Consider the following 56,977-nt stretch of genomic DNA (forward strand, 5'->3'; position numbering starts at 1 on the left):
TATTAGAGTAGATGATTAAAATCATTGGAATGATATAAATGCGATCTCGCTTTATCAAGATCGCAAAAATACCAACAAAAACAATCAGAACTAGATACTTAAGCATTACATGCATTCACTCTGACATTAATTTGAATTGATTCGATATCAAATATCGTTATTAGTGTTTTTCTTGAAAATTTTTGAAACAACAACTTTTCCCATTGAATTAAATTGCAATGCAAATAGAGTGATTGCCAAAAAAATGGTAGGCACAATCAGTGCCGCCACCATATCCATAGAAGCATATCGATTAAAAAACTCGCCGCCGGATATTGAAATGACAGCACCAAGTACAACCAATAACAAATAAACACGCTGACCACACGGAACAATATCCATCATCCCAAAACCCAATCGCCGATTTACAATTTGTATCAGCATTATATTGGGAATTATTAATGCACAAGAGGCAGCCAATACCACACCAACCCCAGAAAAGTGATAACCAAGAATAGACCCTAAGGCAAGATTAATAAACCCGTTAAAAACATGGTTTATCGTATTCCAAGTTAACGAACCCGTCCCAATATTAAAAAAATATGGTACAGCACTTAAATTCGTTGCCAGCCAACCAAAGGAGACAATCGCACCATAAACAACAAAATATGATTCATAGTGACCAATCCACAAAAAAGAAATTAGTGGCAGCGATAATATAATACCAATGTAATATGGAAGCACCAATAAAAAGGAGAATCCATACGCCTTCTTGTAGAGTGCAAGCAGATCAGCTTTATCAGCAAAGTTTCCACCAGCTATTTCTGGAACAAGTGCTTGTTGTGCAGAAACAATGACCGATCGTGCCTTTTGGAGCAACTGATTTGCCATTTCGTAAAAAGCTGTTTGTGACAAACCACCATACTTAGCAAGCAAAAACTTGGTAACTGGGTCAAAAAACATACCTGCCAGCATACCAATCTGAAAGTTTGTGGCGTACCCAAGCATTTCCCTAAAGTCAGTTTTGTACCAACGGCATGGAATGAGTGGCAGTGTTGGTATAAATCTTCGCAAGATTATCCAAGTACTGCAAACCAAAGTCAGGCTTTGTATTGTTTGTGCAATAGCTATACCTAAAAGTCCAAATTTAGGAACCAGAATAACAGTGATAACAATATAAAGAATATTACAACTAACCAGAACAATGTTTTTCACATCCATCCGGTGGCAGGCATCTATTCCCGATTGAAAAATACCTGAAATCATCGCAAATAATAACGATGCAACAGCATAAGGGAGTATTTCGAGCGCTGGTGAAATCGCAGTCGGTGGCAAGACCCATTGCAGCAATAAGTGCAATACAGGCAATGCCAGCAATGCCAGCGTTAAAAGTGCGGCACTGATGGTTAATGCAGCGGTTTGAACCAGTCGCGCAGATTTCTCCAGTTGACCTTCTGCATTGCTATTAGCCACGAACTTGACAATAGCACCCGCAAGTCCCATGTCGGTTAGCCGTCCCACGGATGTACTAGCCAGAACGATGGCCCAAATACCTAGTTGTTCCGCTCCTAACTGTTTCAGCAGAAAACGATATAAAAAGAATAGTAAAGCTGCTGAAAGCACGGTTTGAAGAGCCGAGAAAGCCGCATTGTTCAGGAGCCGCTTCTTGATCAGCATTTCTGGAGTACCAAAGGTTCCAACAAAGACTCCAACGAAGCTACTGCAACGCGCCAGTTAAGTCGTTCTTCATAGAACTTCCTTGCTCGCAACGCAGTTTTTATATAGGTCTCGTTGCTTTCCAACTGGCCTGCAATCAGTTCTGCATAGGCTTGTGCCGACTCGTCCACACCCAAAGCCCAACCGTTGAGACCATTCTGCACTACAGTTGGAATGCCCCCCGTTGCTCGGGCAATGGAAGGAACACCAAAGGCAGATGCCTCGGCAAAAACCAGGCCATAGCACTCCGCAATACTCGGTACAAAGAGATAGTGGGAGTTGAGTAAAAGCGAGCGCAGTTTTTCACGTCCTTCTGCTGTTGACTTTGATACAAACCCGTGGGGCCGAACGCAGTCAGGCATGTCGCCAACAGGTTGGCAGCCCACCACATCTACAGTTGCGTTGAAGCCTTTTTCGCGCAAAGCCAGGGCAGTTTGCACGACCAAGTCGCCCCCTTTTCTGTGCCATTCCACACCAATGAACAAAAGGCGACATTCCCCCACTTGGGTGCGTGCATGGATGGCTGCTCTCACCTCTTCTTCGCTAGGTACTTCGGTCAGATTGGCACCCAGCGGCACAACCACAACGTTCTTTGCTTCAACTTTGTAGTTGCTCAGTGCACTTTGCGCCGCCCAATCGGATGAAAAGACTGACAGAGCTGCCTTGCTGAGTGACGCCTGTTGGATCTGGTTGCCATGCCGGATGGTTGCATTAGCGAAGTTTTGCCATTTGCCTGGGTAGTAACCCACCATGCCTGCAAAGGTGGCATCTTCCCAGGTCACTATAGGCACAGCGGTATCTAGGCCCGCGCTCACCAGACTGGAGGGGCACAAAACGGCGTCAAAGTCCTCAGCCGCCATTTGCGCAGCAGCTTGTTTGGACAAGGTTTTTGCGAGCAAAGGGTGACGACTGAAGTCGTAGCATTTTCCCGTCAGGACTTGGTAAGCCTTTTGAAGCAGCTTGAAAAATCGAGGAAATGGCGGATGCAAGGGGCCAATTTCCTTGACGCTGTGGCCTGCCTGCCGAAGCCCTTGCACCATGAAAAAGGGCGTGCCAGACCATGATTGGACATTTTTTGAATCCAATTGCGAGACAAAGGCAATTTTCATTGGCTGGTTCTAACTTTCTTGATCATCGAAAGCTGGGCGATGTATCAGGATTCAACTTGAGCTGCAAATTCGATGTATGCAGAGGTCAGTCCTGCTTCAAAAGCAGTCTGCGCTCTCCAGCCAATACCGTTCAGCCGTGACACATCCATGAGCTTGCGCGGCGTCCCATCCGGCTTGCTGGCATCAAACACGATGTCACCCGTGTAACCCACCACACGCTGAATGGTTTCGGCCAGCTCTTTGATCGTCACGTCATGACCCACACCGATGTTGATCAGCGGTGGCTCAAATTTGCCAGTTTTTGACTCATCGCTGCCCAGCAGGCGGGTGTATGGCTCATCTGGCAGGTTCATCAGGTACACACATGCATCTGCCATGTCTTCGTTGTACAAAAATTCGCGCCGTGGCGTGCCACTGCCCCACACCGTCACCGTGGGGGCGTTGGTCACCTTGGCCTCATGAAACTTGCGGATCAGCGCGGGGATCACGTGGCTGTTGTCGGGGTGGTAGTTGTCACCGGGGCCATACAGGTTGGTGGGCATGGCAGCCAGGTATTGGGTGCCGTACTGGCGGTTGTAGCTCCAGCACATTTCCACACCCGCAATCTTGGCCAGGGCATAGGGCCGGTTGGTCGGCTCCAGCGGGCCGGTCAACAAGTGTTCTTCTTTCATGGGCTGAGGTGCCAGCTTGGGGTAGATGCAGCTGGAGCCCAAAAACAGCAGGCGTTTGACCTGGTTCACATACGCGGCGTGGATGATGTTGCTTTGTATCGCTAGGTTGTCGCGGATGAATTCGGCCGGGTAGATGTTGTTGGCCAGAATGCCGCCCACTTTGGCAGCGGCCAAAAACACGTAGTCTGGCTTCTCGGCTTCAAAAAAGGCCGCGGTGGCGGCCTGGTTGGTCAGGTCCAGCTCGGCATGGGTGCGTAGCAGCAAGTTGGTGTAGCCAGCGGCTTGCAGGTTGCGCACAATGGCGCCACCCACTAGGCCGCGGTGGCCTGCGATGTAAATCTTGGCGTTTTTATCCATGGTGCTGGGGTTTATTCGTGGTGGTCGTAGGTTTGGAATCCGGCCAGTTTGACCAGCGCATCACGCTTGGCACTGGTGAAGTCGGCCTGCACCATCTCGGCCACCAGTTCTTTCAAGCTGGTTTTGGGCACCCATCCCAGTTTTTCTTTGGCCTTGGTGGGGTCGCCCAGCAGGGTTTCCACCTCGGTGGGGCGGTAGTAGCGCGGGTCTACCTTGACGATCACGTCGCCCACCTTGCATTTGGCGTCTTTGCCCGTGACTTCGCTCACGGTGCCAATCTCGTCGGCGCCCTCGCCGCTCCAAGCCAGGCTGATGCCCAGCTCTTGTGCGGCAAATTCCACAAACTGGCGCACGCTGTATTGCACGCCGGTGGCAATGACAAAGTCCTCCGGTTTGTCTTGCTGCAGCATCAGCCACTGCATCTCGACATAGTCGCGGGCGTGGCCCCAGTCGCGCAGCGCGCTCATGTTGCCCAGGTACAGGCAGTCTTGCAGGCCCAGCGCAATGCGGCTGATGGCGCGGGTGATTTTGCGGGTCACAAAGGTCTCACCACGCAGCGGGCTTTCGTGGTTGAACAAGATGCCGTTGCAGGCATAAATGCCATAGGCCTCGCGGTAGTTCACCGTGATCCAGTAGGCATACATTTTGGCCACGGCATAGGGGCTGCGCGGGTAAAACGGGGTAGTTTCCTTTTGCGGAATTTCCTGCACCAGGCCATACAGTTCACTGGTACTGGCTTGGTAAAAGCGGGTTTTTTTCTCCAACCCCAGGATGCGGATGGCCTCCAAAATGCGCAGTGCACCCATGCCATCTGCATCGGCGGTGTACTCGGGGCTCTCAAAGCTCACAGCCACGTGGCTCATGGCACCCAGGTTGTAGATTTCATCTGGCTGCACCTGTTGGATGATGCGCGTCAGGTTGCTGGTGTCTGTCAAGTCGCCGTAGTGCAGCGTAAAGCTGTGGTTGGACTCATGCGGGTCCAGGTACAGGTGGTCAATGCGGTCGGTGTTGAAGCTGGAGGCACGGCGTTTGATGCCGTGAACTTCATAACCTTTTTGCAGCAACAGCTCAGCCAAATAAGAGCCATCTTGCCCGGTTACGCCTGTGATCAGTGCTACTTTTTTCATATTTTTTCGGTTTAGTTCAAGGGTTGGAATGTGTTGAGCTTGCCTGCAAACCGGGTGCGGTTGGCAGGGCTGATGGCCTCAACCATGGCGTTGGCAAACTGGTTTTGCACGGCGTAGGCACGTGCATTGTCTGGGTCGATGGACGACACCCGCACCAACATGCCGTCTGGAATACGTTTGTCCAGGGCGTAGCGCATTTCGGTCAGTTTTTTGTCGATACCGCTGGTCACGTTGTGGTCACCCACCACCGTCCAGTAGGTGATGGGTTCAAGCCGCTGGCCCAGGCTGGTGGCCAGGCGGGTGGCGGCAATGGGTTTGCCCAACAGGTCCAGCGCCCCGGCTTGTTTACTCAGCAACATGAAGCCCTGCGCCGGGTAACAAATTTCGGGCCGATGAAGTTGCAACGCATCGCTCTGGTTTTTGCCATACGCAATTGACAGCATGATGCGGTAACCCTCTGTGTTGATGTAGCTGCGGGTCAGCGTCTGGCTGTAGAGCTGGTCAATCACACTTTTTTGCTGGGGGTTGACCACCTGGGCCATCCGGTTGACGTCTTCGCGCCAGGCGCCAAAACTGGTGGGCACCATGGCGTCAAGGTCCATGGGCGCGCGTTCGTCAGCCAGGCTGATGGTGGGCCGCAGCGCGGCACCCAAGGCCGCAGACAGCAGCATCAACACCAGCAGAAGGATGGATTTGCTTGAAAGTTTCATCACAAGTGCTATGAATTGTTTAGCTACAAGCGCTTGTAACATAAGGGCCATAGGCACATTTGCTCATGCATTGACCCCCTTGTCACGGCGGCGGTAAGACTCAAAACCTTGCAGCACGGTGTCAAACCCGATGATCAGCAGCAGCGCACTGATAAACAGCACCATGCCCGCAAACCCATGCAAAAAGCCCTGCCCCGCCGCGTCGCCCCAGTGGTAGGTGATGAGTGTGAGGCTCATCACCCGGATGACGTTGGCGGTGAACGAGATCGGCACAATCAAGATGGCCAGACCAATGTTGCGCACGGCCGAGTCGCGCCGCACCAGGTTCAGGTACAGCAGGCCCAGGGCCTCCAGCGTCAATAGCGTGTGCAAGCCAGCGCAGGCATCTGCCACCAGCAGCATGTATTGGCCGATTTGCAGCGTGACCCCGGTGCGAGATATGGGGTAACCCACCCAGTACAGGATGTTTTCAGCCACAAAAGACACGGCCATTTTCATGGGCATGGTCACCGCGTCGACCACGTTGCCGGGCAGTGGCACCATGAACAGCATGAAAAACAGCGCAAACCATTGCGCCTTGAGCGCTTTGCTGCCCAGGTTCAGCAGAGCAATACCCACCAGCAGCCAGATCACCGAGCCGATCTCGAACAACAAGATGTCTTGTGAACGGCCCAGCGCATACAACAGCAGCCCAAAAACGAAGATGGGCCAACCCCAGGGGCTTGTCTTTTGACCCTGCGCAGCGGCTTGCATGGCCCCCCAGTTGCGATACAGCAGCCAAACACTGATGCCCAGCACAATGGGGCCGTGCATTTGCTCGTCACTGGCCCATATGCCGGTCAACAGGTCGTACAGGCTGGGCACATACAGCACCGCCAGACCGATCATCACCGGCAGCCAGGCCAGCAGCGCGGCCAGCTGCCCGGGCCGACTGGTGGAGGTGGTGGGCATCAGGGCGCGCATCAAGCGTGGCTCAGGCGTCGTTCAAAACCGAGCCCACCAGCGCCACACCACCGTCTTGCAGGCGTTTTGCCAGCTGGGTGGTGGCGGGCAGCAGCGTGGCGTTTTTGCGCGCCACGATCAGGGCCGCACCGGCGCGGGCGGCCACCAGCTCGGCGTCGGCAAAGCTGGCACCTGCGGGCGTGTCGATCAGGATCACGTCAAACTGCTGGGCGGCGCTGTTAAGTAGCTGTCCAAAGCTGGCCTGGCCCAGCAGTTCTTGCGGGTTGGGTGGCACCGCGCCTGCGGGCAGCACCATCAGGCTGTCAAGACCGGGCACCGTGTGCGCGGCCTCGCCCAGGCTGGCGCGCCCGGCCAGCACGGCCGACAGACCGTGGCCACGCTCCAACTTGAACAGGCTGTGCTGGCCACGCTCTGGTTTGGCGCGCAGGTCGGCATCAATCAGCAGGGTGCGCTGGCCTTGCTGGGCAAACACGATGGCCAGGTTGGCGCTGACAAAACTGCGCCCCTCGCCCACCCCGGCGCTGACCACGGCCAGCACCTTGCGCGCCGGGTCGCCGTTGAACCAGCGCAGCACCAACTGGCTGCGCACAGCGCGCAGGTTTTCGCTGGCCACACTAAAGGGTTGGTAGGCGGCCACCAGCTCAGGGCTCAGCCGGGTGTCGCTGGGGTTGAGGTAGGCGTAGTTGAACTGCTGGCTCAGGACCTGGTCGATGTCCTCTTTGGTGAGCAGCTGCAGGCTGATGGCGGTTTCGCCAAACGGCGTGTTGTTTTTAGCCTGGCTGTCCAGAATGCGCTGCAGGTCGGCCGGGCGCAGGCGGCCACTGGCCACCAAGATGTCGCCCATGCTGCGGGGGGTGCTGCGCGTGTTCAGGGTGGTGATGCTGTCGGCGGCGTTCATGCGGCGGCTCCGGTGTGTGCAATGCTGCCCAGCACGGGCAGGTTAAGGGCATCGGCCAGGTCGTCGGCGCTGCGCACGCGGCGGTTGGCCAGCTCAAGCATCAGCGCCAGGCCCACGGCCAGCAGCGTGCCCAAGAAGATGGACACCAGGATGTTCAAAAACACCTTGGGCTTGGACGGGTCGGACGGCGCGGTGGCGGCGTTGAGCACGGCAATGTTGGTTTGGGTGGTTTGGCTCTCAAGATTGGTTTGAGAGGCGCGTTGGCTCACCACCTCAAAGGCGCGTTGGGCAGACTCGACATCGCGGCGCAGCACATTGAGTTCGTCACGCTGTTTGTTCAGGGCCAGCACGCGGGCTTTTTGGCTGGACAAGGCGCCTTGAAGCTGGGCTTCGCGCTGTTTGCCCACCTGGTAGGTGGTTTCGATACTGCTGGTGATCTTGCGGGTTTCAGACTCCAGCTGGGCTTTCAGGGTGGCCAGCTCTGACTCGGCGCGCTGGGTTTGCGGGTGGTTTTTGCCCAGGTTGCCACTGTTCTCCACCAGCTTGGCTTCCAGGCGGGCAATGTCGGCTTTGAGGCCGTTGATCAGCGGGCTTTGCATGACCTCGGCAATGGTGTCGGCCTTGGCGCTGCCGCGTTTGCTCTGGCTGTCGGTGGTCAGGGCCTGAACGCCGGTGAGCTGGCTGCTGGTCTCATTCAACTTGGCGGTCTCAAAGTCGACCCGCTCGTCCACCGAGGTGATGCCGTTTTGCTGCTGGTAGTCAGACAGGGCTTTTTGGGCGGCCTCGAGTTTGGTGCGGGCGGCTTTGGTCTGCTCTTCAAAAAACGTAGCGTACTGCCGAGCCGGGGCAAGGCGCAGGTCCAGGTTGACGTTGATGTACGCCTGGGCAAAGGCGTTGGCCACGGCGGCGGCAAAGTCGGGGTCGGTGCCGTTGTAGTTGACGTTGATGACGTTGCTTTCGCGGCTGGGTTTCACCTCAAGCTTCTTTTGCAGCAGCTCGGCCAGCCAGTCGATGAGCTGGCCCTTGCCATCCGTGTCGTCGCGCCACTGCTGTTGCACCACGGCATTGCTGTCGAGCTTGAGCAGCTTGATCACGTCTTTGGCCACGCGGTCGCTGTTGATGATGTCGATTTGTGTGGCCATGTAGCCGGGAGCCATCATGCCTTGCAGCATCTGGCCGGTGACCGGGTCGGGGGACTTGACGTCGACAACCACGGTGGCGCTGGCGGTGTATTGCTTGGGCAGCAGCAGGCTGACCACCACCGTGGTGGCCACGGTGATCAGAAACACCAGCAGCGCCACTTTGTAGCGGGCCCGAAGGATGAGCAGGAATTGTTGGAGTGTCATGGTCAGAACAGGCTTTCGTTCACGTAAATCACGTCGTTGGGCAACACCGGGTCGGTCAGGTTGGGGCTGATTTGCTCAATGCTGCCGTCTGCGGCCTTGCGGTGCAGGCGCAGGCGTTTCTCTGAGCCACGCACGGTGGGGCCGCCACCCAGAGCCAGCGCCTGCATCACGGTCATGCCGCGCTCGATGCGAAACGAGCCGGGGCGCTGGGCCTCACCGTAGATGTAGAACACCGGGGCGCGGTGCACGTAGATGCTGTCGCCACCTTGCAGCACGATGTCGTCCTGCAGTTTTTCGGCCAGGAAGATGGACGCAATGTCGATCTGTTTGCGGAATGTCTGGCCGTTGCGCACGCCCACGACAATGGCCACGTCGTCACCGGTGGCGGTGGCGCCACCGGCGTTGGCGAGCATGTCGCTCAGGCGGGTGTTGGCGGTCTCCAGCGGAAAGCGCCCGGGGCGGTTGACCTGGCCCAGCACCGACACCTGGTTGCCACGAATCTGCAGCAGCACGATGTTGACCTGGGGTGCTTTGATAAAGCCGCCACTTTGTAGGGCGTCGGCAATCTTCTTCTCGGCGGCGGCAATACCCAGGCCACCGAGCTGCACCGCGCCAATCAGCGGGTAGGTGATGGAGCCGTTTTCAGAGACGCGGGTTTCGATGGTGAGGTCGGGGTTTTGAAAGACCTGGATCTTGATCGCGTCACCGGCGCCCAGCGGGTAGTCGGGCTTGGTTTGGCTGCTGGCAGCGGCGGTTGGCTGGGCCTGGGCCAGCGGGCTGAGGCCGCCCAGCGCAAGCAAGGTGGCCAGCAAAACAGGGGTCAGGCGGGAGAGTCGATTGGACATGGGTGGCGGTATGGTGAAGTCAATGAGGGTGGTGATGCAGTTGTTGGCAGAGCTTACTTGAGCCCGGCAACTCCCTTATCTATAGCTGTAGGCTCAGACGCAGCGGGGGCTGGAGCCGGATTTTGTTCAGAACTGGCGGGGGCAGGTGTGTTGGCAAACTCACCCATGTAGGTGATGGTGGTGGCGCTGCGCAGGCGTTTGATGTCGGCCGCAATGGCTTCGTTGGCGCGCTGGTTGGCCAGGAATTGCTCTACCCGCGGCAGGGCTGCGGCTTCCGTCACTGGCGACAGCTGCGAGGACACCACGTGCACCAGGGTGGCAGACCGAGGCGCTTCGATCACCAGGCTCTGGCCGTCTTTGACAGTGTGCAACTTGGCCAGCACTTCCAGCGGGATCTGCTCGGCAGAGCGGGTGGCGCTGCCCGCGTTGAAGGCCACACCCTGGGTTTTGAGGGTGGTCGCAATCTCTTCCATGGACTTGCCAGCGGCCAGCAGGCTGCGCATTTGGTTGGCCACAGCGTCTGCGCCCGCACGGGGTGGCAGCACAATTTCTTGCAGGTTGTAGATGCGGCGTTCGGCAAACAGTTGTGGGTGTTCGGTGATGTAGGTTTTGGCGTCTTCGGGGGTGGGTTTGGGCAGACCAGCCGCCACTTTTTGCAGGTAGGCACGCGCCAGGATGTCGCGCCGGGCGGCTTCGATCTGGGCCACCACCTCGGGCGAGCGGTGCAATTTGGATTCGGTGGCCTGGTCAACGGCGAGCTGCTGGTCGATGAGTTTCTCAAGCACCTCGCGGCTGAGGTTCTTGACGGCTTCGGGCGTGGCACCGGCGGTGTTGGTGCGCTGTAACACCTGGTTGATCTGGTGCACCGAGATTTCTTCGGAGCCTACTTTGACAGCCACTTGGGTGGCAGCGGGTTTCTCGTCTTTGTTGCCACAGGCGGCCAGGCTCAGGGCCAGGGCGGTGAGGGTCAAGGTGAGACACAGTCGGGGCGTGAATGTCATGGCGTGATGGTTTTAAAAACTGTAGTTGGCTGAGAAGCTGGCCATTTGGCTACGGTAGTCGATGCCAGGCAGGGTGGAGGTTCGGGTGGCGTTGGTGAAGGAGGCGTTGAGGGTGGCGGACTGGGTGGGCTGCCAGGCCAGGCTGAGGGTGGTGTCGCGCACGGTGTCTTGGCGGTTGAGTGCCGAGGCGCCGGTGGGCGCGTCAAGGTAGTCGATGTGAGACAGGTCGTAGCGCAGGCTGAGCGCGGTTTTGGGGCTGATCTGCCAGCTGGGGCCAACCGAGAGTTTGTCGGTCTGGGTGTAGTTGGCGTAGCTGGTCTGGTAGGCACCTAACCTGCGTGAGATATCGGCCGAGAGGCTGGTTTTGCCGCTGAGGGACCAGTTGAGGCTGGCGCCCGCCTGCGTACCGCTGAAGTCGCGCTGTGCAAAGTGCGGGTGGCTGCGCTGCACGTAGCCGACGTTGGCATTGGCGGTGAGTTTGCCGCTGATCACCCAGCGCAGGCGCAGCTCGGACTCGGTCTGGTCGTAGCGGTCGTCCACCAGGTTGGTGGCGCCCAGGCTGCGGTTGAGGTAGCGGCCATTCGAGGCGGTGGCGCGGTAGCTCAGGCTGCTGCCAGATGGGTAGTCGTAACGTGCCCCTACATTGGCAGAGCGGACGTTGTAGTCGCTGTCGGCCAGCAAGGCCTGTTCGTTGACCTGTTTGCGCTGCGAGACACCGCCCAGCAGTCGCCAGGCGCCACTGAGTTCGTAGAGCGCGTCAAAGCCGGTGCTGGTGTCGGTGCGCAGGTTGCGCCGGGTGCGCACGGTGTTGTCCTGGTTGTCAGAAAAGCTGTTGAGGGTTTCCTGGCGGTTGGCGCTGAGGCTGCCATGCAGGCGGGGTGTGACGCTCCAACGCCAGGCGGCGGCGTAGTTGCGGGCGGTGAAGCTGAGGTAGTCAAAGTTCTGGTAGCGGTAGTCGACCAGGCTCAGGTCAAGCTCGATGCGCTGCAGGCTGTAGGCCTTGTTGTAGCTCAGCCCCAGTGTGGTGACACCAATGTTCTCGGAGGCACTGTCTTTGCCAGTGCTGGCTTTGACGTTGGCGTTGTCAGGCAGGCGAAACAGGTTGTTGTCGCGCATGAGGGTTTCGCTGGCGCGCAGGTGCAGGCCGGGTTCAGCCTGCTGCGCCCAGGCGGCACCGGCCAGGCCCACACAAACAGCGGGCAGCAGCAAGACACAGGTCAAGGTTGAACGCATCGCCATGATCAGTAGGCTTTCTGGTCTTTGGAGACCAGGCGCACGGTCTTGAGGATGATGTGCAGATCAAGCTGGAGGGACCAGTTGCGCAGGTAGTCCAGGTCGTAGTCGATGCGGCCCTGCATTTTCTCGAGGGTGTCAGTCTCGCCGCGAAAGCCGTTGACCTGCGCCCAGCCGGTGATGCCGGGTTTGACTTTGTGGCGCACCATGTAGCCTTTGATGAGTTTGCGGTACAGCTCGTTGTGGGCCACGGCGTGTGGGCGCGGCCCGACGATGCTCATGCGCCCCTGCAGCACGTTGACAAACTGGGGCAGCTCATCAAGCGAGGATCGGCGCAAAAAGGCACCCAACGGGGTGATGCGGGCGTCGTTCTTTTGTGCCTGTTTGATGGTGCCGCCGTCTTCGGTCACCGTCATGGAGCGGAACTTGTAGACCAGGATTTCTTCGCCGTCCAGGCCATAGCGGCGTTGTTTGAAGATGACCGGGCCGGGCGAGGTGAGCTTGACCGCCAGCGCAATACCCATTAGCAGCGGGTGGATCAGTAGCAGGATGAGGATGGACAGAACGATGTCGCTGGCGCGTTTGACAAAGCCGTTTTTGCCCTGGAAGGGAGATTCACAGACCGAGATCACCGGCATGCCACACACGGTGCTTTGCTGGCCCTGGATCAGGTCGGTGACAAACATGTCGGGCACAAAATAGACCGAGGCGGTGGTGTCTTTGAGGTCGTCCAGGATTTGCAGAATGCGCGGCTGCGAGGCCATGGGCAAGGAGAGATAGATCAGGTTGATCTGGCGGGCCTTGACGATGTCGGCCAGCTGGTCGATCTTGCCCAACAGGGGCGGCGCGTTGGTGACGTTGAGGCGGCTGGTGTCGCGGCTGTCGACAAAACCGGTGAGTTCCATGCGCGAGAAACGGGCGGCCTTGATGTTGTTGGCCAGGGCCAGGCCCTGGTCGTTCATGCCCACAATGATGGCGCGCTCGGGTGGACCCTGCAGTTTGAGCAGGCTGGGCGCCACGCGGCGCAACGTCAGGCTGGCGCCCAGTTCGGCAACCGGTGCCATCCACAACCAGTGGTAGATGGCGTCGGTGGAGAACTCGCGGTAATAGCGGGTGGCCCAGCCCACCAGCAGCAGCAAACCGGCTACCACCGCCCAGTTGATGAGGGTGTTGGCGGTGATGGCAAACAGGGACTCGTGCAGCCGCGACTGGCCTGGGAAGGTCAGCGCAAACACCAGCAGCGACAGGATCATGTAGGGCGGGTCGATGCCGCCGTCCACAAACCAAGCCGCGGCCCACAGCGACAGCACAATGGCCGCAGGCTCAAGCGTGGCCTCCAGCAGGCGCAGCAGACTGTCACGCCCCATGTACGGCGGGTCGGTCCGCTTGAAATACGAGGCCGCTGACAGGGACGGATTGGCTTTAAACATCGCCAAGCAGGGTTCTGATTTTGTTGACAGCCTGGGCGCGGTTGGTGACGTCGAGTTTTTTGAACACGCGCTGCAGGTGGTTTTTGACGGTGTAGGCGCTGATGTCGAGGATCATGCCGATTTCCGGGTTGGTTTTGCCAGCAGCTACCCAATGCAGGACTTCGGCCTCTCGCTCGGACAGACCGAAGTCTTGCTGCAGTTGGGCTTCGACCGGGCTGGCATCGACCGGTTGGGTCTGGTGCGGCAGGTGGGCCACTTGCCGCAGTGCCGAGTCAACATGGGGCAGCACCAGCGCCATGATGCTGCGCTCGGTCTCGCTGAAGGACGGTTTGGCACTGAACGCAACGTACAGGCAATCGTGTTTGCTGCGGTGGTCTTTGATGCCATGCACCAAAGCACAACGCATGGATTGAAGTGCGTCTTTTAAAGCATTGTTCGGGCTGGATTCGTCAAGCTCAAAACCGTTAGGACCCGTGTTGATGGAGAAAGGTTTGCGGCCAAATTCGGTCCAGCGCGCAAACAGCTGCACCAACAAAGGGCTGATGGCCGCTGAATCGGTGTCTTGCGAGCGCACACCAGCCATCTTGGAGATGATGTTGTGCTGGATGGACTGGCCACTGAAATCGCCCCACGCGGTGATCATGATGTCGTGCGCCATGTAGTACTGCATGTCGCCCTGGAGCCATACCAGCATGTCAAAGTGGCTACGCACTTCGACAGACCGGGTGAGCATGCGGTGGTAATGGTGAATTTCATCCGGTGACAGTGACTGCAGATATCCCATTGAGACGACCCCTTGCGCTTATTTTTCTTGGAACGTTGCGCTGCAACTGCTCCGAAAAAATCACGTTCAGGCACGAAGACAGCACACACTTGACCTGAGTCTAAGCAGGCACTGTGACTGCTTGATGGCAAGCAGACGAACCAGATAGTTGCCCCTCCTCAACCATTTGACAGAAAACTACAAAAAATGAAGATAAATTAGCAAAAACCCTCATTTGAGGCGGCTCAGAATTGAAAAATCAAATACTTAAAAATGAAATAAATCTGACACCTGTTGTTTGCACGCAAAAAAATGGCTACTGTCTCCAGCAGCCAGTTTTGGGCAGGCAAATGCCCGGGGGTCAGATCTTGCGACGGCGAGCAATCGCACCCATCACACCCAAACCAGCCAAAAGCATGGCAAAGGTTTCGGGCTCGGGGACCGGGGTAACGCTGATGCCACCGCTGTACCCGCCGCCATATAGGCCAGTAGTGACACCAAAGACGCTCAGGTAATAAGAACCTGCGGCACTGGAACCGAAAGACAAACTGACCTCGTCACCCGAACCAACTGCCGAAGCCAGCCACGTATCATCGTTGTTGCCAACAATGCCGTCGGCGTTGGAGAACAAAGCTATACCGCTAAATACCGTTTTAAACCAGCCGGCAGGCATGCCTTCTGGTGCAAAGTCGATCACGCTGTAACCTGAACCGGAATTGGCGGGCAAAGTGAAAGTGAAGGTGTCAACAAATCCACCAGGGGCAGCGTAGCCACTGAAGACAGTAGGTGTAGCGGCAGACACCGTGCCCAACGCCTTAGTTGTGTTGGCGCTGGCGCTCAGGCTGACGCCAATAAACATTGCCGCTGCGGCGACGCTTTTAAGCATATGGGTCGTTTTCATAGCAACTCCTTGACGTATCACCTATTGAAATAACAGGCTATGCGTCAATAGTAGAGTGAGGGAAAACCCTTGCCAATAGTCCGTTCGGACTAATTTCATGTTTAAAACCGAAACAAATGGCCCTGAAAGTAGAGTGTGTGAGGCGATTTCACACAAAACCTGCGTCTGAGAGCTTGGGCAGCATCTTTTGGGTGGCTTGACGCAGGCGGGCCGTGGCAGCATGTAACAGTGCGAGCAGAACTTTGTTGCCCAGCTGGGGATGGTCTGCCAGCAAGGCCTTGAATTTTGCGTGGGTGAGTACCGCAAAGTCGCTGGGCAGCGTGGTGATACAACTGGCAAAACGGGTCTGCCCGTCGATCATGGACATTTCACCAATCATGTCACCAGGATTGACGACGGCAATCAGTTTCTCGACACCGTCATACCGTTTGGTGATGACGGCACTGCCAGTGAGCAGGATGGCCAGAAAGTCCCCCTCATCTCCCTCTCGCAGCACGGTGGAGTGGCGTGGCACACCAAAACAGGCTATGTATTCGCCAAAGAGAAGCGTCTCGGTGTGGCTCAATCCCTCTAGCAGGGAGCCAGACTGGATGGTGTTGATGAATTCGTTGACATGGCCCGTGACATCACCCAGGGGCTCAACATCAGGCTGAAGCTCTGCAAAGTGTGAATTCATAACCTGGGTAGTCCGTGCAAATATCAAAATAGGTGGGCGATTGTGGCGCGGTGTCACAGAAAGTAACAATAGTCTCATTGGACTATAGGGCCTGAGTCCAAGTGGTCTGCATTTGACGCAATGGGCAGTCAAATCTGGGGGGTTTGTGTTGTATAAACCTACATGGCTTCCCCGGTTGGTCTCTCACTTTGAAACAGTCTTACCTCTCTATCCCAGCGGATGTTCATCACTTTCACCGTGTAGTGTCTCAGGCGGCGGATATTCGCACCCATTTCGACCTGCTGATCTGGTTACAGGGTGAGATGCAGTATTACCTGCCGCATGACATCATGATTGCGGCCTGGGGCAGTTTCACGGAAGGCAAGGTACAGCACGATGTGATTTCACCCATGGCGGAGGTGCGTACACGCAATGCAGACTCGGACACGCTCAAGCCGCTGTTGCTGCAGCTCTACCAGCGCTGGATCGATTCAGACCGCAGCCCATGTGCGTTGCGCTTGGGGGACAGCGGTTTTATGCTGCAAGACAAGGGACTTCAGACCATGATGGGCAGTGCCCTGAAGTTCATGCGCAGTGCGTTGGTGCATGGTATTTACGACGCACGTAACGGTATCGAATGTTTGTATGTGACTTTCAGCACCCGGCCAGATTACAGCCAGGTGGACACAACCACGGTGGGAATGATGCTGCCGCACATTGATACCGCTTTGCGTCAGGTGAGTCCTCTGCCGGATCAGGCCTTGGTGCCAGCACCGACGAACCATTTTCAGCTGGAGAGCACGCTGAAACCAGGGCACAACATGTCAACGCGTGAGGTGGAGATCATGTTCTGGGTGGCGCTGGGCAAAACCAACTTGGAGATTGGTTGCATTTTGAACATCAGCGAATTTACCGTGAAGAACCACATGCAACGGGTTTTCAAGAAGCTGGATGTGATCAACCGGGCGCAAGCGGTGGGCAAGTTCAAAGAGCTGTGCGCCTAGCGGCCTTTATGTCAGAACAGCCGCCCTCGCCCACCACGCTTGCGGCCAAGCCTACACACCCGGATTTGTCTGCACTGATGGCGAGCCGCCCCAGGCAGGTGCCGGTGACGACCTGCTTGCTGCTGTTCAATCTGGGGGTTTTTGGCCTGATGCTGGCTTTTGGGGGCAGTGTTTGGCAGACCTCGACCACGGTGCCGCTGGCTTGGGGTGCCAACTTTGGCCCGGCCACACAGGACGGCCAGTGGTGGCGCCTGGTCACCGCGATGTGTGTGCACTTTGGGGTGTTGCACCTGGGCCTGAATATGCTGGCGCTGTGGGATGTGGGCCGACTGGTGGAACGCCTGTTTGGGCGGTGGCGGTTCTTGCTGCTGTACCTGGGCGGCGGTGTGTTGGGCAACCTGCTGTCTTTGGTAGTACAGGGCAATCAGGCGGTGTCGGGCGGGGCGTCAGGGGCTATTTTTGGGCTGTACGGGGCGCTGCTGGTGTTTTTGGTGCGCGAGCGCAAGCAAGTGGAGCGACGCGAATTCAGATGGATGTTTGGTGCGGCGGTGATTTTTACCGTGCTGACGCTGGGTATGGGCCAGGTGGTGCATGGTATTGACAACGCAGCGCATCTGGGGGGGCTGGCTGGCGGGGCGATTTTTGGCAGTTTGCTGGCGCGCCCTTTGTCAGCAAGCAGCCCGTCGCCGAGACGCTGGTGGGCGGCGGCTTGTCTGGTTGTAGGGGTAACAGTTTTGCTGCAGCGACTGCCCGAGCCGCGTTACCTGATGGGCAATGAGATGCGGGCACGTGCCGCGATACAGCAGTTTTTGAATGCTGACCGACTGGCAACTGCCCAATGGGGGTCGATTCTGGCGAAGGGTCGGCAACAGGGTGTGTCGTTTGACGAGCTGGCGGGCAACATCGACAACCGGGTGACCCGTCTCTATGTGCACAGTTTTGAGCAGCTGATGGCAGCCGACCCGGGGCCCGAGGCGCCATCGGCCCGAACCCTGGAAGCCCTGCAGGATTACGCATCGGCCCGTGCACAGGCCTCACATGAGATGGCGCAAGACCTGCGCAGCAAGAATTTTGGAAAAATCAACAAGGCACTGACCAGGCCACCGGCCCTGCCACGCCCGCCACCGGCGATGCAGGCGCCAGCCCGCCAAACTAAGGGACGGGATGACTGATATAAAAAAAGCGCCTGTAAAAAGGCGCTTTTTTATCTGACTGTCTGGCGGAGCAGGGGGGATTCGAACCCCCGGGGGATTTTACTCCCCGCACGCTTTCCAGGCGTGTGACTTAAACCACTCATCCACCGCTCCGAGCCCGCTATTTTAGCCGACGCAAAGCCCTGTTTTGGCTTTCACCAGACAAGCAGGCAACAAAAAAGCCACCCGAAGGTGGCTTTTTGAGTGATCTCAATGATCAGTTCAGGGCAACTTTCTTGCCGTCCTTGTAGGTGGACAAGGTCATGGAGGGGTTCTTCATCTCACCAGAGGGTTCAAACGCGATGTTTGCGGTCACACCCTTGTAATTGGTTTCGATGATTTTCGGCACATACACTTTGGGGTCGGTCGAGTTGGCGCGCTTCATGGCATCTACCAAAACGAAGGTTGCGTCGTAGGTGTACGGGCTGTAGATCTGGAACTGACCTGGGAACTTGGCATCGTACTTGGCCTTCCAGGCGGTGCCGCCTGGCATTTTGGCGATGGACGAACCACCTTCAGCACAAATCACGCCGTCCAGGCTCTTGGCACCCGAAGCGATCTTGACGATCTCGGTGGTGCAGATGCCATCACCGCCAAAGAATTTGACGCTGGACAGACCCAGTTGGTCCATCTGACGCAGCATGGCACCGGCTTGGGCGTCCATACCGCCGTAGAAAATACCGTCAGGTTTCTTGGACTTGATGGCTGTCAAAATCGCCATGAAGTCGGTGGCTTTGTCGGTGGTGAACTGTTGGTCAACAATTTCGATGCCTTTGGTTTTTGCGATTTTTGCAAAAACTTCAGCAACGCCCTGGCCGTAGGCTGTACGGTCATCGATCACGGCGATCTTCTTGAGTTTCAGGGTGTCTGCCGCGTAAAACGCCAAGCCAGCGCCCAGGGCGTTGTCATTGGCAATGATGCGGTAGGTGGTTTTGTAACCTGGTTTGGTCAGGTTGGGGTTGGTTGCAGCGCCTGTGATGTGAGGGATACCACAGTCGTTATAGATTTTTGAAGCCGGGATGGTTGTGCCGGAGTTCAAGTGACCCACCACACCAGAGACTTTGGCATCGCACAGTTTTTGTGCAACAGCTGTGCCCTGTTTTGGGTCAGCTGCGTCGTCTTCAGCTGCAATTTCGAACTTGATGGTTTTGCCACCGATGACCACTTTTTGTGCATTCAGGTCTTCAATGGCCATACGCACGCCGTTTTCATTGTCTTTGCCGTAGTGGGCTTGACCACCGGACATGGGAGCCACGTGACCAATCTTGACCACTTCTTGTGCAAGAGCAACACCAGCAACAGCAGCAATAGCTGCGGCAACAGTCAACTTCAATTTCATTTGCATAGACAACTCCAGGTTAAAAATAATTGTGAATTGAATAATTCAGCAACATCAACCATACAGCAATTTTTGCGCCAGCTTCATAGGGTAGACACCAAGATCCTCAAGATAAATTGGCGGTCTTGACGCAGCTCAATTTGGGGATTCTGGAGGCTTGTGTTGGTCTAGCGCGTCCAGCACCGATTGACGGACCATCATGTCCATCTCGTTTTGCAATCTGGCACGCACGTCATCCCATTGTTTGGCCACCAGACTGCGTACCAAGCGCTCGAACTCTTCCTGCAGCCTGCGCTCGAAAATCGGTTGAACCTGGCTTTGCACCTGATCGATCAGCGTCTCGACCTCGGGCCTGACCAGACGCGCGGTGCTGCTGAGGCTGGCCGGGTCGACCACCTCGGTCAGGGTCGGGATAAACCGCGGCAGCGGTCGTGTGGGAGACGTCACGGCGCCGTCCTGTGGCCAAGATCGTGCTGAACCAGTTTTAAACCAGCCTGGGTGTAGTGTTTCCAGCGCAGACGTGCCTGGCTTCGCTCGACCGGGTCAGAGGTGACAACCTCAATCACGCGGTCAAACCCTTGGGCCCCCTGCGGTACCGATTCGGCAAGATTGATGAGCACATCCCGCACAGCCACACCGTCCAGCGACTCACACAACAACACTGGTGAGCGGTGTGCCAGCGGCGCCGGGTCAGAACCGTGGCAATGGGGCAGGAACTCGGTGGCAGACAAGGCCCACAGATCACGGTCAAGTTGTGCCAGGGTGTCCTGCGGCCCGGTCACCACCAGCCGATTGCCCGCCGCAACCGCTTTGCGCACCAAACGGCAGGTGTAGTGCAGGCGATTGTCCACGTTGAAGTGGAAGGCGGCTGTGCTCACGCCTGCTTGCCCCGCGTGTCTAGCGCCATGAGGTAGTCCACCAGCAAACCCACCGGGCGACCTGTGGCACCTTTGGCGGCACCACTTTTCCACGCGGTGCCAGCAATATCAAGATGGGCCCACGGAAACTTGTCGGTGAACCGTTGCAAGAACTTGGCGGCAGTGATGGCGCCGCCGGGACGACCACCCACATTGGCCACGTCGGCAAAACTGCTTTTGAGGCCTTCGGCATAGTCGTCGTCCAGCGGCATTGGCCAGCACAGGTCTTGTGAGGACTCGCCCGCCCGCACCAAGGCGGCAGACAGTGCCTGGTTGGTGGTGAACATGCCGCTGCGCACAGCACCCAGTGCGATCACACACGCGCCGGTCAAGGTGGCAATGTCAACGACCGCTTGGGGTTTAAAACGCTCGGCATACGTGAGGGCGTCACACAAGACCAGTCGGCCTTCCGCGTCCGTATTGAGGATTTCGATGGTTTGGCCACCCATGCTGGTGACCACGTCACCGGGTTTGACCGAGCGCCCGCTGGGCAGGTTTTCACAGGCGGGGATCAAGCCAACAACATTGATGCCGGGTTGCAACTCAGCCAGGGCACGGAACACACCGAGCACGCTGGCGGCGCCACACATGTCAAATTTCATCTCGTCCATCTCAGCCGCAGGCTTGATGGAGATGCCACCGCTGTCAAAGGTGATGCCCTTGCCGACCAGCACCACCGGTGCGGTGGACTTGGACGCACCGTTGTAGCGCAAAACGATGAAGCGCAAGGGTTCGTCAGAACCCTGGGCCACGGCCTGGAAGGCGCCCATGCCCAATTTGGCCACCTCTTTGGGGCCAAGCACATCACATTTGATTTTGGGCAGCTCGGCCAGCGCTTGCGCCACCCCGGCCAGATGCGTGGGTGTGGCATGGTTGGCAGGACGGTTGCCCCACTCTTTGGCCAGCTCGATCCCGGCAACTGCGGCCGTCGCGCGCTCGAAGTCGGTACGCAGGGCGGACTCATCGGGCACAACAACATCCGCTTTTTCCAGGCTTCGCGCTTCTGCCTTGGTTTTGGTGGCCGTGTAGGCATAGCTGGCATCGGCCAGTGTGGTGACCGCCACCCGCAAGGCCTGGGCTGCAGGTTGATTTAAGAACAATAGCGTTAAACCCTTTGATTTTGAGGGCTTGAGCAGTCCAAAGGCTGCAGACACGGCTTTGCGCACGTCGGTGGCAGCGCCCTCCCCCACGTGCAGCAGCAACAGCCGTGTGCAGGCCAGGCCCTGGGGGCGGTAGATGTCGAGCATTTGCCCGGCTTTGGCGCTCAGATCACCCGCTTTGAGCACGCGGGCCACCAAAACAGACAAGGCGTCTTTGCCGGGTTTGAAGTCGTTGGTCAAAAGAACCAATAATGCATCTGTTTTTTCGCTGATGAGGCGAGCTGGGTCCAGAGTTTTGAGAGCAAAGTTCATAATCGCAGGTTTCCTTTAGCGCCATGTTATTCCATTCCTCTTTACGCAAAGAGTTGTCACGCAGTTTTGGCGCAACGCTGGTTGTGCTGGTCACGGTGGTGATGACCATGACCCTGATCCGCACGCTGGGCCAGGCGTCGCGCGGCAACTTCAACCCGTCTGATGTGACCTTGGTCATGGGTTACACGGTGTTGGCCTACATGCCCACGTTGCTGACCATGAGTCTGTTCATTGCCATCATTGCGACACTGTCGCGCATGTACCGAGAGAGCGAGATGGTGATCTGGTTTTGCAGTGGCAAAGGCCTGAGCACATTGCTATCGCCCTTGATGCGCTTTTCCTGGCCGGTGTTTGCGCTGGTGGCGGCATTGGCTCTGTTGGTGTTGCCCTGGTCCAACCTGCGCATCGAGAACCTGCGTGACCAGTATGAGCAACGCGGTGATCTGGACCGTGTCGAGCCTGGACAGTTTCAGGAGTCTGGCAATGGGAACCGAGTCTTTTTTGTGGAAAAGACCACCGAAGGAGAGGTGACGGGCTCGAATGTTTTTATTGCCTCGACCGAGCGCGGCAAAGAAACCGTGACCTCGGCGCGCAGCGGTCGCATCGAGTTGCTGCCGCAGGGGCAATTTTTGATGCTCAGCAACGGCCAACGGCTTGAAAGCACGGTGGGTGCCCAGAATCTGAAAGTCAGTGACTTCGAGCTGTACGGCACCAAAATCAGCAGCAATGTGACGGGTTACGACAGCATCACCGCCGTGGACACGCTGACCACGTTGGAACTGCTGGAGAACCTGACGCCTTTGCATTTGGGAGAGCTGTCGTGGCGCCTGGGGCTGATGTTTGCCGCGATCAACCTAGTCATCATTGGTGTGGCGATTTCCAGTGTGAACCCCCGGGCCAACAAAAGTGCCAACGTGGTGCTGGCCCTGTTCACCTTTGTGGTGTATTTCAACCTGTTGAAACTGGGGCAAAGCTGGATCGCGGCGGGTCTGCTGTCGTTTACAAGCTACCTGCTGCTGCTACACGGCAGCGTGTTTGTGCTGGCCACACTGTGGCTGGCCAAAGGACACAACAACTGGCACTGGAAAAACCTGTTCCCACGCCGCCCAGCCAGCCCGGAGGTGACCCGGTGAAAACCTTACGACGGCTTCTTTACAACGAGGTGATCCGCGCCGTTCTTTTTGTGGTGCTGGGTTTCATGTCGCTGTTTTTCTTCTTCGACTTCATTGCCGAAGTCAAGGCGGTGACACAGTACGCCGACAAAGGTTACACGCTGTTGCGCGGCTTGACCTACGTGGTGCTGATGATTCCGAACCATCTTTATGAGTTGATGCCGATTGCGGTGCTGATCGGCACCATTTTTGTGATGGCCCGTCTGGCACAGAGCTCGGAGTACACCATTTTGCGCACCAGCGGGCTCGACCCCTGGCGGGCTTTGAGGGCGCTGTTGACGTTGGGCCTGGGGTTTGTGCTGCTGACTTTTGCGATTGGCGACTATGCCTCCCCTGCAGCTGACCGAGCTGCGCAGCTCCTGAAAGCGCGTTACACCGGCCACATCACCGTGGGCCAAACCGGTGCCTGGCTCAAGGAAAGACAAGCCTATGGCACTTATGCGGTGAATGTGGGCAAGCTGGCATCGGATGGCAGCCTGCTGTCGGTGCGGATTTTTGAGTTCAATAACCGCGGCATGCTGGCCTCGATGACTCAGGGCAAGTCTGCCCGCATTCAGGATGACGAAGCCTGGCTGCTTGATGAGGTGAGCCGCACCGAGTTCACCATCAGCGACACGGACCGGGGTGAAATCGCGCGCCTGAGCTTGCCCTCCATGCGCTGGCCCAACAGCATCAGTGCCGAAATGGTGTCGGCCGCCCTGCTCAAGCCCGAGCACATGAACACCTATGACCTGTTTCAGTACATTCAGCATTTACAAGCCAACCAGCAAACCGCCCAGCGTTATGAAATCGAGTTTTGGCGCAAGGTGTTTTACCCCTTGAGCTGCCTGGTGATGGTGGTGCTGGCTTTGCCGTTTGCGTACCTGCATTTCCGCTCAGGCGGCATTGCCACATATGTTTTTGGTGGTGTGATGGCAGGCATCAGTTTCTTTTTGCTCAACAATGTGTTTGGCTTCATCGGCAACCTGCAAAACTGGCAACCCTGGCTGGCAGCGGCTGTGCCCGGCATCATCTATTCGGTGCTGTCGCTGACGGCATTTGCCTGGCTGGTACTGCGACGATAGTGGACAACTCACCATGAACCTGCACCAATTCCGATTTGTCCAAGAGGCCGTCCGGCGTAACCTCAACCTCACCGAGGCGGCCAAAGCCCTGCACACCTCCCAGCCAGGTGTGTCCAAAGCCATCATTGAGCTCGAAGATGAGCTTGGCATCGAGATTTTTGCGCGCCACGGCAAACGGCTCAAACGCGTCACCGAGCCCGGCCAGCAAGTGCTCAAAAGCATCGAGATCATCCTGCGTGAGGTGGGCAACCTCAAGCGTATTGGGGAACAGCACTGCCTGGGTGACAGTGGCACCCTGTCGATTGCCACCACCCACACCCAGGCGCGTTATTTCCTGCCCGAGCCGGTGGCCAAGCTGCGCCAGAACTTTCCCAAGGTCAACATCAGCCTGCACCAAGGGTCACCCGACCAGGTGGCGCGCATGGTGATTGATGAGGTGGCCGAGATTGGCATTGCCACCGAGTCGCTGGCCAACCATGACGAGCTGGTCACCCTGCCCTGTTATGAATGGCAACACGTGTTGGTGCTGCCCGCAGGCCACCCCTTGGCCGCCAAGGAGCACATCACCCTGGAAGACGTGGCCAAGGAACCCCTGGTGACCTACCACCCCTCCTACAGCGGGCGCACCCGCATCGACCGGGCTTTTGCCACGCGCAAGCTCGAGCCCCGCATTGCGCTTGAAGCGATTGACTCTGACGTGATCAAGACCTATGTGCGCCTGGGTCTGGGGGTTGGCATTGCCGCCGAACTGTCAGTGCGCGACGTGCTGGAAGAAGGCAGCAGCAGCGCGCTGGTGATCAAACCCGCTGGCCACCTGTTTGGCCAGAACGTGGCGCGGGTGGCCTTCAAACGGGGAGCCTACCTGCGCCAATATGTCTACCAATTTGCCGAATTGCTGAGCAACCGGCTCGATCGCCACCTGGTGGCACGCGCCATGACCGGCCACATCAACGACTACGAACTCTGAGCATGCCCTGCCCTACCCTGATCTCCAGATTGCCGAACGTCGGCACCACCATCTTTACCGTCATGTCGGCGCTGGCCTCTGAGAAAAATGCCGTCAACCTGGGCCAGGGTTTCCCGGACTTTGCCTGTGACCCCCAACTGGTGGACGCCGTGACCCACGCCTTGCAGCAGGGCCTGAACCAGTACCCGCCGATGGCCGGTGTGCCTGCGCTGCGTGAAGCGGTCGCTACCAAGCTGGAAGCACTGTATGGCCGTTCCTATTCGGCTGCAAGCGAAATCACCATCACAGCCGGGGCCACACAGGCGATTCTCACCAGCATCCTGGCGGTGGTTCACCCGGGTGATGAGGTGATTGTGCTGGAGCCCTGTTACGACAGTTATGTGCCCAACATCGAGCTCGCCGGTGGTGTGGTGGTGCGCGTGCCTTTGAAGCCGGGCACGTTTCGCCCCGACTTTGAACGGATTGCCGCAGCCCTGACACCACGCACCCGTGCCATCCTGATCAACAGCCCACACAACCCGAGCGGCACAACCTGGACAGCGCATGAGATGCAGCAACTGGAAACTCTGCTGGCACCCACCAACGTGCTGCTGATCAGCGATGAGGTCTATGAACACATGGTGTTTGACGGCCAGGTACACCAGAGTGCAGCCCGGTTTGCAGGCCTGGCTGAGCGTGCGTTTGTGATCTCCAGCTTTGGCAAAACCTACCACGTGACCGGCTGGAAGGTGGGTTATGTGGCGGCGCCTGCGGCGCTGATGGCCGAATTTCGCAAGGTGCACCAGTTCAATGTATTCACGGTGAACACCCCGGTGCAGTATGCGCTGGCCCACTACATGGCCGACCCGGCGCCTTACCTGAACCTGCCCGATTTTTACCAGCAAAAACGTGACCTGTTTCGCGCCGGACTGGCCAAAACACGCTTCAAACTGCTGCCGTGTGAGGGCACTTACTTTCAGTCGGTGGACACCTCGGCAGTCAACGACCTGGGTGAAGCAGACTTTTGCAAATGGCTGACGTCTGAAGTGGGAGTGGCGGCGATTCCGCTGTCGGCGTTTTATGGCAACGGATTTGACCAGCGGGTGGTCCGCTTCTGCTTTGCCAAGAAAACAGAGACTCTGGAACTGGCGCTGGAAAAGCTCCAGGCCATTTGATGTTAACGCTATCTTTTATATACCTAATGGCCCTTTATGAATAAGGGCTAGAGCCCATTTTTGCACTCACCTCACCAACCCAAGGAGTTGTTGTATGTCTCTGAAATTACACCCGGTTTATCTGTCAGTGGCCCTTGTGCTGGCTTTGTCGGGCTGCGCATCACAAGCGCCCGATCGCGACAAAACCTACCGTCTGACGGTGATGCACACCAATGACCACCACGGCCACTTCTGGCACAACAGCGATGGTGAATACGGCATGGCGGCGCGCAAAACCGTGGTGGATCAGATCCGCCGTGAGGTCGCGGCCCAAGGCGGCTACACCTTGCTGCTTGACGGTGGCGACGTCAACACAGGTGTTCCCGAATCTGACTTGCAAGACGCGGTGCCTGACTTCAAAGGCATGAACCTGTTGGGTTACCAGGCCATGGCGGTGGGCAACCACGAATTTGACAAACCCCTGTCGGTGCTCAAGATGCAACGCGATTTGGCGCAGTTCCCGATGCTCTCGGCCAACATTTACGAGAACGGCCAGCGCATGTTTGAGCCCTACAAGGTGTTCAACCTGGGTGGCCTGCGCGTTGGGGTGTTGGGCCTGACCACAGAAGACACCCGCAAAATGGTGCTGCCCGAAAACGTGGCGCGCCTGGATTTCCGCAACCCGATCACGGAGGCCGGCAAAGTGGTGCCGGAGCTGCGCCGCCAGGCCGACGTGGTGATTGCTGCCACCCACATGGGCCACTATGAAAACGGCCAACACGGCAACCAAGCCGCAGGCGATGTGGAAATGGCGCGCGCGGTGTCGGGCATTGACCTGGTGGTGGGTGGTCATACCCAGAATCCGGCCTGTATGAAGGCTGAAAACGTGCTTGATCGCGCCTATGTGCCGGGCACCGCCTGTCAGCCAGACCGCCAGAACGGCGCCTGGATTGTGCAAGCCCATGAATGGGGCAAGTACGTGGGCAGGGCCGACTTTGAATACCGCAACGGTGAGTTCAAACTGGTGAACTACACACTCATTCCGGTCAACCTGAAGAAGCCGGTCAAGACGGCCGATGGCAAAACCACCTTGGTGCCTTACACCAGCACCATTTCCGAAAACCCGGAGATGCTGGCCTTGTTGACGCCCTATCAGAAATTTGGCCAAGACAAACTCGAGGTCCAGATCGGTGCCAGCGACGCGCGGCTCGAGGGTGACCGCAAGCTGGTGCGCAGTCAGCCCACCAACCTGGGCGTATTGGTTGGCCGCGCCATGATGGACAAAACCCGGGCCGATCTGGCCATCGTCAACGCCGGTGGTGTGCGTGATGCCATCGCCGCGGGACCCATCAGTTACAAGGACGTGCTCAAAGTCCAGCCTTTTGGCAATACCGTGTGCACCGTGGACCTGACTGGCAAGGAATTGACTGACTACCTGCATGCCGCAGCCAAAATGACACCCGGCTCAGGTGCATTCCCTCAGTTTGCAGGTGTTGAACTGGAAATAGCGGCTGGCCAGGCCAGCAAGGTGCGGGTGGCAGGCCAGGCGCTGCAAGCCGACAAAACCTACCGCCTGACGATCAACAACTTCCAGGCCAGCGGCGGTGACGGTTACCCCAAGCTCAGCAATCACCCGAGTTTTGTCAACACCGGCTTTGTGGATGCAGATGTGTTGCGCGCCTTCATCAGTAAAAACAGCCCGTTGAAAGTCGCCGACTTTGAGCCGGGTACCGCGGTGGTGCGCCGATAATCCAAACCCTGCGCACCACACCGGCGCGCAAGCTTTTTTACCCAGGAGAACAATCATGGCCAAAGGTCAACAAAACAACAAGATGGTCAAAAAGCCCAAAAAAGACACCTCGCCACCCAAGCCGGTGTCCGCAGATGCGGTACGCCCCACTGTGGTCACGGTGGTGCCAGTGCGGGGCAAACTCAAAAACGCGCCACGTTGATCGTGTCATGAGCTTGTGATCGATGGCTGACAGAATGCGCGAGCTGTCAACATCTGAGGTCTTATGAGAAAACCTTTGCGAGGGCGGTGGCGCCCGACAAGTGATCTGTTGCCGATCAAAAAAAGGCTGGGTGGCCCTGAACGGCGATTGGTCCCAGCAGGCGCCAGTGTGTCCACCGCGCGCCTGGTCGATGACTTGCGCCACTACCAGTCAGAGCTTGAGATCCAGAATCGGGCTTTGCGCTTCAGCCAGAGTGCAGCCGAAGACGCCTACGAGCGTTTTGTATCGCTGTTTTCCAATGTGCCACTGGCCTTGATGGTGGTGGATGACAGTGGCCAGATTCTGGAAAACAACGCCCGTGCGCTGGCCTTGCTGCGTCCAGTGGAGAGTGATCCACCCTTGACCTATTTTCAGCCTCTGGTGTCTGCCAATGACCTGGACCTGATGCAAAAAGGCTTTGCCACCGCCAGGATCGACGGGGCCTGTGAACTCAATGAACTGAAATTTGAGGGTGGCTCCAATGGCACCATCACCGGCGATCTGCATATTTCTCGCATTGACACCAATCAGGACGAACGCACCGTCTTTATCTGCGCCATCATCGACCAGGGTCCTTTGTTGACTCAGCGCAGCGCCTTGCAAGCCAGCGCGGCCACGCTGCAGCAGCGCAACACCGAGTTGCTGCAAAGCAAGACGCACCTGGCAGCCATCATCAATTCGTCGCTGGATGCCATCATTTGTGTCGACCGCAACCAACGCATCATCGTTTTTAACCCGACCGCAGCCACGCTGTTTCATTGCCCGGCAGAGCAGGCGATTGGCAGGCTTTTGGTGGAATTTTTGCCGGACGCGGTGCGTGCTCTGTCTTACAGCGACATCACCAGCCATGCTCAGCTGGGTGAGATGTCGGGTGTCACCACCAACGGTGACACCGTTCCGCTGGACATCAGCCTGTCGTTTGATCACCAGCCCGATGGCGACATCGTCACCCTGTTTGCGCGTGACCTGACCGCACAGAAAAAGATGGAGGCGCACCGCACGGCGCTGGAATCACAACTGCGCGAATCCCAGAAAATGCAGGCCATCGGCACCATGGCTGGCGGTATTGCCCACGATTTCAACAACATCATCAGCGCCATTTTGGGCAATGTGGAACTGGCGCGCGAGGATGCACAAGTGGATGCGTCGGTCAGCACCAGCCTGATGGAGATCGACAAGGCGGGTCGGCGCGCACGGGATTTGGTCAGGCAGATTCTGACCTTCAGCCGCAATGAGCCACCCCACCGTGTGCCCTTGCAACTGGCCGAGGTGGTGGTGGAAACGGCCAGGCTGCTGAAAGTCACACTGCCGCCGCAGGTTGATCTGATCATGGACATCGACCCCGACACCCCGGCTGTGATGGCAGATGCCACACAGATCGAGCAGGTGCTGCTCAATTTGTGCACCAACGCCATCTATGCCATTGGCAAACGCAAAGGCACGATACGGGTGGAGTTGGGCTACAGCCTGCGCAGCCTGACCGACCCGTCCGAGCGTCGCAGCGGCCTGCGTGGGCAACACATCAAACTCACCGTCAGCGACACAGGCGCGGGCATGTCTGAGGCGATTCTGCAACGTGTTTTTGAACCGTTTTTCACCACCAAACCAGTGGGACAAGGCACAGGTTTGGGGCTGTCTGTGGTGCACGGCATCATGCGAGCGCATCAGGGCAGCGTGCGTGTGCAAAGCACACCTGGCAGCGGCAGTGCCTTCACCCTTTACTTTCCGGTTCCCCCGGAGACGGCTCAGCTCAAGGCCGTGGCCTTGGCCTCGCCGCCAGCGGTGACCAATGCAGCAGCGGGCACCGGTCAAAAGGTCATGTATGTGGATGACGATGAGGCCCTGGTCTTTCTGGTCCGCCGTTTGCTCACCCGTCGCGGTTATGTGGTGAGCACCTTCACCAATCCCAGAATCGCGCTCGAAGCCTTGCGATCAGACCCAAGCCAGGCCGATTTGCTGGTGACAGACTACAACATGCCTGGTTACAGTGGTGTTGACCTGATTCGGGATGTCGCTGTGTTGTTGCCCAAATTGCCGATGGCACTGGCATCAGGCTACGTGACCCCGGAAATTGAGCGTGATGCGCTGGCTGCTGGCGCCAGAGCCTTGATCCACAAGCCCAATGACATCGAGGAACTGTGCGACACGGTTCAAAAGCTTTTGACTGAAGCTCGTTTTGGCGCCTGATCTGGCTGAGCTGTCTGTGGTGTACGAAGACAACAGCTTGTTGGTGATCAACAAGCCGTCGGGTTTGCTGAGCGTGCCGGGTCGGGGTGATGACAAGCAGGACTGCCTCTCATCACGCGTTCAAGCTTGTTATGCGGATGCCTGCATTGTTCATCGACTGGATATGGGTACATCTGGCTTGATGCTGATGGCGCGTGGTGCTGCGGCGCAGCGCCTGCTGAATGACGCTTTTGCCAGTCGCGCAGTGCACAAACGGTATGAGGCTGTGGTAGACGGACTGCTGCAACCACAGGTTCCGCAAGATGACGGGCTGTGGCAAGAGATCAATCTGCCCATCGCTCTGGACTGGCCCCATCGCCCGCTGCGGATGATTGATGCCCAATTGGGCAAACCAAGCCAGACACGCTGGCAAGTGGTGGCGCTGGACGAAACCTCTGGCACCAGCCGTTTGCGGCTGGAACCCCTCACCGGGCGGTCCCACCAACTGCGGGTTCACCTGAAAGCCATCGGGCACCCGATCTTGGGCGACACACTGTACGCCCCGCCCAGCGTGCAAGCCAAAGCACCACGCTTGTTATTACACGCCACAGAACTGGGCCTGATCCACCCCGTCAGCCATCAACCGATGCGGTGGCTGAGCCCGGCGCCTTTTTAGCTCAGCTGCGAGCGTTTTTGCCCAGGGTGCTGTCAATCAGACGGCCCATTTTTTCTGTGGCCCCTTCGATGGCCTGGTTCAAATTGGCACCCTGGTGTTTCAACACCAGCGGTTGATGGCCTTCCAGACGGGCCTCCAAGGTGCACTGGATACTCTCCTGCGTGTTTTTCTTGCCCGCGTTTTCATCACTCAGATGGACTTCCACCCGTGTGATCTGGCCACTGAACCGTGCCAAAGCAGCCTGGATGCTGCTGCTGGCCCACTGTGCCAAAGCGTCTGTGCCTTCGATGTGGTTGTCGGTATGAATCTGGACGAGCATTTTTTTCTCCTAGTCAAAACAATGGGCTGGGTTATCGTCAATGATAGGCAGCGGGACAAGCTGTCCATTGACACCTATCAACACATCGCCCTATGACAACCCATCTTTTCATCATTACCGGAGCCTCACGCGGCATGGGCTATTGCCTGGCAGAACAATTGTTGGTACCGCAGCATGACTTGTTGTGTATCTCGCGCAGCCGCTCGGCCACACTGACCGAGACAGCCCAGCAACGCGGCGCAGCATTGACCCAGTGTGTGGCTGACCTGGCAGACCCCTTACCCGCCGCGGAGCAACTCAAGCTTTGGCTGGCGGCCCACGATCCCGATGCCATCGCCGGTGCCACCCTGATCAACAACGCGGGTGTGATCCCCCCCTTGGTGCCGCTGTGTGACTCCGAGCCGGTTGACCTGGTTCAGGCTCTGCGTGTTGGGTTGGAAGCACCGATGGTATTGACCGCAGCCTTTCTGAACAGCACCCGTTCCTGGCAAACACCTCGTCGGGTGCTCAACATCTCGTCGGGCCTGGGGCGTCGGCCCATGGCCTCGCAGTCTGCGTATTGCGCTGCCAAGGCGGGGTTGGACCATTTCACCCGCTGCCTGGCACTGGATGAATCCTGCCTGCCCAACGGCGCCAACGTCTGTTCACTGGCCCCGGGCGTGGTTGACACCGACATGCAGGTCCAACTGCGCAGCGCCAGTCCGGCCCTGTTCCCCGACCAGGCCAATTTTGCACAGCTCAAGGCAAACAACCAGCTCACCAGTGCGCATGACGCAGCGGCACGGGTGTTGGCTTTTCTGAGTCGCAAGGACTTTGGCGATCTGCCGGCGGCTGATGTTCGCAATTAACCACTGTTTCAATGAATATGGCCGAACTTAGGGTCTGTCTGGGTAGCCACCTGTCAGGGTGAACGGCTAAGATGAATCGACGATATGTTTTTAAACCACAGAGGAGCAAAGAATGAGTCGAGACGTTGTTGTTGTGAGCGCAGTTCGCACTGCCATCGGTACCTATGGGGGCAGCCTCAAGGACATTGCCCCGACAGATCTGGCGGCTCACGTGGTGCGCGACGTCCTGTCGCGTGCCCAGGTGGAAGGCAAGGATGTGGGTCATGTGGTGTTTGGCCATGTGGTCAATACCGAGCCTAAAGACATGTACCTGTCACGTGTGGCGGCGATTTACGGTGGTTGTCCCGACACCACACCGGCTTTCAACGTCAATCGCCTGTGTGGCTCAGGGTTGCAGGCCATTGTGTCGGCCAGCCAGTCGATCCTGCTGGGTGACGCAGACATTGCCATTGGCGGTGGTGCCGAAAACATGAGCCGTGCCCCCTACGCCAGCCTGAACATGCGCTGGGGTGTACGCATGGGCGACAGCAAAATGATCGACATGATGGTGGGTGCACTGCACGATCCGTTTGAGACCATCCACATGGGTTTGACCGCTGAGAACATCGCCGCCAAGTGGGGCATCAGCCGTGAAGACCAGGACGCGCTGGCCGTCGAAAGCCACAACCGCGCCCAACGCGCCATCGAAGAAGGTCGTTTCAAGAGCCAGATCGTGCCGGTGATCTTGAAAAGCCGCAAAGGGGATGTCGCCTTCGATGCCGATGAACACTTCCGCCCCAATTGCACGCTGGCAGAACTGAGCAAACTCAAACCAGCATTCATGAAAGAAGGCGGCACAGTGACTGCGGGCAATGCCTCAGGCATCAACGACGCCGCCGCCGCCGTGGTGCTGATGGAGGCCGCCACCGCCAAGGCCCGTGGTCTCACACCCCTGGCGCGCCTGGTGGCCTACGCCCATGCGGGTGTTGACCCCAAATACATGGGTATTGGCCCGGTACCCGCCAGCCAGATGGCCCTGAAAAAGGCCGGGCTCAGCATCAAGGACATGGATGTGATCGAAGCCAATGAAGCCTTTGCCGCACAAGCCTGCGCCGTGAGCCGCGACCTTGGCCTGGACCCGGCCAAGGTCAACCCCAACGGCTCAGGCATTTCGCTCGGTCACCCAATCGGCGCCACCGGTGCGCTGATCACGGTCAAGGCGCTGTATGAGCTGTCGCGCATTGGCGGTCGCTACGCACTGGTCACCATGTGTATCGGCGGCGGCCAGGGGATTGCGGCCATTTTTGAGCGGCAAGGCTGATATCTGGTCGTCCCCGCAAGAAACAAAGCAGCGCCAGCCGCTGCCTGGTTTGACTGGACCGAAATGCAAAAGCCCAACGGGGTTCCGTTGGGCTTTTTTACAGTTGGTGGCTGCTGCCCCCGCTTCACAGCAGTCCGCTATACAGCAGGGGAACGCCAGACCAACAAGCACTTAGCCCTGCACCACCCGCTGTGTCTGAACCCCCAGCCCTTGCACGCCCAGGCGCATGGTCTGCCCTGCACGCAAATAGGCCGGAGGCTTCTGGCCCATGCCGACACCGGGCGGAGTGCCGGTGGAGATCACGTCGCCAGGCTGCAAACTCATGAACCGGCTCAGATAACTGATCAGGAACGGCACCTTGTAGACCATGGTGGCGGTGCTGCCGTTCTGATAGCGGTGGCCGTCCACCTCCAGCCACAGTGAGAGCGCCTGCGGGTTGGGCACCTCGTCGGTCGTCACCAGCCACGGCCCCAGCGGGCCGAAAGTGTCGCATCCCTTGCCCTTGTCCCAGGTGCCGCTGCGGTTGAGCTGGAAGTCGCGCTCGGACACATCGTTCATCACGCAGTAACCGGCCACATGGTTCAAAGCGTCGGCCTCCTCAATATAGCGTCCGCCCTGCCCGATCACCACAGCGAGTTCGACCTCCCAGTCGGTTTTGAGGGAACCCCGGGGGATGTGTACCGCGTCGTCCGGGCCGCTGAGGGCGCTGGTCCATTTGCCAAACACCACCGGCTCGGGTGGCACCGGCATACCGGACTCGGCTGCGTGGTCGGCGTAGTTGAGGCCAATGCAGATGCATTTACCGACCTCGGCCACACACGGCCCCAGGCGCAGGTCCTGTTGCGGCACACCGGGCACCAACGGGAGGCTGCTCAGGTCCAGGCTGCGCAGGTGCGCCAGATGCTCGGGCAACAAGGTGGGGCCGCCAATGTCGTCGACCAAGGCACTCAAAGACCGCACTTGGCCGTTGGCATCCAACACACCGGGTTTTTCCTGGCCCGCAGGGCCATAACGCAACAACTTCATGAGGTTTGCCGTCCTTTCCAAAACAGAAGGACAAGTTTAGGCCCGTGCTCTGTCACAACACGGTGTTTGGGGCCAAGCAGCAAAAAGCGCCTGCTGTGTGGCCACAGACAGGCGCTTGAATTGCTCTTATTTCAAGAACTATCAGCCCTTATCAGATAAGGGCTAGAGGCATAAATGGCTTACTTTTTCTTGAAGTTCTTGAAGTTTTCAATGCCATCCATGATTTCCTTGTGGGCGGCTTCAGGGCCGTCCCAACCCAGGATCTTGACCCATTTGCCGTCTTCCAAATCTTTGTAGTGTTCAAAGAAGTGGGCAATGGTCTTCAGGCGCAAAGGTTGCAGGTCTTCCGGCTTTTTCCAGCGGGTGTAGAGCGTCAAGATCTTGTCGATCGGCACCGCCAGCACCTTGCCGTCCATGCCGGCTTCGTCTTCCATTTTCAAAATACCAATGGCGCGGCAGGTCACCACCACACCCGGAATCAGGGGCACGGGTGTGACCACCAGCACGTCCACCGGGTCACCGTCACCACTGATGGTTTGTGGCACAAAGCCGTAGTTGGTGGGGTAATGCATGGCCGTACTCATGAAACGGTCCACATAAATTGCATGGGTTTCGTGGTCCACCTCGTACTTGACCGGGTCGGCGTTCATCGGAATCTCGATGATGACGTTGAACTCTTCAGGCACTTTAGAGCCGGGGGGAACGGTATTTAATGACATGGTTTGGGCACGGTTTGGTTTAAATCAAGAACTTTTGAGATTAAGTCTGATTTTACTGACTGGCCCCTTTCAAGCCATCAAATGGCATCATTTTTGGCGTTACAGTCTGCCCGTTGGCCAACCGTCCCTGCTTCACCTCATGGGTGCGCGGAGGCGAGGAAGCAACGCAGCGGTGGTGCCGATTGCGTTGCACCACTCCCTCGCGAAGCAACTTCAGGAGATTTCTCACATGACAGGCAACTCTGCGCTGATTCTGGCGCTTATCTGCGGCTTGATCGCCGTCGGCTATGGCTTCTGGGCCCGTAGCTGGATTCTTTCCCAAGATGCTGGCAACCAGCGTATGCAAGACATTGCGGCCGCCATCCAGACCGGCGCGGCGGCCTATCTGGCGCGCCAGTACAAAACCATCGCTTTGGTCGGCGTGGTACTCGCTGTATTGATTGGTATTTTTCTGGACCCCTTGAGCGCCGTCGGGTTTGTGGTGGGTGCGGTGCTTTCGGGCGCCTGCGGTTTCATCGGTATGAACGTGTCGGTGCGCGCCAACGTGCGTACCGCGCAGGCCGCCACAAAAGGCATTGGACCGGCGCTGGACGTGGCTTTCCGCGGCGGCGCCATCACCGGCATGCTGGTGGTCGGCCTGGGGCTGTTGGGTGTGACCGGTTTTTACTGGTTCCTGGTGCCGGACGGTTTGGCCACTGCGAGCAAGCTCAACCCACTGATCGGCTTTGCCTTTGGCTCCTCGCTGATCTCGATTTTTGCCCGTCTGGGCGGTGGCATTTTCACCAAGGGCGCTGACGTTGGCGCCGATCTGGTGGGCAAGGTGGAAGCCGGCATCCCCGAAGATGACCCGCGCAACCCGGCGGTGATTGCCGACAACGTCGGTGACAACGTGGGTGACTGCGCCGGTATGGCCGCTGACCTGTTTGAAACCTACGCGGTGACGCTGATCGCCACCATGGTGCTGGGTGCCCTGCTGATCACCGGCGCTGGCCCCAATGCGGTATTGTACCCGCTGGCCCTCGGCGCGGTGTCGATCGTGGCATCCATCATCGGCTGCTTCTTCGTCAAGGCGTCACCTGGCATGAAAAACGTGATGCCTGCGCTCTACAAGGGTCTGGCAGTGGCCGGTGGGTTGTCGCTGGTGGCGTTTTACTTTGTGACCCAAAGCCTGTTCCCGCAAGCCCTGACGCTGGCCGATGGCCGCGTCATTGGCGCAGGCAGCCTGTTTGGCGCCTGCACCGTGGGCCTGGTGCTGACCGGCGTGCTAGTCTGGATCACCGAGTACTACACCGGCACCCAATACAAACCGGTACAGCACATTGCCGAAGCCTCTACCACGGGGCATGGCACCAACATCATTGCCGGTCTGGGTGTGTCGATGCGCTCCACCGCCTGGCCAGTGTTGTTTGTCTGTGCCGGCATATATTCCGCCTATTCCTTGGCTGGCCTGTACGGGATTGCGATTGCCGCCACCTCCATGCTCAGCATGGCCGGTATTGTGGTGGCGCTGGACGCCTACGGCCCGATCACCGACAACGCTGGTGGCATTGCCGAAATGAGTGAGATGCCCGCCAGCGTGCGTGACATCACCGACCCGCTGGACGCCGTGGGCAACACCACCAAGGCGGTGACCAAAGGTTACGCGATTGGTTCGGCCGGTTTGGCCGCGCTGGTGCTGTTTGCCGACTACACCCACAAGCTGGACGTGTATGGCAAACACATCACCTTCGACTTGAGCGACCCGATGGTCATCATCGGCCTGTTCATCGGCGGTTTGATTCCCTACCTGTTTGGCGCCATGGCGATGGAAGCGGTTGGCCGCGCCGCCGGTAGCGTGGTGGTGGAAGTGCGTCGCCAGTTCCGCGAGATCAAGGGCATCATGGAAGGCACCGCCAAGCCCGAATACGGCAAAGCGGTTGACATGCTGACTACCGCTGCCATCAAGGAAATGATGATCCCGTCACTGCTGCCGGTGGTGGCGCCAATCCTGGTCGGTCTGGTGCTCGGCCCGGCGGCTTTGGGTGGTCTGCTGATGGGCACCATCGTGACCGGCCTGTTTGTGGCGATCTCGATGTGTACCGGCGGCGGCGCCTGGGACAACGCCAAGAAATACATCGAAGACGGCCATTTTGGTGGCAAGGGTAGCGAGACCCACAAAGCTGCCGTGACCGGCGACACCGTGGGTGACCCCTACAAAGACACCGCTGGCCCGGCTGTGAATCCGCTGATCAAGATCATCAACATCGTGGCGCTGCTGATTGTGCCGGTGATGATGAAGATCCACGGCGGCTGATCGGTTCAGCGCCCTCTTCAAAAACCCGCCATGTGCGGGTTTTTTGTTGGCTTAGCGCGTTGTGAAAGGTGGCACTTTTTTGGTCGCCCGTTTGTCTGAACCGAACATGGCCTTGGTCTTGGTTGACACCCAAACGAAAGGCAGAACCCAGGCGCTGGGTGTGCCGCAACTCTCGCAACCGAAGATGGGGCGTACATCGGCCAGGATGGTGTAAGCCAGATCAAGCACCTGCTGAAACGGCTGCCAGCCAAAGAGGCTGATGGCAAAACACCAGGCAAACCAACGTGTTGCTGGCAGTCGGCGCAGCACTTCAGCCACCGCCTGCCCCCCCAGCAGCATCGAGCCATCGGGCATCAGCAGGTGCACCGTGTCGTAGGCGTCCCAGATGTTGAGTGCCGGGTTGAGTGCACGCAGAGCGTTCGGGTCTTCGCCAATGGGTCGCACATCCACCGGGCTGTCCTTGCCGGGGCCCTGTGCCGCATTGCGCACCCAGTTCGCAATACGGCGACACACGCCACATTCGTCGTTGTACAGCAGTATTGGCCGGGCCAAGCTGGTTCCCGTGGTGGTGCGAGCTGCGCCCATGTCAGACCTGAAAGGGTTGCGTGACAGCCTGCAACAAGCTGGCCACATCAGGCTCAGGGCCCACCACACGCCCGACCTCTGCGCCGCGCATAAACGTCACCAGCGTTGGTGTGACATCCACCTCATACTCCTGCGCCAAAGTCGGCTCCTCAGCCACGTTGACGCGACAAATCTGCTGCTCTGGTGCGACCCTTAACGCCACCTGCTGCAGCGGCGACTCCACCGCCCGGCAGTGCGCACAGCTGTACGACATGAACTCGACGGTGACCGGCCCGGGTGCCTCCAGCACAACGCTGTCGAACGCGTCACCATCCACTGTGCGTATCGCATCAGCTGTTGCCTGTTTACCGTGCATAAAAATCCTTACGTTGTCAAACCTGATAGCAGTCACACATTGAATACCGAGCAAGGCAGCAGGTCCGTTCGCTGGCACACAGGTGCATGGCCGATTGCCCGTGCAACCACAGCAAATTGGCAACTGCCCTGCCCCAGCGTGGTAACGTCAGCGGTTGCCGTTAGCCCGTTCGGGCTTGTCATTGCTTTTTTCAAGACCCCCCATGAGCATCACCCACTACATCAAAGACATTGGCCGCGGCAAAGAAGGCGCGCGCGCACTGAACCGCACTCAAGCAAGCGACCTGATGGGCCAGGTGCTGGATGGCACCGTCAGCGACGTGGAACTCGGTGCCTTTGTGCTGGCCATGCGCATCAAGGGTGAAACCCCGCTGGAGATGGCCGGGTTTCTGGACGCGGTGAACCAGCGTTTGCACCACATTCCCAACCACGGTGTGCCCACGGTGGTGCTGCCCAGCTACAACGGTGCGCGCAAGCTACCGGTGCTCACACCCTTGCTGGCGCTGCTGCTGGCGCGCGAAGGCTTGGCGGTGGTGGTGCACGGTTGTGCCACCGAACCTGGCCGTGTTTCCGCACAAAAAGTGCTTGAAGCCCTTGATATAAAAGAGCAGACAGCTATTGAAACTGTAGTAACTGGCCAGGTGCAATGGGTACCGACAGCCTTGCTGCACCCGGGCCTGCAACGCCTGCTGGAAGTGCGCCAGGTGGTCGGCCTGCGCAACAGCGCACACAGCCTGGTCAAGCTGATGAACCCGTGCACGGACGCGGCCGTGGTGGTGGGTTGTTACACCCACCCGGAGTACGCGGTGTCAATGGCGGCCACGCTGGAGCTCACCCAGACCAACGCCTTGCTGCTGCGTGGCACCGAAGGGGAACCGGTGGCCGATGCCCGCCGCTGCCCGGCCATGACTGCCATTTGCCGGGGCCATGCCCGCCAAGTACAAGAGGCGCAAACTGGCGCACTGGCTGCCTTGCCGGACTTGCCCACGCCCGACCCGGTGGCCACGGCGCAATGGATTCAGGCGGTGTTGGCCGGGCAGGTGCCGGTGCCCGAGCCGATCACCCGGCAGGTGGCCCACCTGGTGGCGCTGTGCCACAGCCTCAGAACATCCCCCTGACAGAGCTCAAAAAGTTTCCCACTCGCCATCTTCTGACTTGGCGGGTGCCTTCACTTTGGCAACCGCCTGCTCCAGCAGTTTGGAGGGGGCCGATGGCGGGGCCGGTTTGGCCGTGGTGGCAGGACGTGGAGCGGCCTTGGTACCTGGCAACTTGGCAGCCTGTGCGGGTGACGCCACCGGGTGATGGGGTGCGGCTGGTCCACTGGTGCTGCCATCCAGTCGGAACACCGCCACGGTTTGCACCAGGTCTTGTGCCTGGGACTTGAGGTTGCTCGCCGCCGCCGCCATTTGCTCCACCAAGGCGGCGTTTTGCTGGGTGGTTTTGTCCATGTGGGACACCGCCTCACCCACCTGGTTCACCCCCAGCGACTGTTCCTTGCTGGCGGCGCTGATCTCACCCATGATCTCGGTCACCCGTTTGATCGAGCTGACCACCTCGGTCATGGTCTCACCGGCCTGATCCACCAGCTCGGTACCCTGCTCCACCCGCGTCACGCTGGCACTGATCAGGGTCTTAATTTCCTTGGCAGCCTCGGCACTGCGCCCGGCCAGGCTGCGCACTTCACTCGCCACCACCGCAAAACCCCTGCCTTGTTCACCAGCTCTTGCGGCTTCGACGGCGGCATTCAGTGCCAGGATGTTGGTCTGAAAAGCAATGCCGTCAATCACACTGATGATGTCGCCGATCTTGCGCGAGGCCTCATTGATGCCTTTCATGGTGTCCACCACCTGGGCCACCACCTCGCCACCTTGCGCGGCCACGATGCTGGCATTCAAAGCCAGCTGGTTGGCCTGGTGGGCGCTTTCGGCGTTTTGTTTGACGGTGGAGCCCAGCTCCTCCATCGACGCGGCGGTCTGCTCCAGCGAGCTGGCTTGTTGTTCGGTGCGGGCCGACAAGTCGTTGTTGCCCTGGGCAATCTCGGCACTGGCAATGGCCACCGCCTCCGAGCCCTGGCGTACCCGGCTCACCGTGGTCACCAGGGTTTTGATCATCGTCTCCAGCGCACCGGCCAGGCTGTTGGCATTGGCCGACTCCAGCGAAGGCAGTCGCCTCAAGTCGCCCTCGGCCACCTGTTTGGCCGCTTGCATCGCGTCATTGAGCTCCATACCCAGTTGGCCGGTGATGCTGCGCGACACCAGAATCGCCAACACCACCAGAACCAAACCGCCCAAGGCAGCCGACACGATGCTGATCATGCGTGTGGCCGCTACACCGGCCTCAAACGCCTCGTCGGCTTCGACCGACTCAGCCTGCAAGCTGGCCACCCCTTTGCCCACCAGGTCTTCGTACTTGTCGATCAACTTGTCAATCTGATCATCCACCACCGCCAGCTCACTCACCGGTGCGTCGCGTTGGGCCATCGACACATAACTGTCGGTGTAGAGCTTGCGCAACTCATCCATGACAGCGCGTGCCTCCTTGGCCCATTGCTTTTCCTGGTCGGTGTCGGCCACTTTGGCGTAATAAGTCAGCGCCTCCTCGATGCGGGTGGACATGGCCTGCCACTTCTTGGCGGCATCGTCAAACTGGCGGTTGATGAAGGTGTCCGCAACGATGCGGTAGGCCTGTGCGCCCAGGCCGGTCTCGTACAACAGTCGCCCCGCCTCCTGGTCACGGCGCTGGGACTCGTTTTGCAAGTCATGCAGCTTGCTCAAGCCCAGCCAGTTGATCGCCACCAGAATCAGCATCACCACCACCGACACGGCAATGATCAGGTTCAGGCGTTTGGAGATTTTCCAGGTGTTCATACGATGCTTCCCTGTAACGAAGGGCCCGCATGGGGGCCCATGTGATTTGACACGCGCCGATACTGGCGATGCCGCTCCAGACTATCACACGGCAAAGGTGACGGCCATCCGGCATTCCCCCCGGACTGTGCCTGTTTTGCCGGCTATTGCAAGCCAGCATGCCCAGTCACCCCTGGCTGTCAACGGCCATGTTGGTCGCATATTGATTCCAGCGCGCTCTGCCCTGATCTGGTGTCCATGACAAAATCCGCCTCTTTGCCCTGTTGGCCCACCGCTTGCACTTGCCCAGCCTGCCCCTGATGTCTGCCCCCCACACGCACCGCGTGATCCCTTTGCAAGACCTGCGGCCCCTGACCTGGCCACTGCCAGAAGCCACCCTCAATGGCAAGCTACGCATCAACGCCAATGGCCAACTGGCCGATTTGCGTGGCCGAGCGCTGCGTGACCTGCGCATCAGCGTCACCGACCGCTGCAACTTCCGCTGCAACTACTGCATGCCCAAGGAGATTTTCGACAGCCATTACGCCTACCTGCCGCACTCGGCCCTGCTGTCGTTTGAGGAGATCACCCGCCTGACACGCCAGTTTGTGGCGCACGGTGTGCAAAAGATCCGGCTCACCGGCGGTGAACCGCTGCTGCGCAAGAACCTGGAGCGCCTGATCGAGCAACTCGCCAGCCTGCGCACCCCCGAAGGCGCGTTGCTGGACATCACACTGACCACCAATGGCGCCCTGCTGGCCCGCAAGGCGCAGGTTCTGAAGTTAGCGGGCCTACAGCGCATCACCGTGAGCCTGGACGCACTCGACGATGCGGTGTTTCGCCAGATGAACGAGGTCGACTTCCCGGTGGCCGATGTGCTGGCAGGTATCGACGCTGCCCAGGCGGCAGGGCTGGGGCCGATCAAGATCAACATGGTGGTTAAACGCGGCAGCAACGAGCAGCAGATTTTGCCGATGGCCCGGTATTTCCGCGGCAGCGGCATGGTACTGCGCTTCATCGAGTACATGGATGTGGGCGCCACCAACGGCTGGCGTATGGACGAGGTACTGCCCTCAGTCGAGGTGCTGCGGCTGATCCAGTCCGAACTGCCGCTGGTACCACTGGGTGCCAGCCAGCCTGGCGAAACCGCCGAGCGCTGGGGTTATGCCGACGCTTTGGGGCGCCACGACCCGGCTCTCGGTGAAATTGGTCTGATCAGCAGCGTGACCAAGGCGTTCTGCGGCGACTGCAACCGCGCCCGCCTGTCCACCGAAGGCCAACTCTACCTATGCCTGTTTGCCGAAAAAGGTTACGACCTGCGCCAGCTGCTGCGTGGCGAAGCAAGCGACGCCGATCTGGCCAATGCCATCGGCCACATCTGGCAGGAGCGGCAAGACAACTACTCCGAACAACGCCAAATGCAGGCGCCAGACACGAGCGCACGCACCAAGCGGATCGAGATGAGTTACATCGGCGGCTAACTGTAGAAACCCCATGATTGACGCTTCGGACATCACCGGAATGGTCCTGTCGGGTGGACGCGGCACACGCATGGGTGGTGTGGACAAAGGTTTGCTGCTTTTCAACGGAGTGCCGCTGGCACAACACACGCTCCAGCGCCTGCAAAGCAGTGGGGGTGTTGGCCACATGTTGATCAACGCCAACCGCCATCTGAACACCTACGCCGCCTTTGGGGTTCCGGTGGTGTCGGATGAGCTGGCCGACTTCGCCGGGCCACTGGCGGGTTTTCTGGTCGGGTTGGTGCACTGCAACACCCCCTATTTGCTGACCCTGCCTTGTGACACACCACTTTTCCCGCTGGACCTGAGCAGCCGGCTGGCTGCTGCGCTGGAAACCCATCAAGCCGACATCGCGATGGCCAGCGCACCAGAAGCTGATGACAACGGTCAGCAGTCATTGCGCCCCCAGCCGGTGTTTTGCCTGCTGCGCGCTGAGCTGCGAAATAGCCTGACACACTTCACCCAGACAGGTGGCCGCAAAGTCGGCGCCTGGACCGCGCAGCACCACACCGTGTTGGTGCCGTTTGACCAAGCGGGTGATGATCCGCTGGCCTTTTTTAACGCCAACACCCCAACCGAACTGCAGCAGGTGGAGCGCCACAGCCCATGAACACACTGGACCAGATAACAACCGACCTGGTCGGCTACAACCCGCACAACATGTCTGCCGACAGCGTGACTGCCGTTTTGGCGAAGTTGGTGCAGCCGGTGACCGAGGTGCAGCAGTTGGGTCTGTGCCAGGCGCTTGGGCGGGTACTGGCGGCAGACATCATTTCGCCCATCAGCGTGCCACCGCACAACAACTCGGCCATGGACGGCTACGCTTTTAAAAGCAGCCAGCTCAAGCCCGGAGAGGGCTTGAGCCTGAAGGTTGTAGGAAGCGTGCTGGCCGGTCAGGCCTGGACGGGCAATCTGCAAGCGGGTGAATGCCTGCAGATCATGACCGGCGCCATGATGCCGCCTGGTCTGGACACCGTGGTGCCACAAGAGCTCGTCAGGCGCAACAACACCCACATCAAGCTGCCGCCTGACACCGTCCAACCCGGCGACAACTGCCGCCTGATGGGTGAAGACCTGCAACAAGGCCAACCTGCGCTACACAAAGGTGAGCTACTAACACCCGCTGCAATTGGGCTGGTGGCCAGTTTGGGCTTGCAAAGTGTGCCGGTGTATCGACGCCTGAAGGTGGCCACCTTGTCCACCGGCAACGAAATCCTGAGCCTGGGTGAGCCACCGCGCCCAGGTGCGGTGTACGACAGCAACCGCTACACCCTGTTTGGCCTGCTGACCCGACTCGGGTGTGAGGTGATCGACCTGGGTGTGGTACGCGACGAACCGGCCGCATTACAAGCCGCGTTTGAACAAGCCGCCAGCCAGGCCGACGCCATCATCACCAGCGGCGGCGTCAGTGTGGGTGAAGCCGACCACACCAAACAGACCATGGCCCAGCTCGGTGAGGTGGCCTTCTGGCGTGTCGCGATGCGTCCAGGCCGCCCACTGGCAGTGGGCCGGATCTTCAAAGACAAATTGGCCTCTAGCCCTTTTATCCAAAGGGCTGGCAGCTATGAAAATGGCAGTCGTCCAGCCGACTCAGCCATCCTGTTTGGCCTGCCCGGCAACCCGGTGGCGGCGATGGTGAGTTTTCTGGCCTTTGTGCGCCCTGCCCTGTTGCGTTTGATGGGCTGCACTGCCGCCTCACCTCCGTTGTTGCAAGCCCATGCCAGCGAAGTTTTCCCCAAAAAACCCGGCCGCACCGAGTACCAGCGCGGCATCGTCAGCACTGCGGCCGACGGCACATTGCAGGTCATAACCACCGGCAACCAGGGCTCGGGTGTGCTCAGCTCCATGGCCCGCGCCAACGGCCTGATCGTGCTGGACCACGACCAGGGCACGGTCCAGGTTGGTGAGCTGGTCAAGGTGATGATGTTTGACGGGGTGATGTGAGGCCAGGTCCTGGCCTATCGTTGCTCAAGGACAACCCACAAGGGTGGCGAGATCAGCCGCAAGCAGGTTCATGGCGCTTGGCGCAAGTCCAGTTCATCCCTTGCGCACCACATTGGAAATGTTTCGGGCAGCTGTCCATCGGCCACCGCCTCCAGATATCGCGGTTTCCAAACGTCTCTGATGACCGCCTCCATGCTGGTGGGCAGCGGGGGACGGACATCATGGTCACCATGGAAACGCACCACGCCATGGTTCAAGGCGTCAGATGTCAGACTGTCATCAAGCCAATGTTCCGGCGTCCCAAATCTCTTAAGATACTCAGCTTGGACATCAGTGCGCGTTCTGTCGATGAAACGATAGTCCACCGGTCGACCAATCTCCGCACCGATGATCGCAGCCACCTCAAGCATCGTGAGGTCCTGCGATCCGACCTCCCGGATGACGCGGTGCTCGCCTGTCGGATGGCTCAATTCCTTCGCGGCAAGATCAGCGATGTCGTCAGTGGCCACCCATGGCATCTTGAGATCTGGCTCACAGGACCACGCGATCCGGCCATACTTGGCGACTGAGCCGGTCCAAGCCAAGGTGTTTTCCATGAACCAGGCAGCACGCAGATGCACCAGGTCGATGTTGCTCAACTCGTTCAGCTTGTGATCCAGGTGATAAAAGCTTTCAAAATGGCCGGTCTTGCCCTTCACATCCGACCCCATGGCGGACAAGCTAACAGCCAGCCTGACCGGCGAATTGCGAAGCGCATCGACAAAACGCTGAGCAACCACCGGATAGTGCCCTTCAATGTTGTTCCAGTCGGTCTTGACCATCAGGAATGCGGCATCAGCATCCTGAAAGAATGTGTCGAGTTGTCCCGCGCCTGTGTCGAAGCTGCCTAAAAACGGCTCTGCTCCGATCTCGACCAGTGCGTCGAGGGCTGGACCGCCCCGAGATAGGGCTCTTACCTGGTGCCCGGCACCCAGCAGGGTCCGGGTGAGTTTCGCACCGATTCTTCCGGTTGCGCCAACGACAGCAATTCGCATCAAAGTCTCCATCAAGGTGTTGAAACCACCGACGATAGCGATTTGCAGCCATTCTGAATTTGAAGATAATGCCATATGATCTCCAAATCGGGCCAATCTGCAAAAAAGCCGCGTTCCTGTGACGTCAACTTTGATTCAGACCGTTCGGATCGCCCGGCGATCGCCTTGCGTCTGGACTTCAGCGACTACGACGCCGAGGGGCCGCTGCACCAGCATCGGCAGGGACAGCTTGTCCTGGCCTTGCACGGGGCCGTTACCTGCACAACCGCACACGGCCTCTGGATTGTCCCGCTGGGCTGCGGGGTCTGGATTCCGGGCGGCGTGCCGCATAGCAACCAGGTGACGTCCAACGCACGCCTGTCCTACCTGTTCGTCGAACCCGGCGCAGCGGCGATGCCGCAGGAATGCTGTGCACTGTCGGTGTCGCCAATGCTGCGCGAGATGATCCTTCGCTTGGCAGATCTACCGGACAGCTATGCGCCCGACAATCACGTTGGCCGCCTCGTGCGGGTCTTGCTGGACGAACTGACAATGATGCCCAAAGACGGGTTGGCGCTACCCGTGTCCAAACACCCCAAGATCGCGCTTATCGCCACTACGCTGACTGCAGATCCTGGTGATCGACGTACGCTTGGGGAATGGGCCACGCACATCGCCATGAGTGAGCGATCCTTGAAGCGGTTGATGGTTCAGGAAACGGGGCTGAGCTTCGGCCGATGGCGGCGGCAGCTGCATCTGGTCATCGCGCTGCGCGAACTCGCCAGCGGCGCGACGGTCCAGAGGGTGTCGAGCGACCTGGGATACGAGTCTGTCACCGCCTTCATCGTGATGTTCAAGAAGGCGCTCGGTACAACGCCAACGCACTACTTCGCAACCAGAAGATCACGACATGTGAGCTAAGCGGTGTCACTGGACACCATCACTGTGCCGATTCGGCCCCAGTAGGCTGCCATCGCGGTTTTTTGGATTTCTGACCGGCGGCTGCCGACCCAAAGTCGAAATCCGCTAAACCGGCGGTGCCCAATCCCGGCTCACGTCCGGCGGCAGGTAATATCCTGGCGTACTAAATTGGAAGAGTCCCTTATGCCTACTTTCATAAAACCACTTCTTAGCCTGGCCACCGCGCTCAGCTTGACGGGCCTCTCGTGCCCTGCGGCAGCTGCAGAATCTGCCGGGCCAGCCTGGCCAACCGCAGTGGTCAAGTTTGAGGATCTTCGCCCGCTCACCCACTTCAAACTCCAGGTTCCTGGCCTGGTGGCTAAGGGACGGGTCACGGGTCCGGCCATCCTGCAGGCCCACATCAATGCCGAAGGTACGGTGGCCAAAACGGCGCTGCTGGCGTCTTGCGGGAACCCCGATCTGGACGAAGCGTCCTTACACGCCATGCGTGCCATGCAGTTCCAGCCCTACACACTTGACGGCGCGCCAATCGAGGTGACCCTGGTTGTACCCATCCATGTGCCAGCCCGACTCGGCAGGTCACCGCGTTAGGCAGATGAATTCACTGGGCCATGACACCCAAGCAGCAAGCTTGACTCGGCGGTCAGGGTCGTCGTGAGCCTATCGACCACAGAAGGAAGTTTTTTTATGAAGATCAACACCGACTCACATCCCACTTTCACCACACGGCGTGCTCAAGCCGCCGCAGCAACAAACACCCAGCCCACATCGTTTTCATCCGTGCTGGCAGCCGCAACGGCGGAAGCCCCCAGCGTCAAACAAGCAGATTTCACCAGCATGACGCGCCAAGACCTGTTTGACTGGATGAATGGGCAAATCCGCAGCGGCAACATGTCTCTCGACGAGAGTTCGGCTTTTCTAGGGATGACCATGAAGGTCTCGGTGGCGACGGGTCAGCCTGTGGACATGGCCACAGACAGCACACGCATCAACTTCATGGAAAAAGCCCGCGCTGGGATTGAGGGCGCCTTGTCTCGCAACGATCCAGATCTGGCCAAGCGATTGCAGCTGGCCCTCGCCAACATGCAAAAGCATCTAGGCCCAACCAATCGTGCGGACACCAGGGCATAGGCCATCTGGCCCTGAAACCGCCCTGCGCAATCTCCGCAGTCTCACCTCAGCTCAACCATCCTTCCCATCCAGCCGCGTGGCCATCAGCCAGGGTGTGAAAACCCACAGATACAGCCCAAACGCCAGGCTCCAGGCCGTGGCGGCCAGCATCAGCAGCAGGCTGTAGTGCTGGATCAGCAGGCTTGAGGCCAGCACACGACACACGGTGGCCAGCATCACCAGCACATACATGGCCACCTCGAGTTTGGAGGCCATGATGGGCCGCCCGGTATGGCCACGTGCAGTGCGTGTCACCATGCCAATGATCAGGCCACCGGTGGCGCCGAGCCCCAGGGCATGCACCCCGGCAGACACCGGCAACCAGCCCAGTTGCGCCAGTGCCAGCAAACCCAGGGCCAGCGCGATCCAGGCGTAGGACAAGTGCAAGATCCACAGAATCGGGCGATTCAGGGTCACGCCCGGGCGCCAGCCCCACAGCCGCAGCGCCTGAGCCACACCCGCCAGCGCCAGCACCACGGCACTGACGCCGTTGGCAGGCAGCAGCACCCACGCCGCCAGGCCAGCCGCCGTCAGCGCCAGTGTCACCCGTTCACGCAGGGGTGAGGCTTCCAGCTTCAGGCCCGGCGTCACCGTCATGGTGAACATCGGCACCACCCGCCCGGCAATCACGGTTTCGATCACCGTGATCAACGCCAGCGCGGCGTACAGGGTGGTCATTGGATTGATGTCCAGCACACCCAGGGCCGCCAGATAGAACAAGCCGTTGGCAGTGGCCAGCAGCAGCAAAACCAGCGCCAGTGGCATGTTGCGGTAGTTTTTGGCACGCCACAACAAGCTGGCAAAAATCAGCGCAACCAGCGGCAACAGGGCCACATCCAGCACCGCATAAACCAGTGCTGAACCGAAAAGCGAGGCCAGCCGTGCGGCCAGCCACAGTAGCACCAGCGCACCCAGCAGCGGGCCACGCGGGGTGTCCAAGCCGGTCCAGTTTTTGCCAGCCGTCATCAAAAAACCGACGACGACCGCTGCCGCAAAACCAAACAACATCTCGTGGGCATGCCACAACAAGGGGGACACCGCCGGGGTGAACGACAGCTTGCCCAAAAACAACAACAGCCACAGCGGCACCATCAACGCCGCCACCAGCGCACCCCCCAGGTAAAACGGACGGAATCCGAGGCGCAGCAACGGCCAGCCTGTGGGTGGTGGTGTGGCCGGTTGGCCGGTGGAAAAGATGGGTAGGGAAACTGTCTTGCTCATGGCGTGTGGATGCCGGTGGCACCGGGTGGGTCGTTCAATCAAAGCCCATTATGGGAAAGCCCTGGTGCGCTGTCCTTGAACTATTTCAAGAAGCCATGCTGTCAACATAAAAAACATGATTCGCATCAATTCTTGAAGTGGTTCAAGGACACAACTGCGGGCGCCCCCTAACCTCCGGCTGTCACTTTTTTTAGGAGCGTTCCAGCATGAGTCAACCCAAAGCCAGCGGCTTTACCAAGCAGATGGCCCGCAACATGTTTTATGGCGGGTCGGTGTTTTTTATCTTTGTGTTTGCCGCGTTGATCTTCGACAGCGAGCGCAAGATTCCCCAGCGTTCCAACGCCCAGGCGCTCACCGAGCAGGTGGTGCGTGGCAAACAACTCTGGGAGACACGCAACTGCATTGGCTGCCACACCTTGCTGGGTGAAGGCGCCTACTTTGCGCCCGAGCTCGGCAATGTCTACAAGCGTCGCGGGCCGGACTTCATCAAAGCTTGGATCGCCTCGCAACCCACCCACATTGAGGGGCGCCGGCAAATGCCGCAGTTCAACTTCACACCCGAACAGTTGGACGACATCACCGAATTCCTGCGCTGGACGGGCGAGATCAACACCGAAAAATGGCCACCGAACATTGAAGGCTGAAACGTGAAGCAGAACAGAACACTTTAGGACCCCTCACATGAAAGCTATCACACTCAAATACAAGTCGCAGGGCGTCGCCAAGTACTACTTCATTGCGGCACTGGTGCTGTTCACTGCCCAGATCATTTTTGGCATCACCCTCGGGCTGCAGTACGTCATTGGCGATCTGGCCTTTCCGTACATCCCGTTCAACCAGGCACGTATGGTGCACACCAACCTGCTGATCGTCTGGCTGCTGTTTGGTTTTATGGGCTCGGCCTATTACCTGGTGCCCGAAGAGTCCGAGACCGAGCTCTACAGCCCCAAACTGGCGATGGTCCTGTTCTGGGTTTTCCTGGTGGCCGGTGCGCTGACCATCGTGGGTTACCTGGCGGTGCCCTATGCCAAGCTGGCCGAGCTGACGGGTAACGAGCTGCTCAAAACCATGGGGCGCGAGTTTCTGGAGCAGCCCTTGCCCACCAAAGTGGGCATTGTGGTGGTCTGCCTGGCCTTTTTGTTCAACATCACCATGACCGTGCTCAAGGGCCGCAAGACCAGCATCTCGCTGGTGCTGCTGATGGGCTTGTGGGGACTGGCGCTGATGTTCCTGTTCAGCTTTGTCAATCCCGACAACCTGGTGCGCGACAAGATGTATTGGTGGTTTGTGGTGCACCTGTGGGTCGAAGGCACCTGGGAGCTGATTCTGGGCGCGCTGCTGGCTTTTGTGCTGGTCAAGACCACCGGTGTGGACCGTGAGGTGATCGACAAATGGCTCTACGTGATCATTGCCATGGCGCTGATCACCGGCATTCTGGGCACCGGCCACCACTTCTTCTTCATCGGTATGCCGGGTTACTGGCAGTGGGTGGGCAGCATCTTCTCAGCCATGGAACCGATTCCGTTTTTCATGATGACGGTGTTTGCCTTCAACATGGTGCAGCGCCGCCGCCGCGACCACGTCAACCAGGCCGCCTTGTTGTGGGCGATGGGCTGCTCGGTGGTGGGTTTCCTCGGTGCTGGCCTGTGGGGCTTCATGCACACCCTGAGCGCGATCAACTACTACACCCACGGCAGCCAGATCACGGCGGCCCACGGCCACCTGGCGTTTTACGGTGCGTATGTGCTGGTGGTGATTGCGATGATCAGTTATGCCATGCCGACGCTGCGCGGTTTTGAAGCCAACAACCGCCGCGCCCAGGCCTTTGAGATGTGGTCGTTCTGGATCATGACCATCAGCATGGGTCTGATGGTGCTGGCCCTGACCGGTGCCGGCATCCTGCAGGTCTGGTTGCAACGCATGCCCACCGACGGCAGCGCCATGCCCTTCATGGCCACCCAAGAGCAGCTGCGTTTCTTCTACTGGCTACGTGTGGCAGGTGGTGTGGGCTTCCTAGCGGGTTTGTTGACCTACCTGTACAGCTTTTTTGCGGCACCCGGCAGCCAGGACCGCGAGGAACAAAGCAGCACCGGCCTGTTCCAACTGAGGCCACAACAGCGTGTCTGAGATCCCGTTTTACGCCCAGCAGGGCAACGAGTGTGGGCTGTTTGAACACGCCTGGCGCCAGCAGCTGCCGCTGCTGATCAAAGGGCCCACAGGCTGTGGCAAGACCCGCTTTGTCGAGCACATGGCAGCCCGGCTGCAGCGCCCGCTGGTCACCGTGTCTTGCCATGACGATTTGAGTGCGGCCGACCTGGTGGGCCGATTCCTGATCGGCAATGGCAGCACCCAGTGGTCGGACGGGCCGCTGGCACGCGCGGTGCGCCTGGGCGCGATCTGTTATCTGGACGAGGTGGTGGAAGCGCGCAAGGACACCACGGTGGTCTTGCACCCGCTGGCCGACGACCGGCGCATCCTGCCGATCGAGCGCACCGGTGAACAACTGCAGGCGCCGCACGAATTCATGTTGGTGATCTCCTACAACCCGGGTTACCAGAACCTGCTCAAGGGTCTGAAACCCAGCACACGCCAACGTTTTGTGGCGCTGAGCCTGGGTTACCCCAATGCCGAGGTGGAGCTGTCCATCGTCCAGAAGGAGACCGGCCTGCCTCAAGCCCAAGCACGGCAACTGGTGCAACTGGCCAAGGCCCTGCGCAGCCTGAGCGACCAGGACTTGGAAGAAACCGCGAGCACCCGGCTGCTGGTGTCGGCCGGGCGGCTGGTGGTCAGTGGCCTGTCGATGCGCCAAGCCTGCCATGCGGCCATTGTGGACGCCCTCACCGACGACAAGGACACGGCGCAAGCACTCGACGAGGTGATGCTGGCCTTGTTTGGTGATGCTACCTGACCGGTCCCGCCCCGCTGCCGCGCTGGCCAAGCCGGTGACGTCGGCCCGCACCGGACTGGGTCGGGAGGACTGGCGACGCATGACCCAAACCGGCTTTTTCCTGCTGTTTCTGCTGGCGCCCGCGCTGAACCTGCTGCGTTTTGACCTGACTGAGGCACAACTCTGGTTTCTGGGTTTGCGCTGGTCGCTGGGCATCGACGCGCTGGCGCGCGGGGAGATCAATGCGACCACCGCTGCGCTACAACTGTTGTTGCGCGCTTTCCTTCCTGCAATTGGGCTGGTGGTTATTTTTATCACTATCGCCTACCGCTACGGGCGCGTGTACTGCGGCTGGTTGTGCCCGCATTTTTCGATGGTGGAGATGCTCAACGGCCTGCTGCAACGCGCCTGCGGCAAGCTCAGCCTGTGGGACAAAAGCCCCACACCCCGCGCGGGCCAGCGGCCCAACACCCGTTGGTGGCCGCTGTTTGGCCTGAGCTGTGTACTGGTGGGTTTTGTCTGGGCCATCACCTTGCTGACCTATCTGTTACCACCCGCTGTGATCTGGGGCAATCTGGTGCACGGCAGCCTGACACCCAACCAGCTGCGTTTTCTGGGCGTGGGAACGTCGTTGATCAGCCTGGAGCTGGCCTTTGCCCGCCATCTGTTTTGCCGTTTTGGCTGCGCCGTGGGCTATTTCCAAAGCCTGGCCTGGATGGCCAACCCTAAAGGCATGGTAGTGGCCTTTGAGCGCGAGCGCGCCAAAGAGTGCAAAACTTGTGATGCGCCACGAGGTAGCGCCTGCGATAACGCCTGCCCGATGCGGCTGAACCCGCGCAACATCAAACGCATGATGTTCTCGTGTGTGCAATGTGGCCAATGCCTGGATGCCTGTGAAACCTCCCAAGGCGATCAGCAACGCAGCCCCACGCTGGAATGGCGTATTGGCGCGGACGCACTGCGCGAAACCCTGCGCCAGCGCACCCCAACCCGCCAAGAGGCGCCCTGATGGAAGAAATGGTCGGTCAATGGTGGCACCAGGCCATCACCCGACTGGCCCGGGTGGAGCACCCCGAGGCCGCGGTGTCTTTGGCGCAGATGCAAAAGTCGATCGGTATCCTGTTTCGCAGCGCAGGTGGTGGCCCGGCCACACGCCTGACCCAGGCCAGCGAACAGGTCGTAGGTGGTCAACGCGGCTGGTTACAACGCCTGTCTGGCAGCGGCCAACGGGCAGCCTTAGCCCAGTGGGAGCCCGATGTGTTGGCCCTGCCGAGCCAACTGGCAGTGTTTGAGACAGCAGCCCTGAACCGCGACCTTTACCTGTGGCTGGCCCTGTTATCGGCTTTTTTTGAGGACACCCAGGACTGGCTGGGTGACAACCTTCGGGCCACCCAAATGGCCTTGAGCGCTTTTCCAGGCTTCGCCGTCCGCTATGATTTTTTACTGAAAGCCCATCTGGCGCAGCGCCCGGACCCGACCACCCTGCGTGGCCCGGCCCACCTAGCCGAAGAGCAGATGCAAGCCCGTTTACGCAACTGGATACCCCCCCACCCGACCTTGGTGATTGGCCCGCAGGACGTGGCCCCGGTCTGGCTCTGGCTCAGCGCGCAGGGTTCAGCCCAAGGTGCACAAACACCCCGCACACAAACCCCTGCAACACCACCATCGAGTGCTGCAGGCACCGATGCCGGGAAACAACGCCGACGCACCCGCCGCGCCGAGGAGCAGGACAAACGCCAGGCGCTGGTACTGCCGTTTCACAGCGGCGGCCTGATGACCTGGAGTGAACACGTCAAGGTCAACCGGGGCACGGATGACGAGGACGACGGCAACGCGCTGACCGCCGCCAACGACATGGACGCACTGACCATCGCCCCGGACGGCCAGACCCTGGCCAGCCGGGTCAGATTTGACCTGGACCTGCCGAGTGCCAGTGCCGACGATGTGCCGCTGGGGCCGGGCTTGCCACTGCCCGAGTGGGATTACCGCAAAAGCGCCCTGCTGCCCGGGCACTGTGTGGTGCAGGTGATGCAGGCCCGCCAGGCACCAGCTTTTGTGCCCAGCCCTGCCCTCAAACTCACCGCCCGGCGCATCCGGCGCAAGCTCGAAACCCTGCGCGACGCACCCCGGCCCCAACACGGCCAGGACAGCGGTGACGACATCGCCCTGGACGCCTGGGTGCGTTTTAACGCCGACCTGCAAGGCGCGGGTGGACTGCATACCGATTCACCACCGATCTACACCCGCCGGGTGTTGAGCGAACGCAGCCTGGCCACGCTGCTGATGGCCGATCTGTCACTCTCCACCGACGCCTACGCCACGCCCACCGAACGGGTGATTGATGTGATCCGCGACGCCTTATACGTGTTTGGCGAGGCGCTGAGTGCGGTGGATGACCCGTTTGCGGTCTGGGGCTTCAGCTCGGTGCGGCGCAACCACGTGCGCCTGCAACACCTCAAAGCCTTTGACGAACCCTGGAACGATGCCTGCCGTGCCCGGGTTGGCGCGATCCGCCCGGGATACTACACCCGCATGGGTGCTGCGGTGCGCCACGCCACGCAGCAACTGGCTGGCCGGGGTGAACAGCGCCGCCTGCTGATGCTGCTGACCGACGGCAAACCCAATGACCTGGATGTGTACGAAGGCCGCTACGGCCTGGAAGACACACGCCAAGCCATTCGCGAGGCGCAGGCACTGGGCCTGTCGACCTTCTGCGTCACCATTGATGAGAAGGCGCACGACTACCTGCCCATGCTGTTTGGCCAGCAAGGTTACGCGCTGGTGCACCGGCCACACGATCTGGTCAAACAACTCACCCAAGCATGGGCAAACCTGTCGCGCCGCTGATGCATCACAGTGGTATGGTGGCAAGCCCAATGATGGACCCACAAGCGGCAGCGCCCGATGTGACTGCCCGAGACAAACACCTTATGAAAAACAACAACGCCACTTTTGACATCCAGCGTTACCTGGCGGTCATGCCGCTGTTCAGCGACCTGTCCAACGAAGAACGTGCCCGCCTGTCTGAGGGTTGCCAGCTCAAGCGTTTCTCCCGCGGTGAGATGGTGTTTCGCACCGGTGACCCGTGTGACGCCTTTTATGTGGTGGTGGTCGGCCAAGTCAAGCTGTTCATGCTGGCACCCAGCGGCCAGGAAAAAGTGATCGAAATTGTGGGCCCGGGCCAGAGTTTTGCCGAGGCTATTGTGTTTTTGGACATCCCGTACATGATCAATGTGCAGTCGCTGGCCGACAGCCTGCTGCTCAGCGTGGGCAAACAGGCGGTGTTCAAGGAAATCGAGCAGGACCACCGCTTTTCGCTGCACATGCTGGCGGGCATCTCCAAGCGCCTGCATGGCCTGGTGCACGATGTGGAAGGTTATGCGCTGCGCAGCGGCATGCAGCGCCTGATCGGTTTTTTGCTACGGGATGTAGAGCAAGATGGCCAGATACAGTCTGGGGTTGTGACCGTTTCCTTGCCTGTCAGCAAAGCCACCATCGCATCCCGGTTGTCGCTCACCCCCGAGTATTTCTCGCGGGTCCTGCACGAGCTGGAGGCCGAGCACCTGATCGAGATCGACAAACGCGAGATCCGCATCCTGGACGTGCGGCGCCTGGCCAGCTACGGCTCGCAATAAGCGGTCAGTTGCGCTGGTAACGGGACTACAACCCGAGGGTTTGTCCTCAAATCTCCACACAAGGATTTAGTCAGGCTCAATCGCCAATCACTTGGATTGTGCAAAAAATCACTGTTTCAGCCACAAATCGACCCCAAATTAGAACACCATAGGTGGTAAGATTTCGCCCCGAGAACACTACATGTAGTGTCCGGAGCCGGTTTTGACACTCAGGCTGCTTGTTCAAGAAGCCCCTGAACCTCAATCAAACCCTTTATTTCGCGCTCACTTTTTAGGATCAATTCATGGCACTGCACACCCCAGAGCAAGCTCATACCGCCCTGTCACTCCCGCCCCAGCCCATCAGCGAAGAAGTGCTGATCGAGAAATACAGCAAAGGTGATGAACGCAGCATTGCCGACGTCAACCTGCGGGTGGCGCGCGCTTTGGCCAGCGTGGAGCAGCCTGAGCAGCAAAAACTCTGGGAAGGCAAGTTTCTGGAGGCATTACAAGCCGGTTTCCTGCCCGCAGGCCGCATTCAGTCGGCCGCTGGCACCACCTTGTCGGCCACGCTGATCAATTGTTTTGTGCAACCCGTGGGTGACTCGATAGCCCATGTGGAAGATGGCCACCCCGGCATCTACACCGCCCTGACCGAAGCTGCTGAGACCATGCGCCGCGGTGGCGGTGTGGGTTATGACTTCTCACGCATCCGCCCGCGTGGCGCCTGGGTGGGCAGCACCCAAAGCAGCGCCTCCGGCCCGGTGAGTTACATGCGGGTGTTTGACCGCTCATGTGAAACCGTGGAGTCCGCCGGTGCACGCCGTGGCGCCCAGATGGGTGTGCTGCGCTGCGACCACCCGGACATCGAAGAATTCATCCACGCAAAAGACAAAGGCGACCTGAAAAACTTCAACATTTCGGTCGGTGTCACCGACGAATTCATGCAGGCCGTGCAGGCCGATGGCGACTTCACGCTGGTGCACCGGGCCGAACCGGGTGTGCCCCAAAAAGAAGGTGGCGCTTACCAAAACAAGGACACCGGCATCTGGGTCTACCGCAAACTCAAAGCCCGCACCCTGTGGGACCAGATCATGCGCTCCACCTACGACCATGCCGAACCCGGCGTGTTGTTTTTGGACCAGATCAACCGCGACAACAACCTGTCGTATTGCGAAACCATTGCCAGCACCAACCCCTGTGCTGAGCAGCCGCTGCCGCCTTATGGCTGCTGCTGCCTGGGCTCGATTGACCTGACACGTTTTGTGCGCAAACCGTTCACCGGCAAAGCCAGCTTTGATGAAGCCGGTTTTGCGGCCGTGGCCCGCGTGGCTGTGCGTATGCTCGACAACGTGTTGGAGGCCACCGTCTGGCCCCTGCCCCAGCAACAACACGAAGCCGCCAGCAAACGCCGCGTGGGCCTGGGTTTCACCGGTCTGGGCGACACCCTGGTGATGTTGAACCTGCGTTACGACACCCAGCAAGCACGCGACATGGCACAACGCATCTCGATCCTGATGCGCGACACCGCTTACGAAGCATCTGCCGATCTGGCACAAGAGCGCGGTGCCTTCCCTCTGTTTAATGCCGACCTGTTCTTGAGCGGCCAGACCTTTGCCTCGCGTCTGCCAGCCAGCCTGAAAGACCGCATCCGCAAGA

General features: G+C 59.0%; 54 protein-coding genes and 1 tRNA gene (1 of these 55 cut by a window edge). 27 read left to right on the plus strand and 28 right to left on the minus strand.

The genetic code is table 11. The features are described 5' to 3' along the window. Window positions 1-147: 147 nt before the first annotated feature. From KKO72_RS15795 to KKO72_RS15865, 15 genes are all read right to left on the minus strand, one after another. Window positions 148-1,656: an oligosaccharide flippase family protein gene (locus KKO72_RS15795; protein WP_214940830.1), complete on the minus strand. Its 1,509-nt coding sequence runs from the start codon at window positions 1,654-1,656 to the stop codon at window positions 148-150. Beyond that, complete coding sequence (locus KKO72_RS15800) at window positions 1,650-2,804, minus strand: glycosyltransferase family 4 protein (protein ID WP_214940834.1); 1,155 nt, start codon at window positions 2,802-2,804, stop codon at window positions 1,650-1,652. Before KKO72_RS15800 ends, KKO72_RS15795 begins: the two co-directional genes overlap by 7 nt. A gap of 44 nt (window positions 2,805-2,848) precedes the next feature. Then, a complete protein-coding gene (locus KKO72_RS15805; protein WP_214940836.1) occupies window positions 2,849-3,832 on the minus strand; it encodes a GDP-L-fucose synthase in 984 nt (327 codons plus the stop codon). Window positions 3,833-3,843: 11 nt separating this feature from the next. Then, entirely contained in the window at window positions 3,844-4,959 is a 1,116-nt protein-coding gene (gmd, locus tag KKO72_RS15810; protein WP_214940849.1) for a GDP-mannose 4,6-dehydratase, read from the minus strand. Window positions 4,960-4,970: 11 nt separating this feature from the next. Then, window positions 4,971-5,669: an exosortase-associated protein EpsI, B-type gene (epsI, locus tag KKO72_RS15815; RefSeq protein WP_214940866.1), complete on the minus strand. Its 699-nt coding sequence runs from the start codon at window positions 5,667-5,669 to the stop codon at window positions 4,971-4,973. A 63-nt stretch (window positions 5,670-5,732) separates the two neighbouring features. After that, window positions 5,733-6,620, minus strand: a complete 888-nt coding sequence (xrtB, locus tag KKO72_RS15820; protein WP_214940868.1) for an exosortase B — start codon at window positions 6,618-6,620, stop codon at window positions 5,733-5,735. A 22-nt stretch (window positions 6,621-6,642) separates the two neighbouring features. Further along, window positions 6,643-7,530: a chain length determinant protein tyrosine kinase EpsG gene (epsG, locus tag KKO72_RS15825; protein ID WP_214940884.1), complete on the minus strand. Its 888-nt coding sequence runs from the start codon at window positions 7,528-7,530 to the stop codon at window positions 6,643-6,645. After that, the gene (gene epsF, locus KKO72_RS15830; protein ID WP_214940887.1) at window positions 7,527-8,876 is read right to left on the minus strand and encodes a chain length determinant protein EpsF; all 1,350 of its coding nucleotides are present in this window, start codon (window positions 8,874-8,876) and stop codon (window positions 7,527-7,529) included. The genes epsG and epsF overlap by 4 nt, the downstream gene beginning before the upstream one ends. Before the next feature lie 2 nt (window positions 8,877-8,878). Next, window positions 8,879-9,721 carry a polysaccharide export protein EpsE gene (gene epsE, locus KKO72_RS15835; RefSeq protein ID WP_214940904.1) on the minus strand — a complete coding sequence of 281 codons (843 nt, stop codon included), beginning with the start codon at window positions 9,719-9,721 and terminating at the stop codon, window positions 8,879-8,881. Window positions 9,722-9,774: 53 nt separating this feature from the next. Continuing rightward, window positions 9,775-10,722, minus strand: a complete 948-nt coding sequence (locus tag KKO72_RS15840) for an EpsD family peptidyl-prolyl cis-trans isomerase (protein WP_214940917.1) — start codon at window positions 10,720-10,722, stop codon at window positions 9,775-9,777. 12 nt (window positions 10,723-10,734) lie between these two features. Next, a complete protein-coding gene (gene epsL / locus KKO72_RS15845) occupies window positions 10,735-11,961 on the minus strand; it encodes an XrtB/PEP-CTERM-associated polysaccharide biosynthesis outer membrane protein EpsL (RefSeq protein WP_214940920.1) in 1,227 nt (408 codons plus the stop codon). Between the two features lie 2 nt (window positions 11,962-11,963). After that, a complete protein-coding gene (locus tag KKO72_RS15850; protein ID WP_214940923.1) occupies window positions 11,964-13,385 on the minus strand; it encodes an undecaprenyl-phosphate glucose phosphotransferase in 1,422 nt (473 codons plus the stop codon). Continuing rightward, window positions 13,378-14,169, minus strand: coding sequence for an XrtB/PEP-CTERM-associated transcriptional regulator EpsA (epsA, locus tag KKO72_RS15855; RefSeq protein WP_256445110.1), 792 nt, complete (start codon window positions 14,167-14,169; stop codon window positions 13,378-13,380). Before epsA (KKO72_RS15855) ends, KKO72_RS15850 begins: the two co-directional genes overlap by 8 nt. A 340-nt stretch (window positions 14,170-14,509) precedes the next feature. Continuing rightward, window positions 14,510-15,049 (minus strand): FxDxF family PEP-CTERM protein, encoded by a 540-nt coding sequence (locus KKO72_RS15860; protein ID WP_214940929.1) that lies wholly within the window; start codon window positions 15,047-15,049, stop codon window positions 14,510-14,512. 148 nt (window positions 15,050-15,197) lie between these two features. Then, on the minus strand, window positions 15,198-15,725 hold the full coding sequence (locus tag KKO72_RS15865) for a cyclic nucleotide-binding domain-containing protein (RefSeq protein WP_214940932.1): 528 nt from the start codon (window positions 15,723-15,725) through the stop codon (window positions 15,198-15,200). Window positions 15,726-15,913: 188 nt separating this feature from the next. Here KKO72_RS15865 and epsA (KKO72_RS15870) point away from each other — a divergent pair, with 188 nt between their 5' ends. Beyond that, window positions 15,914-16,708, plus strand: a complete 795-nt coding sequence (gene epsA, locus KKO72_RS15870) for an XrtB/PEP-CTERM-associated transcriptional regulator EpsA (protein WP_251140707.1) — start codon at window positions 15,914-15,916, stop codon at window positions 16,706-16,708. Window positions 16,709-16,716: 8 nt separating this feature from the next. Then, complete coding sequence (locus KKO72_RS15875; RefSeq protein WP_214940946.1) at window positions 16,717-17,880, plus strand: rhomboid family intramembrane serine protease; 1,164 nt, start codon at window positions 16,717-16,719, stop codon at window positions 17,878-17,880. A 45-nt stretch (window positions 17,881-17,925) separates the two neighbouring features. On the opposite strand, the gene KKO72_RS15880 is transcribed toward KKO72_RS15875, so the two are convergent. The 5 genes from KKO72_RS15880 to KKO72_RS15900 form a co-directional block, all read right to left on the minus strand. Then, a tRNA-Ser gene (locus KKO72_RS15880) sits at window positions 17,926-18,015 on the minus strand. Window positions 18,016-18,118: 103 nt separating this feature from the next. Then, window positions 18,119-19,246 carry a branched-chain amino acid ABC transporter substrate-binding protein gene (locus KKO72_RS15885; RefSeq protein ID WP_214940949.1) on the minus strand — a complete coding sequence of 376 codons (1,128 nt, stop codon included), beginning with the start codon at window positions 19,244-19,246 and terminating at the stop codon, window positions 18,119-18,121. 129 nt (window positions 19,247-19,375) lie between these two features. After that, window positions 19,376-19,687: a hypothetical protein gene (locus KKO72_RS15890; protein ID WP_214940952.1), complete on the minus strand. Its 312-nt coding sequence runs from the start codon at window positions 19,685-19,687 to the stop codon at window positions 19,376-19,378. Further along, entirely contained in the window at window positions 19,684-20,118 is a 435-nt protein-coding gene (locus tag KKO72_RS15895) for a DNA polymerase III subunit chi (RefSeq protein WP_214940955.1), read from the minus strand. The genes KKO72_RS15890 and KKO72_RS15895 overlap by 4 nt, the downstream gene beginning before the upstream one ends. After that, on the minus strand, window positions 20,115-21,569 hold the full coding sequence (locus tag KKO72_RS15900; RefSeq protein ID WP_214940957.1) for a leucyl aminopeptidase: 1,455 nt from the start codon (window positions 21,567-21,569) through the stop codon (window positions 20,115-20,117). The genes KKO72_RS15895 and KKO72_RS15900 overlap by 4 nt, the downstream gene beginning before the upstream one ends. Before the next feature lie 23 nt (window positions 21,570-21,592). Between KKO72_RS15900 and lptF the strand changes: the two genes are divergently transcribed. The 8 genes from lptF to KKO72_RS15940 all read left to right on the plus strand — a co-directional run bounded on the left by lptF (window position 21,593) and on the right by KKO72_RS15940 (window position 30,738). After that, on the plus strand, window positions 21,593-22,702 hold the full coding sequence (gene lptF, locus KKO72_RS15905) for an LPS export ABC transporter permease LptF (RefSeq protein ID WP_214940960.1): 1,110 nt from the start codon (window positions 21,593-21,595) through the stop codon (window positions 22,700-22,702). Further along, window positions 22,699-23,805, plus strand: coding sequence for an LPS export ABC transporter permease LptG (lptG, locus tag KKO72_RS15910; protein ID WP_214940963.1), 1,107 nt, complete (start codon window positions 22,699-22,701; stop codon window positions 23,803-23,805). The genes lptF and lptG overlap by 4 nt, the downstream gene beginning before the upstream one ends. Window positions 23,806-23,818: 13 nt before the next feature. Continuing rightward, window positions 23,819-24,772 (plus strand): CysB family HTH-type transcriptional regulator, encoded by a 954-nt coding sequence (locus KKO72_RS15915; protein WP_078365575.1) that lies wholly within the window; start codon window positions 23,819-23,821, stop codon window positions 24,770-24,772. A 2-nt stretch (window positions 24,773-24,774) separates the two neighbouring features. Next, on the plus strand, window positions 24,775-25,926 hold the full coding sequence (locus KKO72_RS15920; protein WP_214940967.1) for a pyridoxal phosphate-dependent aminotransferase: 1,152 nt from the start codon (window positions 24,775-24,777) through the stop codon (window positions 25,924-25,926). Between the two features lie 94 nt (window positions 25,927-26,020). Next, complete coding sequence (gene ushA, locus KKO72_RS15925) at window positions 26,021-27,655, plus strand: bifunctional UDP-sugar hydrolase/5'-nucleotidase UshA (protein ID WP_214940970.1); 1,635 nt, start codon at window positions 26,021-26,023, stop codon at window positions 27,653-27,655. Between the two features lie 55 nt (window positions 27,656-27,710). Next, window positions 27,711-27,857, plus strand: coding sequence for a hypothetical protein (locus KKO72_RS15930; protein WP_169906446.1), 147 nt, complete (start codon window positions 27,711-27,713; stop codon window positions 27,855-27,857). 168 nt (window positions 27,858-28,025) lie between these two features. Beyond that, complete coding sequence (locus KKO72_RS15935) at window positions 28,026-30,083, plus strand: ATP-binding protein (protein ID WP_371736893.1); 2,058 nt, start codon at window positions 28,026-28,028, stop codon at window positions 30,081-30,083. Beyond that, the gene (locus tag KKO72_RS15940; RefSeq protein WP_251140708.1) at window positions 30,073-30,738 is read left to right on the plus strand and encodes an RluA family pseudouridine synthase; all 666 of its coding nucleotides are present in this window, start codon (window positions 30,073-30,075) and stop codon (window positions 30,736-30,738) included. The genes KKO72_RS15935 and KKO72_RS15940 overlap by 11 nt, the downstream gene beginning before the upstream one ends. Before the next feature lies 1 nt (window position 30,739). On the opposite strand, the gene KKO72_RS15945 is transcribed toward KKO72_RS15940, so the two are convergent. Beyond that, on the minus strand, window positions 30,740-31,057 hold the full coding sequence (locus KKO72_RS15945) for an HPF/RaiA family ribosome-associated protein (protein ID WP_214940976.1): 318 nt from the start codon (window positions 31,055-31,057) through the stop codon (window positions 30,740-30,742). 92 nt (window positions 31,058-31,149) lie between these two features. On the opposite strand from KKO72_RS15945, the gene KKO72_RS15950 reads away from it, so the two are divergent. Next, window positions 31,150-31,905, plus strand: a complete 756-nt coding sequence (locus KKO72_RS15950; RefSeq protein WP_214940980.1) for an SDR family NAD(P)-dependent oxidoreductase — start codon at window positions 31,150-31,152, stop codon at window positions 31,903-31,905. A gap of 112 nt (window positions 31,906-32,017) precedes the next feature. After that, on the plus strand, window positions 32,018-33,205 hold the full coding sequence (gene bktB / locus KKO72_RS15955) for a beta-ketothiolase BktB (protein ID WP_214940982.1): 1,188 nt from the start codon (window positions 32,018-32,020) through the stop codon (window positions 33,203-33,205). A 171-nt stretch (window positions 33,206-33,376) separates the two neighbouring features. Here the strand turns inward: bktB and KKO72_RS15960 are convergent, their stop codons facing one another. Together KKO72_RS15960 and ppa are read right to left on the minus strand one after the other, a co-directional pair. After that, entirely contained in the window at window positions 33,377-34,231 is an 855-nt protein-coding gene (locus KKO72_RS15960) for a fumarylacetoacetate hydrolase family protein (RefSeq protein ID WP_214940985.1), read from the minus strand. A 179-nt stretch (window positions 34,232-34,410) separates the two neighbouring features. Further along, window positions 34,411-34,950 (minus strand): inorganic diphosphatase, encoded by a 540-nt coding sequence (gene ppa, locus KKO72_RS15965; protein WP_214940988.1) that lies wholly within the window; start codon window positions 34,948-34,950, stop codon window positions 34,411-34,413. Window positions 34,951-35,179: 229 nt separating this feature from the next. Between ppa and KKO72_RS15970 the strand changes: the two genes are divergently transcribed. Then, window positions 35,180-37,243 (plus strand): sodium-translocating pyrophosphatase, encoded by a 2,064-nt coding sequence (locus KKO72_RS15970; protein WP_214940991.1) that lies wholly within the window; start codon window positions 35,180-35,182, stop codon window positions 37,241-37,243. Window positions 37,244-37,294: 51 nt separating this feature from the next. On the opposite strand, the gene KKO72_RS15975 is transcribed toward KKO72_RS15970, so the two are convergent. Both KKO72_RS15975 and KKO72_RS15980 read right to left on the minus strand, forming a co-directional pair. Continuing rightward, window positions 37,295-37,828, minus strand: coding sequence for a thiol-disulfide oxidoreductase DCC family protein (locus tag KKO72_RS15975; RefSeq protein ID WP_214940994.1), 534 nt, complete (start codon window positions 37,826-37,828; stop codon window positions 37,295-37,297). Window position 37,829: 1 nt separating this feature from the next. Beyond that, window positions 37,830-38,183: a co-chaperone YbbN gene (locus KKO72_RS15980; protein WP_214940997.1), complete on the minus strand. Its 354-nt coding sequence runs from the start codon at window positions 38,181-38,183 to the stop codon at window positions 37,830-37,832. 202 nt (window positions 38,184-38,385) lie between these two features. On the opposite strand from KKO72_RS15980, the gene ybiB reads away from it, so the two are divergent. Further along, window positions 38,386-39,300 (plus strand): DNA-binding protein YbiB, encoded by a 915-nt coding sequence (ybiB, locus tag KKO72_RS15985; RefSeq protein WP_214941000.1) that lies wholly within the window; start codon window positions 38,386-38,388, stop codon window positions 39,298-39,300. Between the two features lie 6 nt (window positions 39,301-39,306). On the opposite strand, the gene KKO72_RS21300 is transcribed toward ybiB, so the two are convergent. Beyond that, on the minus strand, window positions 39,307-41,049 hold the full coding sequence (locus KKO72_RS21300) for a methyl-accepting chemotaxis protein (protein WP_214941003.1): 1,743 nt from the start codon (window positions 41,047-41,049) through the stop codon (window positions 39,307-39,309). Window positions 41,050-41,348: 299 nt separating this feature from the next. Here KKO72_RS21300 and moaA point away from each other — a divergent pair, with 299 nt between their 5' ends. The 3 genes from moaA to glp are packed head-to-tail and all read left to right on the plus strand — an operon-like array spanning window position 41,349 to window position 44,492. After that, the gene (gene moaA / locus KKO72_RS15995) at window positions 41,349-42,509 is read left to right on the plus strand and encodes a GTP 3',8-cyclase MoaA (protein WP_214941006.1); all 1,161 of its coding nucleotides are present in this window, start codon (window positions 41,349-41,351) and stop codon (window positions 42,507-42,509) included. Window positions 42,510-42,522: 13 nt separating this feature from the next. After that, complete coding sequence (gene mobA, locus KKO72_RS16000; RefSeq protein WP_214941009.1) at window positions 42,523-43,158, plus strand: molybdenum cofactor guanylyltransferase MobA; 636 nt, start codon at window positions 42,523-42,525, stop codon at window positions 43,156-43,158. Further along, window positions 43,155-44,492, plus strand: a complete 1,338-nt coding sequence (gene glp / locus KKO72_RS16005) for a gephyrin-like molybdotransferase Glp (RefSeq protein WP_214941012.1) — start codon at window positions 43,155-43,157, stop codon at window positions 44,490-44,492. Before mobA ends, glp begins: the two co-directional genes overlap by 4 nt. Before the next feature lie 68 nt (window positions 44,493-44,560). Here the strand turns inward: glp and KKO72_RS16010 are convergent, their stop codons facing one another. Then, window positions 44,561-45,601 carry an NmrA family NAD(P)-binding protein gene (locus KKO72_RS16010; protein WP_214941015.1) on the minus strand — a complete coding sequence of 347 codons (1,041 nt, stop codon included), beginning with the start codon at window positions 45,599-45,601 and terminating at the stop codon, window positions 44,561-44,563. On the opposite strand from KKO72_RS16010, the gene KKO72_RS16015 reads away from it, so the two are divergent. From KKO72_RS16015 to KKO72_RS16025, 3 genes are all read left to right on the plus strand, one after another. Then, on the plus strand, window positions 45,602-46,426 hold the full coding sequence (locus KKO72_RS16015; protein ID WP_214941018.1) for a helix-turn-helix domain-containing protein: 825 nt from the start codon (window positions 45,602-45,604) through the stop codon (window positions 46,424-46,426). 183 nt (window positions 46,427-46,609) lie between these two features. Continuing rightward, the gene (locus tag KKO72_RS16020) at window positions 46,610-47,017 is read left to right on the plus strand and encodes an energy transducer TonB (protein WP_214941021.1); all 408 of its coding nucleotides are present in this window, start codon (window positions 46,610-46,612) and stop codon (window positions 47,015-47,017) included. Between the two features lie 96 nt (window positions 47,018-47,113). Beyond that, complete coding sequence (locus KKO72_RS16025) at window positions 47,114-47,557, plus strand: hypothetical protein (RefSeq protein WP_251140709.1); 444 nt, start codon at window positions 47,114-47,116, stop codon at window positions 47,555-47,557. Window positions 47,558-47,608: 51 nt separating this feature from the next. Here the strand turns inward: KKO72_RS16025 and KKO72_RS16030 are convergent, their stop codons facing one another. Beyond that, a complete protein-coding gene (locus tag KKO72_RS16030) occupies window positions 47,609-48,817 on the minus strand; it encodes an NnrS family protein (protein WP_214941024.1) in 1,209 nt (402 codons plus the stop codon). Between the two features lie 206 nt (window positions 48,818-49,023). Here KKO72_RS16030 and KKO72_RS16035 point away from each other — a divergent pair, with 206 nt between their 5' ends. The 7 genes from KKO72_RS16035 to KKO72_RS16065 all read left to right on the plus strand — a co-directional run. Further along, complete coding sequence (locus tag KKO72_RS16035) at window positions 49,024-49,461, plus strand: cytochrome c (protein ID WP_214941027.1); 438 nt, start codon at window positions 49,024-49,026, stop codon at window positions 49,459-49,461. A 37-nt stretch (window positions 49,462-49,498) separates the two neighbouring features. Further along, the gene (locus tag KKO72_RS16040) at window positions 49,499-50,944 is read left to right on the plus strand and encodes a cbb3-type cytochrome c oxidase subunit I (protein ID WP_214941030.1); all 1,446 of its coding nucleotides are present in this window, start codon (window positions 49,499-49,501) and stop codon (window positions 50,942-50,944) included. After that, window positions 50,937-51,725, plus strand: a complete 789-nt coding sequence (locus KKO72_RS16045) for a CbbQ/NirQ/NorQ/GpvN family protein (RefSeq protein ID WP_214941033.1) — start codon at window positions 50,937-50,939, stop codon at window positions 51,723-51,725. Before KKO72_RS16040 ends, KKO72_RS16045 begins: the two co-directional genes overlap by 8 nt. Further along, the gene (locus KKO72_RS16050) at window positions 51,715-52,713 is read left to right on the plus strand and encodes a 4Fe-4S binding protein (RefSeq protein ID WP_214941066.1); all 999 of its coding nucleotides are present in this window, start codon (window positions 51,715-51,717) and stop codon (window positions 52,711-52,713) included. The genes KKO72_RS16045 and KKO72_RS16050 overlap by 11 nt, the downstream gene beginning before the upstream one ends. Next, a complete protein-coding gene (locus tag KKO72_RS16055) occupies window positions 52,713-54,551 on the plus strand; it encodes a nitric oxide reductase activation protein NorD (RefSeq protein ID WP_214941036.1) in 1,839 nt (612 codons plus the stop codon). Before KKO72_RS16050 ends, KKO72_RS16055 begins: the two co-directional genes overlap by 1 nt. Before the next feature lie 83 nt (window positions 54,552-54,634). Beyond that, a complete protein-coding gene (locus KKO72_RS16060; RefSeq protein ID WP_214941069.1) occupies window positions 54,635-55,339 on the plus strand; it encodes a Crp/Fnr family transcriptional regulator in 705 nt (234 codons plus the stop codon). A gap of 284 nt (window positions 55,340-55,623) precedes the next feature. Continuing rightward, a protein-coding gene (locus tag KKO72_RS16065; RefSeq protein ID WP_214941039.1) for an adenosylcobalamin-dependent ribonucleoside-diphosphate reductase crosses the window boundary here: on the plus strand, window positions 55,624-56,977 show its start. It continues 1,553 nt past the right edge of the window; the window shows 1,354 of its 2,907 coding nt (coding positions 1-1,354); the start codon lies at window positions 55,624-55,626; the stop codon falls past the right edge of the window.

Source organism: Rhodoferax sp. U11-2br (assembly GCF_018619435.1).
Classification (GTDB): domain Bacteria; phylum Pseudomonadota; class Gammaproteobacteria; order Burkholderiales; family Burkholderiaceae_C; genus Rhodoferax.

Coding starts and splice junctions, on each gene's coding strand:
- bktB (WP_214940982.1), top strand. CDS start 32,018: ATGAGTCGAGACGTTGTTGTTGTGAGCGCAGTTCGCACTGCCATCGGT.
- KKO72_RS16055 (WP_214941036.1), top strand. CDS start 52,713: ATGGAAGAAATGGTCGGTCAATGGTGGCACCAGGCCATCACCCGACTG.
- glp (WP_214941012.1), top strand. CDS start 43,155: ATGAACACACTGGACCAGATAACAACCGACCTGGTCGGCTACAACCCG.
- moaA (WP_214941006.1), top strand. CDS start 41,349: ATGTCTGCCCCCCACACGCACCGCGTGATCCCTTTGCAAGACCTGCGG.
- KKO72_RS15975 (WP_214940994.1), bottom strand. CDS start 37,828: ATGGGCGCAGCTCGCACCACCACGGGAACCAGCTTGGCCCGGCCAATA.
- KKO72_RS15805 (WP_214940836.1), bottom strand. CDS start 3,832: ATGGATAAAAACGCCAAGATTTACATCGCAGGCCACCGCGGCCTAGTG.
- lptF (WP_214940960.1), top strand. CDS start 21,593: ATGTTATTCCATTCCTCTTTACGCAAAGAGTTGTCACGCAGTTTTGGC.
- KKO72_RS16050 (WP_214941066.1), top strand. CDS start 51,715: ATGCTACCTGACCGGTCCCGCCCCGCTGCCGCGCTGGCCAAGCCGGTG.
- epsL (WP_214940920.1), bottom strand. CDS start 11,961: ATGGCGATGCGTTCAACCTTGACCTGTGTCTTGCTGCTGCCCGCTGTT.
- KKO72_RS15840 (WP_214940917.1), bottom strand. CDS start 10,722: ATGACATTCACGCCCCGACTGTGTCTCACCTTGACCCTCACCGCCCTG.
- KKO72_RS15970 (WP_214940991.1), top strand. CDS start 35,180: ATGACAGGCAACTCTGCGCTGATTCTGGCGCTTATCTGCGGCTTGATC.
- KKO72_RS16030 (WP_214941024.1), bottom strand. CDS start 48,817: ATGAGCAAGACAGTTTCCCTACCCATCTTTTCCACCGGCCAACCGGCC.
- epsF (WP_214940887.1), bottom strand. CDS start 8,876: ATGACACTCCAACAATTCCTGCTCATCCTTCGGGCCCGCTACAAAGTG.
- KKO72_RS15945 (WP_214940976.1), bottom strand. CDS start 31,057: ATGCTCGTCCAGATTCATACCGACAACCACATCGAAGGCACAGACGCT.
- KKO72_RS15980 (WP_214940997.1), bottom strand. CDS start 38,183: ATGCACGGTAAACAGGCAACAGCTGATGCGATACGCACAGTGGATGGT.
- KKO72_RS15795 (WP_214940830.1), bottom strand. CDS start 1,656: ATGCTGATCAAGAAGCGGCTCCTGAACAATGCGGCTTTCTCGGCTCTT.
- epsG (WP_214940884.1), bottom strand. CDS start 7,530: ATGAACGCCGCCGACAGCATCACCACCCTGAACACGCGCAGCACCCCC.
- KKO72_RS15875 (WP_214940946.1), top strand. CDS start 16,717: ATGTCAGAACAGCCGCCCTCGCCCACCACGCTTGCGGCCAAGCCTACA.
- KKO72_RS15850 (WP_214940923.1), bottom strand. CDS start 13,385: ATGTTTAAAGCCAATCCGTCCCTGTCAGCGGCCTCGTATTTCAAGCGG.
- KKO72_RS16015 (WP_214941018.1), top strand. CDS start 45,602: ATGATCTCCAAATCGGGCCAATCTGCAAAAAAGCCGCGTTCCTGTGAC.
- KKO72_RS15800 (WP_214940834.1), bottom strand. CDS start 2,804: ATGAAAATTGCCTTTGTCTCGCAATTGGATTCAAAAAATGTCCAATCA.
- KKO72_RS16020 (WP_214941021.1), top strand. CDS start 46,610: ATGCCTACTTTCATAAAACCACTTCTTAGCCTGGCCACCGCGCTCAGC.
- xrtB (WP_214940868.1), bottom strand. CDS start 6,620: ATGCCCACCACCTCCACCAGTCGGCCCGGGCAGCTGGCCGCGCTGCTG.
- KKO72_RS16040 (WP_214941030.1), top strand. CDS start 49,499: ATGAAAGCTATCACACTCAAATACAAGTCGCAGGGCGTCGCCAAGTAC.
- KKO72_RS16060 (WP_214941069.1), top strand. CDS start 54,635: ATGAAAAACAACAACGCCACTTTTGACATCCAGCGTTACCTGGCGGTC.
- KKO72_RS15930 (WP_169906446.1), top strand. CDS start 27,711: ATGGCCAAAGGTCAACAAAACAACAAGATGGTCAAAAAGCCCAAAAAA.
- KKO72_RS15860 (WP_214940929.1), bottom strand. CDS start 15,049: ATGAAAACGACCCATATGCTTAAAAGCGTCGCCGCAGCGGCAATGTTT.
- KKO72_RS15960 (WP_214940985.1), bottom strand. CDS start 34,231: ATGAAGTTGTTGCGTTATGGCCCTGCGGGCCAGGAAAAACCCGGTGTG.
- KKO72_RS15885 (WP_214940949.1), bottom strand. CDS start 19,246: ATGCAAATGAAATTGAAGTTGACTGTTGCCGCAGCTATTGCTGCTGTT.
- KKO72_RS15900 (WP_214940957.1), bottom strand. CDS start 21,569: ATGAACTTTGCTCTCAAAACTCTGGACCCAGCTCGCCTCATCAGCGAA.
- ppa (WP_214940988.1), bottom strand. CDS start 34,950: ATGTCATTAAATACCGTTCCCCCCGGCTCTAAAGTGCCTGAAGAGTTC.
- KKO72_RS21300 (WP_214941003.1), bottom strand. CDS start 41,049: ATGAACACCTGGAAAATCTCCAAACGCCTGAACCTGATCATTGCCGTG.
- KKO72_RS15865 (WP_214940932.1), bottom strand. CDS start 15,725: ATGAATTCACACTTTGCAGAGCTTCAGCCTGATGTTGAGCCCCTGGGT.
- KKO72_RS16035 (WP_214941027.1), top strand. CDS start 49,024: ATGAGTCAACCCAAAGCCAGCGGCTTTACCAAGCAGATGGCCCGCAAC.
- mobA (WP_214941009.1), top strand. CDS start 42,523: ATGATTGACGCTTCGGACATCACCGGAATGGTCCTGTCGGGTGGACGC.
- ushA (WP_214940970.1), top strand. CDS start 26,021: ATGTCTCTGAAATTACACCCGGTTTATCTGTCAGTGGCCCTTGTGCTG.
- epsA (WP_256445110.1), bottom strand. CDS start 14,169: ATGGGATATCTGCAGTCACTGTCACCGGATGAAATTCACCATTACCAC.
- KKO72_RS16010 (WP_214941015.1), bottom strand. CDS start 45,601: ATGGCATTATCTTCAAATTCAGAATGGCTGCAAATCGCTATCGTCGGT.
- KKO72_RS15920 (WP_214940967.1), top strand. CDS start 24,775: ATGCCCTGCCCTACCCTGATCTCCAGATTGCCGAACGTCGGCACCACC.
- epsE (WP_214940904.1), bottom strand. CDS start 9,721: ATGTCCAATCGACTCTCCCGCCTGACCCCTGTTTTGCTGGCCACCTTG.
- KKO72_RS15950 (WP_214940980.1), top strand. CDS start 31,150: ATGACAACCCATCTTTTCATCATTACCGGAGCCTCACGCGGCATGGGC.
- KKO72_RS16025 (WP_251140709.1), top strand. CDS start 47,114: ATGAAGATCAACACCGACTCACATCCCACTTTCACCACACGGCGTGCT.
- epsI (WP_214940866.1), bottom strand. CDS start 5,669: ATGAAACTTTCAAGCAAATCCATCCTTCTGCTGGTGTTGATGCTGCTG.
- KKO72_RS15915 (WP_078365575.1), top strand. CDS start 23,819: ATGAACCTGCACCAATTCCGATTTGTCCAAGAGGCCGTCCGGCGTAAC.
- ybiB (WP_214941000.1), top strand. CDS start 38,386: ATGAGCATCACCCACTACATCAAAGACATTGGCCGCGGCAAAGAAGGC.
- gmd (WP_214940849.1), bottom strand. CDS start 4,959: ATGAAAAAAGTAGCACTGATCACAGGCGTAACCGGGCAAGATGGCTCT.